General features: G+C 71.7%; 60 protein-coding genes and 6 pseudogenes. 26 read left to right on the top strand and 40 right to left on the bottom strand.

Going from position 1 to position 53,724, the window contains the following annotated elements:
• Nucleotides 1-18: 18 nt before the first annotated feature.
• Complete coding sequence (locus AB0N14_RS31750) at nt 19-645, bottom strand: YigZ family protein (protein WP_366029141.1); 627 nt, start codon at nt 643-645, stop codon at nt 19-21.
• A 349-nt stretch (nt 646-994) separates the two neighbouring features.
• On the opposite strand from AB0N14_RS31750, the gene AB0N14_RS31745 reads away from it, so the two are divergent.
• Nucleotides 995-2,986 (top strand): amino acid transporter, encoded by a 1,992-nt coding sequence (locus AB0N14_RS31745; protein WP_366029140.1) that lies wholly within the window; start codon nt 995-997, stop codon nt 2,984-2,986.
• A 7-nt stretch (nt 2,987-2,993) separates the two neighbouring features.
• Here AB0N14_RS31745 and AB0N14_RS31740 read toward each other — a convergent pair whose 3' ends face one another.
• From AB0N14_RS31740 to AB0N14_RS31730, 3 genes and pseudogenes are all read right to left on the bottom strand, one after another.
• On the bottom strand, nt 2,994-3,539 hold the full coding sequence (locus tag AB0N14_RS31740; RefSeq protein WP_366029139.1) for a histidine phosphatase family protein: 546 nt from the start codon (nt 3,537-3,539) through the stop codon (nt 2,994-2,996).
• Nucleotides 3,536-4,219 (bottom strand): hypothetical protein, encoded by a 684-nt coding sequence (locus AB0N14_RS31735; RefSeq protein WP_366029138.1) that lies wholly within the window; start codon nt 4,217-4,219, stop codon nt 3,536-3,538. The genes AB0N14_RS31740 and AB0N14_RS31735 overlap by 4 nt, the downstream gene beginning before the upstream one ends.
• 552 nt (nt 4,220-4,771) lie before the next feature.
• Nucleotides 4,772-4,867, bottom strand: a pseudogene (locus AB0N14_RS31730) (universal stress protein); the annotation flags it as partial.
• A gap of 228 nt (nt 4,868-5,095) precedes the next feature.
• Between AB0N14_RS31730 and AB0N14_RS31725 the strand changes: the two are divergent.
• Nucleotides 5,096-5,503: a CoA-binding protein gene (locus AB0N14_RS31725; RefSeq protein WP_366029137.1), complete on the top strand. Its 408-nt coding sequence runs from the start codon at nt 5,096-5,098 to the stop codon at nt 5,501-5,503.
• A 357-nt stretch (nt 5,504-5,860) separates the two neighbouring features.
• Nucleotides 5,861-6,043, top strand: a complete 183-nt coding sequence (locus tag AB0N14_RS31720) for a hypothetical protein (RefSeq protein WP_103844673.1) — start codon at nt 5,861-5,863, stop codon at nt 6,041-6,043.
• 17 nt (nt 6,044-6,060) lie between these two features.
• Here the strand turns inward: AB0N14_RS31720 and AB0N14_RS31715 are convergent, their stop codons facing one another.
• The 6 genes from AB0N14_RS31715 to AB0N14_RS31690 all read right to left on the bottom strand — a co-directional run bounded on the left by AB0N14_RS31715 (nt 6,061) and on the right by AB0N14_RS31690 (nt 10,683).
• Nucleotides 6,061-6,921 carry an ABC transporter permease gene (locus AB0N14_RS31715; protein WP_366029136.1) on the bottom strand — a complete coding sequence of 287 codons (861 nt, stop codon included), beginning with the start codon at nt 6,919-6,921 and terminating at the stop codon, nt 6,061-6,063.
• Entirely contained in the window at nt 6,881-7,735 is an 855-nt protein-coding gene (locus tag AB0N14_RS31710; protein WP_366029134.1) for an ATP-binding cassette domain-containing protein, read from the bottom strand. The genes AB0N14_RS31715 and AB0N14_RS31710 overlap by 41 nt, the downstream gene beginning before the upstream one ends.
• Complete coding sequence (locus AB0N14_RS31705; protein WP_366029133.1) at nt 7,732-8,187, bottom strand: MarR family transcriptional regulator; 456 nt, start codon at nt 8,185-8,187, stop codon at nt 7,732-7,734. The genes AB0N14_RS31710 and AB0N14_RS31705 overlap by 4 nt, the downstream gene beginning before the upstream one ends.
• 83 nt (nt 8,188-8,270) lie before the next feature.
• A complete protein-coding gene (locus AB0N14_RS31700; RefSeq protein WP_366029132.1) occupies nt 8,271-9,281 on the bottom strand; it encodes a cation diffusion facilitator family transporter in 1,011 nt (336 codons plus the stop codon).
• A 156-nt stretch (nt 9,282-9,437) separates the two neighbouring features.
• A complete protein-coding gene (locus AB0N14_RS31695) occupies nt 9,438-9,989 on the bottom strand; it encodes a DinB family protein (protein WP_366029131.1) in 552 nt (183 codons plus the stop codon).
• Between the two features lie 31 nt (nt 9,990-10,020).
• A complete protein-coding gene (locus AB0N14_RS31690) occupies nt 10,021-10,683 on the bottom strand; it encodes a helix-turn-helix domain-containing protein (protein WP_366029130.1) in 663 nt (220 codons plus the stop codon).
• Nucleotides 10,684-10,832: 149 nt separating this feature from the next.
• Between AB0N14_RS31690 and AB0N14_RS31685 the strand changes: the two genes are divergently transcribed.
• The 4 genes and pseudogenes from AB0N14_RS31685 (at nt 10,833) to ppk2 (ending at nt 13,942) form a co-directional block, all read left to right on the top strand.
• Nucleotides 10,833-11,390 (top strand): NADPH-dependent FMN reductase, encoded by a 558-nt coding sequence (locus AB0N14_RS31685; RefSeq protein ID WP_366029129.1) that lies wholly within the window; start codon nt 10,833-10,835, stop codon nt 11,388-11,390.
• A gap of 209 nt (nt 11,391-11,599) precedes the next feature.
• A pseudogene (locus AB0N14_RS31680) lies at nt 11,600-12,755 on the top strand (inorganic phosphate transporter).
• Nucleotides 12,756-12,775: 20 nt separating this feature from the next.
• Nucleotides 12,776-13,008, top strand: a pseudogene (locus AB0N14_RS31675) (hypothetical protein).
• A gap of 46 nt (nt 13,009-13,054) precedes the next feature.
• On the top strand, nt 13,055-13,942 hold the full coding sequence (ppk2, locus tag AB0N14_RS31670; protein WP_366029128.1) for a polyphosphate kinase 2: 888 nt from the start codon (nt 13,055-13,057) through the stop codon (nt 13,940-13,942).
• Between the two features lie 9 nt (nt 13,943-13,951).
• On the opposite strand, the gene AB0N14_RS31665 is transcribed toward ppk2, so the two are convergent.
• The gene (locus tag AB0N14_RS31665) at nt 13,952-14,341 is read right to left on the bottom strand and encodes a metalloregulator ArsR/SmtB family transcription factor (RefSeq protein ID WP_366029126.1); all 390 of its coding nucleotides are present in this window, start codon (nt 14,339-14,341) and stop codon (nt 13,952-13,954) included.
• A gap of 62 nt (nt 14,342-14,403) precedes the next feature.
• On the opposite strand from AB0N14_RS31665, the gene AB0N14_RS31660 reads away from it, so the two are divergent.
• The gene (locus AB0N14_RS31660; RefSeq protein ID WP_366029125.1) at nt 14,404-15,549 is read left to right on the top strand and encodes a cation diffusion facilitator family transporter; all 1,146 of its coding nucleotides are present in this window, start codon (nt 14,404-14,406) and stop codon (nt 15,547-15,549) included.
• 28 nt (nt 15,550-15,577) lie between these two features.
• Here AB0N14_RS31660 and AB0N14_RS31655 read toward each other — a convergent pair whose 3' ends face one another.
• The gene (locus AB0N14_RS31655; RefSeq protein WP_366029124.1) at nt 15,578-16,132 is read right to left on the bottom strand and encodes a YbaK/EbsC family protein; all 555 of its coding nucleotides are present in this window, start codon (nt 16,130-16,132) and stop codon (nt 15,578-15,580) included.
• 42 nt (nt 16,133-16,174) lie between these two features.
• Nucleotides 16,175-16,747 carry an XRE family transcriptional regulator gene (locus tag AB0N14_RS31650; RefSeq protein ID WP_366029123.1) on the bottom strand — a complete coding sequence of 191 codons (573 nt, stop codon included), beginning with the start codon at nt 16,745-16,747 and terminating at the stop codon, nt 16,175-16,177.
• Nucleotides 16,748-16,840: 93 nt separating this feature from the next.
• Here AB0N14_RS31650 and AB0N14_RS31645 point away from each other — a divergent pair, with 93 nt between their 5' ends.
• Nucleotides 16,841-17,698, top strand: a complete 858-nt coding sequence (locus AB0N14_RS31645; protein ID WP_366029122.1) for a DMT family transporter — start codon at nt 16,841-16,843, stop codon at nt 17,696-17,698.
• A 1-nt stretch (nt 17,699) separates the two neighbouring features.
• On the opposite strand, the gene AB0N14_RS31640 is transcribed toward AB0N14_RS31645, so the two are convergent.
• Nucleotides 17,700-18,464, bottom strand: coding sequence for an acyltransferase (locus AB0N14_RS31640; RefSeq protein WP_366029121.1), 765 nt, complete (start codon nt 18,462-18,464; stop codon nt 17,700-17,702).
• Between the two features lie 106 nt (nt 18,465-18,570).
• On the opposite strand from AB0N14_RS31640, the gene AB0N14_RS31635 reads away from it, so the two are divergent.
• Nucleotides 18,571-19,104: a gamma carbonic anhydrase family protein gene (locus AB0N14_RS31635; protein ID WP_366029120.1), complete on the top strand. Its 534-nt coding sequence runs from the start codon at nt 18,571-18,573 to the stop codon at nt 19,102-19,104.
• Between the two features lie 17 nt (nt 19,105-19,121).
• Here the strand turns inward: AB0N14_RS31635 and AB0N14_RS31630 are convergent, their stop codons facing one another.
• Nucleotides 19,122-19,781, bottom strand: coding sequence for a DedA family protein (locus AB0N14_RS31630; RefSeq protein ID WP_366029119.1), 660 nt, complete (start codon nt 19,779-19,781; stop codon nt 19,122-19,124).
• An 82-nt stretch (nt 19,782-19,863) separates the two neighbouring features.
• Nucleotides 19,864-20,061 carry a hypothetical protein gene (locus AB0N14_RS31625; RefSeq protein ID WP_366029118.1) on the bottom strand — a complete coding sequence of 66 codons (198 nt, stop codon included), beginning with the start codon at nt 20,059-20,061 and terminating at the stop codon, nt 19,864-19,866.
• Nucleotides 20,062-20,554: 493 nt separating this feature from the next.
• Between AB0N14_RS31625 and AB0N14_RS31620 the strand changes: the two are divergent.
• Nucleotides 20,555-21,223 (top strand): annotated as a pseudogene (locus AB0N14_RS31620) (cation acetate symporter); the annotation flags it as partial.
• Between the two features lie 101 nt (nt 21,224-21,324).
• Here AB0N14_RS31620 and AB0N14_RS31615 read toward each other — a convergent pair.
• From AB0N14_RS31615 to AB0N14_RS31600, 4 genes are all read right to left on the bottom strand, one after another.
• The gene (locus tag AB0N14_RS31615) at nt 21,325-21,762 is read right to left on the bottom strand and encodes a DUF4442 domain-containing protein (RefSeq protein ID WP_366029153.1); all 438 of its coding nucleotides are present in this window, start codon (nt 21,760-21,762) and stop codon (nt 21,325-21,327) included.
• A 104-nt stretch (nt 21,763-21,866) separates the two neighbouring features.
• Nucleotides 21,867-22,712 carry a fused MFS/spermidine synthase gene (locus tag AB0N14_RS31610; protein ID WP_366029117.1) on the bottom strand — a complete coding sequence of 282 codons (846 nt, stop codon included), beginning with the start codon at nt 22,710-22,712 and terminating at the stop codon, nt 21,867-21,869.
• Nucleotides 22,713-22,773: 61 nt separating this feature from the next.
• A complete protein-coding gene (gene tuf / locus AB0N14_RS31605) occupies nt 22,774-23,943 on the bottom strand; it encodes an elongation factor Tu (protein WP_366029116.1) in 1,170 nt (389 codons plus the stop codon).
• A gap of 129 nt (nt 23,944-24,072) precedes the next feature.
• The gene (locus tag AB0N14_RS31600) at nt 24,073-24,222 is read right to left on the bottom strand and encodes a hypothetical protein (RefSeq protein WP_366029156.1); all 150 of its coding nucleotides are present in this window, start codon (nt 24,220-24,222) and stop codon (nt 24,073-24,075) included.
• Nucleotides 24,223-24,309: 87 nt separating this feature from the next.
• On the opposite strand from AB0N14_RS31600, the gene AB0N14_RS31595 reads away from it, so the two are divergent.
• A complete protein-coding gene (locus tag AB0N14_RS31595; RefSeq protein ID WP_366029115.1) occupies nt 24,310-25,140 on the top strand; it encodes a TVP38/TMEM64 family protein in 831 nt (276 codons plus the stop codon).
• A gap of 106 nt (nt 25,141-25,246) precedes the next feature.
• On the opposite strand, the gene AB0N14_RS31590 is transcribed toward AB0N14_RS31595, so the two are convergent.
• Nucleotides 25,247-26,416: a thiolase family protein gene (locus AB0N14_RS31590; protein ID WP_366029114.1), complete on the bottom strand. Its 1,170-nt coding sequence runs from the start codon at nt 26,414-26,416 to the stop codon at nt 25,247-25,249.
• A 115-nt stretch (nt 26,417-26,531) separates the two neighbouring features.
• Between AB0N14_RS31590 and AB0N14_RS31585 the strand changes: the two genes are divergently transcribed.
• A complete protein-coding gene (locus AB0N14_RS31585) occupies nt 26,532-27,002 on the top strand; it encodes a helix-turn-helix domain-containing protein (RefSeq protein ID WP_366029113.1) in 471 nt (156 codons plus the stop codon).
• 6 nt (nt 27,003-27,008) lie between these two features.
• Here the strand turns inward: AB0N14_RS31585 and AB0N14_RS31580 are convergent, their stop codons facing one another.
• The 3 genes from AB0N14_RS31580 to AB0N14_RS31570 are packed head-to-tail and all read right to left on the bottom strand — an operon-like array spanning nt 27,009 to nt 29,919.
• A complete protein-coding gene (locus AB0N14_RS31580) occupies nt 27,009-27,731 on the bottom strand; it encodes a cupin domain-containing protein (RefSeq protein ID WP_366029112.1) in 723 nt (240 codons plus the stop codon).
• Complete coding sequence (locus tag AB0N14_RS31575; RefSeq protein ID WP_366029111.1) at nt 27,725-28,654, bottom strand: PmoA family protein; 930 nt, start codon at nt 28,652-28,654, stop codon at nt 27,725-27,727. The genes AB0N14_RS31580 and AB0N14_RS31575 overlap by 7 nt, the downstream gene beginning before the upstream one ends.
• Nucleotides 28,651-29,919, bottom strand: coding sequence for a Gfo/Idh/MocA family oxidoreductase (locus tag AB0N14_RS31570; protein WP_366029110.1), 1,269 nt, complete (start codon nt 29,917-29,919; stop codon nt 28,651-28,653). The genes AB0N14_RS31575 and AB0N14_RS31570 overlap by 4 nt, the downstream gene beginning before the upstream one ends.
• A gap of 354 nt (nt 29,920-30,273) precedes the next feature.
• Here AB0N14_RS31570 and AB0N14_RS31565 point away from each other — a divergent pair, with 354 nt between their 5' ends.
• From AB0N14_RS31565 to AB0N14_RS31555, 3 genes are all read left to right on the top strand, one after another.
• Nucleotides 30,274-31,149, top strand: coding sequence for an undecaprenyl-diphosphate phosphatase (locus AB0N14_RS31565; protein ID WP_366029109.1), 876 nt, complete (start codon nt 30,274-30,276; stop codon nt 31,147-31,149).
• 96 nt (nt 31,150-31,245) lie between these two features.
• Entirely contained in the window at nt 31,246-31,917 is a 672-nt protein-coding gene (locus AB0N14_RS31560) for a hypothetical protein (RefSeq protein WP_366029108.1), read from the top strand.
• A gap of 142 nt (nt 31,918-32,059) precedes the next feature.
• The gene (locus AB0N14_RS31555; RefSeq protein WP_366029107.1) at nt 32,060-32,239 is read left to right on the top strand and encodes a hypothetical protein; all 180 of its coding nucleotides are present in this window, start codon (nt 32,060-32,062) and stop codon (nt 32,237-32,239) included.
• Nucleotides 32,240-32,281: 42 nt separating this feature from the next.
• Here the strand turns inward: AB0N14_RS31555 and AB0N14_RS31550 are convergent, their stop codons facing one another.
• Complete coding sequence (locus AB0N14_RS31550) at nt 32,282-33,022, bottom strand: SDR family oxidoreductase (protein ID WP_366029106.1); 741 nt, start codon at nt 33,020-33,022, stop codon at nt 32,282-32,284.
• A 286-nt stretch (nt 33,023-33,308) separates the two neighbouring features.
• Here AB0N14_RS31550 and AB0N14_RS31545 point away from each other — a divergent pair, with 286 nt between their 5' ends.
• From AB0N14_RS31545 to lnt, 3 genes are all read left to right on the top strand, one after another.
• Complete coding sequence (locus AB0N14_RS31545; protein ID WP_366029105.1) at nt 33,309-34,016, top strand: hypothetical protein; 708 nt, start codon at nt 33,309-33,311, stop codon at nt 34,014-34,016.
• A gap of 94 nt (nt 34,017-34,110) precedes the next feature.
• The gene (locus AB0N14_RS31540; RefSeq protein ID WP_200423504.1) at nt 34,111-34,587 is read left to right on the top strand and encodes a nuclear transport factor 2 family protein; all 477 of its coding nucleotides are present in this window, start codon (nt 34,111-34,113) and stop codon (nt 34,585-34,587) included.
• Between the two features lie 116 nt (nt 34,588-34,703).
• The gene (lnt, locus tag AB0N14_RS31535) at nt 34,704-36,302 is read left to right on the top strand and encodes an apolipoprotein N-acyltransferase (RefSeq protein WP_366029104.1); all 1,599 of its coding nucleotides are present in this window, start codon (nt 34,704-34,706) and stop codon (nt 36,300-36,302) included.
• Here lnt and AB0N14_RS31530 read toward each other — a convergent pair.
• Both AB0N14_RS31530 and AB0N14_RS31525 read right to left on the bottom strand, forming a co-directional pair.
• Nucleotides 36,220-37,131: a Gfo/Idh/MocA family oxidoreductase gene (locus AB0N14_RS31530; protein ID WP_366029103.1), complete on the bottom strand. Its 912-nt coding sequence runs from the start codon at nt 37,129-37,131 to the stop codon at nt 36,220-36,222. The genes lnt and AB0N14_RS31530 overlap by 83 nt on opposite strands.
• A 9-nt stretch (nt 37,132-37,140) precedes the next feature.
• Nucleotides 37,141-38,325, bottom strand: coding sequence for an FAD-dependent monooxygenase (locus AB0N14_RS31525; protein ID WP_366029102.1), 1,185 nt, complete (start codon nt 38,323-38,325; stop codon nt 37,141-37,143).
• Nucleotides 38,326-38,430: 105 nt separating this feature from the next.
• Here AB0N14_RS31525 and AB0N14_RS31520 point away from each other — a divergent pair, with 105 nt between their 5' ends.
• The 3 genes from AB0N14_RS31520 (at nt 38,431) to AB0N14_RS31510 (ending at nt 40,157) form a co-directional block, all read left to right on the top strand.
• On the top strand, nt 38,431-39,021 hold the full coding sequence (locus AB0N14_RS31520; RefSeq protein ID WP_366029101.1) for a TetR family transcriptional regulator C-terminal domain-containing protein: 591 nt from the start codon (nt 38,431-38,433) through the stop codon (nt 39,019-39,021).
• A 61-nt stretch (nt 39,022-39,082) separates the two neighbouring features.
• Complete coding sequence (locus tag AB0N14_RS31515) at nt 39,083-39,595, top strand: DinB family protein (RefSeq protein ID WP_366029100.1); 513 nt, start codon at nt 39,083-39,085, stop codon at nt 39,593-39,595.
• A gap of 112 nt (nt 39,596-39,707) precedes the next feature.
• Entirely contained in the window at nt 39,708-40,157 is a 450-nt protein-coding gene (locus AB0N14_RS31510) for a hypothetical protein (RefSeq protein ID WP_366029099.1), read from the top strand.
• 202 nt (nt 40,158-40,359) lie between these two features.
• Here the strand turns inward: AB0N14_RS31510 and AB0N14_RS31505 are convergent, their stop codons facing one another.
• The 11 genes from AB0N14_RS31505 to AB0N14_RS31455 form a co-directional block, all read right to left on the bottom strand.
• Nucleotides 40,360-40,926 carry a hypothetical protein gene (locus tag AB0N14_RS31505; protein WP_366029098.1) on the bottom strand — a complete coding sequence of 189 codons (567 nt, stop codon included), beginning with the start codon at nt 40,924-40,926 and terminating at the stop codon, nt 40,360-40,362.
• 194 nt (nt 40,927-41,120) lie between these two features.
• The gene (ung, locus tag AB0N14_RS31500; protein ID WP_366029097.1) at nt 41,121-41,804 is read right to left on the bottom strand and encodes a uracil-DNA glycosylase; all 684 of its coding nucleotides are present in this window, start codon (nt 41,802-41,804) and stop codon (nt 41,121-41,123) included.
• A 90-nt stretch (nt 41,805-41,894) separates the two neighbouring features.
• Nucleotides 41,895-43,478 (bottom strand): ABC transporter substrate-binding protein, encoded by a 1,584-nt coding sequence (locus AB0N14_RS31495; RefSeq protein WP_366029096.1) that lies wholly within the window; start codon nt 43,476-43,478, stop codon nt 41,895-41,897.
• Between the two features lie 200 nt (nt 43,479-43,678).
• Nucleotides 43,679-44,437, bottom strand: coding sequence for an SDR family oxidoreductase (locus AB0N14_RS31490; RefSeq protein ID WP_366029095.1), 759 nt, complete (start codon nt 44,435-44,437; stop codon nt 43,679-43,681).
• Nucleotides 44,438-44,456: 19 nt separating this feature from the next.
• The gene (fabG, locus tag AB0N14_RS31485; RefSeq protein ID WP_366029094.1) at nt 44,457-45,218 is read right to left on the bottom strand and encodes a 3-oxoacyl-ACP reductase FabG; all 762 of its coding nucleotides are present in this window, start codon (nt 45,216-45,218) and stop codon (nt 44,457-44,459) included.
• 172 nt (nt 45,219-45,390) lie between these two features.
• Nucleotides 45,391-45,774, bottom strand: a complete 384-nt coding sequence (locus AB0N14_RS31480; RefSeq protein ID WP_103840223.1) for a DUF3037 domain-containing protein — start codon at nt 45,772-45,774, stop codon at nt 45,391-45,393.
• Nucleotides 45,771-46,544 carry a HipA family kinase gene (locus AB0N14_RS31475; RefSeq protein ID WP_366029093.1) on the bottom strand — a complete coding sequence of 258 codons (774 nt, stop codon included), beginning with the start codon at nt 46,542-46,544 and terminating at the stop codon, nt 45,771-45,773. The genes AB0N14_RS31480 and AB0N14_RS31475 overlap by 4 nt, the downstream gene beginning before the upstream one ends.
• Before the next feature lie 43 nt (nt 46,545-46,587).
• Complete coding sequence (locus AB0N14_RS31470; protein WP_366029092.1) at nt 46,588-48,423, bottom strand: MFS transporter; 1,836 nt, start codon at nt 48,421-48,423, stop codon at nt 46,588-46,590.
• Nucleotides 48,423-48,890, bottom strand: a complete 468-nt coding sequence (locus AB0N14_RS31465) for a MarR family transcriptional regulator (RefSeq protein WP_366029091.1) — start codon at nt 48,888-48,890, stop codon at nt 48,423-48,425. The genes AB0N14_RS31470 and AB0N14_RS31465 overlap by 1 nt, the downstream gene beginning before the upstream one ends.
• Before the next feature lie 63 nt (nt 48,891-48,953).
• Nucleotides 48,954-49,244 (bottom strand): CBS domain-containing protein, encoded by a 291-nt coding sequence (locus AB0N14_RS31460; RefSeq protein ID WP_366029090.1) that lies wholly within the window; start codon nt 49,242-49,244, stop codon nt 48,954-48,956.
• The gene (locus AB0N14_RS31455; protein WP_366029088.1) at nt 49,241-49,426 is read right to left on the bottom strand and encodes a hypothetical protein; all 186 of its coding nucleotides are present in this window, start codon (nt 49,424-49,426) and stop codon (nt 49,241-49,243) included. The genes AB0N14_RS31460 and AB0N14_RS31455 overlap by 4 nt, the downstream gene beginning before the upstream one ends.
• On the opposite strand from AB0N14_RS31455, the gene AB0N14_RS31450 reads away from it, so the two are divergent.
• Nucleotides 49,427-49,867, top strand: a complete 441-nt coding sequence (locus AB0N14_RS31450; protein WP_366029087.1) for a MarR family winged helix-turn-helix transcriptional regulator — start codon at nt 49,427-49,429, stop codon at nt 49,865-49,867.
• Nucleotides 49,868-50,002: 135 nt separating this feature from the next.
• The gene (locus tag AB0N14_RS31445) at nt 50,003-50,500 is read left to right on the top strand and encodes a Rieske (2Fe-2S) protein (RefSeq protein WP_366029086.1); all 498 of its coding nucleotides are present in this window, start codon (nt 50,003-50,005) and stop codon (nt 50,498-50,500) included.
• A gap of 5 nt (nt 50,501-50,505) precedes the next feature.
• Here AB0N14_RS31445 and AB0N14_RS31440 read toward each other — a convergent pair.
• Nucleotides 50,506-51,157: pseudogene (locus tag AB0N14_RS31440) on the bottom strand (cysteine hydrolase).
• Nucleotides 51,158-51,292: 135 nt separating this feature from the next.
• Here AB0N14_RS31440 and AB0N14_RS31435 point away from each other — a divergent pair.
• Nucleotides 51,293-51,760, top strand: coding sequence for a pyridoxamine 5'-phosphate oxidase family protein (locus tag AB0N14_RS31435; RefSeq protein WP_263228807.1), 468 nt, complete (start codon nt 51,293-51,295; stop codon nt 51,758-51,760).
• Between the two features lie 6 nt (nt 51,761-51,766).
• Here the strand turns inward: AB0N14_RS31435 and AB0N14_RS31430 are convergent, their stop codons facing one another.
• Nucleotides 51,767-52,684, bottom strand: a complete 918-nt coding sequence (locus tag AB0N14_RS31430; protein WP_366029085.1) for a LysR substrate-binding domain-containing protein — start codon at nt 52,682-52,684, stop codon at nt 51,767-51,769.
• Between the two features lie 74 nt (nt 52,685-52,758).
• Here AB0N14_RS31430 and AB0N14_RS31425 point away from each other — a divergent pair.
• Nucleotides 52,759-53,636 (top strand): annotated as a pseudogene (locus AB0N14_RS31425) (DMT family transporter).
• The last annotated feature ends 88 nt before the right edge of the window (nt 53,637-53,724 follow it).

Raw genomic sequence — 53,724 nt, 5'->3', positions numbered from 1 at the left:
AGACGTCCGGTGCGTCCGTCATGCGTCCCCGTACGCCTCTCCGCCCAGCTCCAACCGGGCCGTGCCCGCCGTCACATCGGCGAGCCACGCACGGAACGCCTCGACGTCGGCGTCCGGCAGCCCGACCTCGATGGTGACGTTCTCGCCGTAGCGCACGTCCCGTACCTCGCGGCCCGTCGCGCGCAGGTCGTTCTGCACCTTGCCCGCGCGCTGGTGGTCGACCGTCACCGTGGCGAGCCGGAAGCGGCGGCGGGTGAGGGTGCCGAGCGCGTCCAGCGCCTCGCCGACCGCTCCCCCGTACGCCCTGATGAGCCCGCCCGCCCCCAGCTTCACGCCGCCGTAGTAGCGGGTGACGACGGCGACGACGTACCGCATGTCTCGGCGCAGCAGCATCTGGAGCATGGGGACGCCCGCGGTGCCGCCCGGTTCGCCGTCGTCGCTCGCCTTCTGGATCGCGGCGTCGGCGCCGATGACGTACGCGTAGCAGTTGTGGGTGGCGTCGGCGTGCTCCTTGCGGACGCCCGCGATGAACTCCTGCGCCTCCTCCTCGGTGGCGGCCGGGGCGAGCGCGCACAGGAAACGGGAGCGGTTGACCTCGGTCTCGTGCACGCCCGCGCGGGCGACTGTGCGGTACTCGTCCTGCATCATGCCAGCGTATGCGGCACCCGCCAGGGTTCCGCAGGCGGGCCGGTCCCGCCGCCGCCGCCCACGCCACGCGCGCGTGGCGCTGATCACGGGTATGGGAAAGCCCCCGCGCGTGCGGCGCTAGTCACGGTTGTGGGAAAGCCCCCGCGCGCGTGGGCTCGCCACGGCCATCCGAAAGCCACCGCGCGCGTGGCACTCGTCACCGGCGTAAGCCCCCGCGCGTGGCCGCCTCCCCGTCACCCGCATGGGCGCGTCCCGGGGTTCGCCCCCGACATCCGGGCACACCACCCCGTAGTGGATACTCGCTCGTCGTTGTCCGACCGCCCGACGATCACAGGGAGAACACCGCATGACCGGCACCCAGGTGGAGAGCCCGGACGCCGCCGAGCCCGGCCATTCGCGGCCCTCCACCGCCGCGGCCCGCTGCCGGGCCTGGCTCCTGGAGGGCCTGAGCGAGCGCGCGGCGCGCCACCCGGGCCCGCACGCCACCCGGGACGACGGGCACGAGGGCCACGCCTGGTGGCGGGTGATGTGCCTGACCGGCGTGGACTACTTCTCCACCCTCGGCTACCAGCCCGGGATCGCCGCGCTCGCGGCCGGGCTCCTGTCGCCGCTCGCCACGCTCGTGCTGATCGCGCTGACCCTGTTCGGCGCGCTCCCGGTGTACCGCCGGGTGGCCCACGAGAGTCCGCACGGCGAGGGCTCGATCGCCATGCTGGAGCGGCTGCTGCCGTGGTGGGCGGGGAAGGTCCTCGTCCTCGTGCTCCTCGGCTTCGCGGCCACCGACTTCCTGATCACGATCACCCTGTCGGCCGCGGACGCCGCCGCCCACGTCGTGGAGAACCCCTTCGCTCCGCACTGGATGGACGGCGGCAACACCTGGATCACCCTGCTCCTGGTCGCCGCGCTCGGCGCCGTGTTCCTGAAGGGGTTCAAGGAGGCCATCGGTATCGCGGTCGCCCTGGTGGCCACGTACCTCGCGCTCAACGTCGTCGTGATCGCCGTCTCGGCCTGGGAAGTGCTCAGCCACCCGGTGCGGATCGGCGACTGGACGCACGCGATGACCGCCGAGCACTCATCGCCGCTCGCGATGATCGGCGTGGCGCTGCTCGTCTTCCCGAAGCTGGCGCTCGGCATGTCCGGCTTCGAGACGGGCGTGGCGGTGATGCCGCAGGTCAAGGGCGACCCGACGGACACCTACGCGGATCCGGCCGGCCGGGTGCGCGACACGCGCAAACTGCTCACCACCGCCGCCGTGATCATGAGCTGTCTGCTGCTGCTGTCCAGCCTGGCGACGACGATCCTGATCCCGCAGGACGCCTTCAAGAGCGGCGGCCCGGCCAACGGTCGCGCGCTCGCGTATCTCGCGCACGAGCACCTGGGCGGGGCCTTCGGCACGGTCTACGACATCTCGACGATCGCGATCCTGTGGTTCGCGGGCGCCTCCGCGATGGCCGGACTGCTCAACCTGGTGCCGCGCTATCTGCCGCGCTACGGCATGGCCCCCGAGTGGACCCGCGCCGTCAGGCCCCTCGTGCTGGTCTTCATGGCGGCCGCGGTCCTCATCACGCTGTGGTTCCACGCGGACGTCGACGCCCAGAGCGGTGCGTACGCGACGGGTGTGCTCGTCTTGATGCTCTCCGCGGCGTTCGCCTCGACGGTCGCCGTGCACCGGCGCGGCCACCGGGCCGCCGCACTCGGCTTCGGCACGATCACCGCCGTCCTCGCGTACACCCTGGTCACCAACGTGATCGAGCGGCCCGACGGCATCAAGATCGCGCTGATCTTCATCGTGGCGATCCTCGTCACCTCGTTCGCCTCGCGCGTGCACCGCGCCTTCGAACTGCGGGCGGCGACGGTCACGTTCGACGAAGCTGCGGCCCGGCTGATCGACGAGGCCGCGGCGAGCGGGCCGCTGTTGCTCATCGCCAACGAGCCGCAGGAGCACACCACCGGGGAGTACCGCGCCAAGGAGTCCAGCCAGCGGGAGCAGACGCACATCCCGGACGGGCGGCCGGTGCTCTTCCTGGAGGTCTTCGTCACCGACTCCTCGGACTTCACCGCCGATCTGACCGTCCACGGCGACGAGAAGCACGGGGTGCGCAGGCTGCGCGTCCAGGGCGCGACCGTGCCCAACACCATCGCGGCGGTCCTGATGGAGCTGCGCGACCGCACCGGCCAGGTGCCGCACGCCTACTTCAACTGGACCGAGGGCGCCCCGTTCAGCCACCTGCTGCGCTTCCTGGTGTTCGGGGACGGCGAGGTCGCCCCGGTCACGCGGGAGGTGCTGCGCCGTGCGGAGCCGGACCCGGAGCGGCGCCCCCGGATCCACGTCGGCTGAGCCTGCCCTACTTCGGCTTCCTCCCGCGCGCCACGACCACGTTCGTGAGGAGCGCCCCGCCGGGGGCCAGCGCCTCCCAGGCGGGGCCGTGCCAGGCGAGGACGGCGATGGCCGCGGTGGGGAACTTGGTGCGGACCCGGTCGAGCGTGTCGTTCAGGCCGTCCCCGGCGAGTTCCAGCACCAGCTCGGCGAGCCCCGGGTTGTGCCCGATCAGCAGCAATGTGCGCACGACGGCGGGCACTTCGCGCACGGCATCCAGCAGATCGGGGACGTCGGCGGCGTACAGGCGTGGCTGGAGTCGTACGGGCGATGGCGTGCCCCACTGGGCCGAGGCCAGCTCCCAGGTCTGGCGGGCGCGGACCGCGGTCGAGCACAGGGCGAGATCGGGCAGCCAGTCGGCCTCGGCGAGCGCGCGCCCGGCGGCCGGCGCGTCCCGGCGGCCGCGCGGCGCGAGCGGCCGTTCGTGGTCGGGGACGCCCTCGGGCCACGCGGACTTGGCGTGCCGCAGCACGATGAGCCTGCGCAGCGGGGCCTGCCCGGCCGGGGTGCTCACGTCGAGGTGCCGATCTCGCGGGTGAGGTCGAGTCCGAGCAGCCGGTCGGCGTAGGCGTACGTCTCGAAGCGCGCCCCGTCCGGCACGTCGTCGGCGCTCTCCACGCACCGCAGGACGTCCAGGACGGCGGGGACGTCGAGATCGTCCTCCCAGGCGGTGCGCAGCTCCTGCCGCACCTGCTCGGGGATCGGCTTGGAGGGGCGGGTCGCCCAGGCGGCGACGGCCTTGCGCCAGCGGACCAGGGTGTCCCGTGCCTCGGTGAGGCTGGCCGTGTCGAGGTCGGCCGGCTGCCTGCGGGGGCGGGCGAGCAGGGCGAGACGCAGCGCCGACGGCGGGGCGGCGGTGTCGGCGGGGCCGGTCGCGGGGGCCACCTCGACACGTACGCCGTCGGGCGCGGCGCCCCGCACTCCGACCACGTGCAGTACCTGTCCGATGCCCGGTGCGTCCGGCTCCGCGGGGCGGATGCCGAGGTCGTCGGCGCGTGCCCGGAGCGCGGCGGGCGGTGCGCCCACCGTGACGACGGGTGTTCCGCCGAGCTCCAGGGCCCTGGCCAGCACGTCGGCCACCAGCAGCACCCGCAGCGCGGAGCTGTCGGCCCCGGCCGGGTGCGCGTGGACCCGGACCAGGCCCGGACGGACGTCGGTGGGCTCGCCGCTGCGGGCGTCGATGATTCGGAGCACGAGGCGAGCGTAGGCGGGCCAGGCCCCCGGCGCAGCCGAGCGGCCCCCGTTCCGAACGGTCCGCCACTCGAGCGACTCTGCATGGATCCGCGATGCCGACATGACCGGAGAGGAGCCCGTAGACGCCCGTGGTCCTGGAGCAGTCTGCCGGTCGGATGCCGACCGGAACGACGACGCTCTGGCGGCGCCTCGAAAGTGTTCTTGATCAGGCAGCCGCACCGCCGCAGGCGCCGCGCCGTGCGGCGGCGGACTGTTCGGCCCCAGCGCGCGGCGGACGGGACACGGTGGACTGACGTGTCTCCACCACGGAGTACCGAGATCGCGCTTCCGGCCGGGTCCGTTGTCGCCACCGCCGTCCGCGACGCCCAGCCCACGGTGCCCGGCACCCGAGGTGCGGCTGAAGCCGGGTGACGAACTCCTCCTCGTCTCCCACGCGGCCACCGAACAGGAGACCCACGCGCTTTTCCGATGACGGCGTCCGTACAGAGCCGTCGTTCCCGCTCCTCATGGGCCGACCGGGTCCCCGGGTCGTACGGGGCCGCCGGACGGCCCTCATCCCGGCTCCGGACGCACGATGACAACCGGGCACTTCGCATGGTGAGCGACGTGCTGGCTGACGGACCCCAGCAGGGCCCGGCCGAACCTCCCGACAGCGCGCCAGGGTAAGGACGGCCGAGTGGGCCGGGCCTCAGGCAGTGCTGTGCGGTCAACTCCTCCGCCACCCAGGGCTCGCCGAAGCGCCCCAGCCCGCAGGCCTTCTGCGCCGATCGCGAGCGACTTGGTGGCCGCACAGGTTCACGCGGAACCGCTGGGAATGGCGCAGAGTCGAAGGTCGTTCCCTTCTGGGACGGACATCCCACCCAGCGGAGGCACGGCATGCACAGCGAGACGGAGACGGTCCGCAAGATCCTCAACGAACTCGGTGACACATGGGCGATCGTCGGTCTCTCGTCGAACGAGCGACGCGCCGCCTACAGAGTCGCCGAGGTCCTTCAGCGCTATGGCAAACGGATCGTCCCCGTTCACCCGAAGGCCGAGACGGTGCATGGAGAACAGGGTTATCCCTCTCTCGAAGCCATCCCCTTCGACGTCGACGTCGTAGACGTTTTCGTGAACAGCGACCTCGCCGGCGCCGTTGCCGATGAAGCGGTGGCGAAAGGCGCCAAAGCGGTGTGGTTCCAGCTGGGCGTCATCGACGAGCAGGCGTACCAGCGCACCCGTGCGGCCGGCCTGGAGATGGTCATGGACCGCTGTCCGGCCATCGAGATCCCTTCCCTGCGCTGAGGTTGCGACGACCGGCCGACGCTCCGAGGGGTCCGCGCGAGTGAACGGGCGCGCGCGCCACCCGGGTTCGGGCCGCCCTCTCGGATACCTTGATACGACGAAGTAACTGGTCGGGCGGCGGCGAGGAGTTCCGCCCCGCCTCCGCCGACGTCGACAAGACCGAACCGCTCAGGGTGCCGGGCTGCTCGACGTACGGGCCCCTCACCTTCGACCGGGACCGACGCACGGGCTGCAGCAGCCGGCGCCGCAGACCCGACACAAAGCACCACGGAGATCGATCGACCTGCCTTCGTCGAGGGGCTTCGCGCCCTGCCGGAGTCTCTCGGACGCAGCGGCTGGAAATGTCCGGGAGGCGCTATGTGGTCCGTACTGGAGCAGGTGGCCGTGGCCGCCCCCCAGCTCTTCGTCTACGCCGTCGGCCTCTTCGTCGCCATGATCCTTCTGTCGCTCGCCATCAGTCTGCGGCAGGCCGAGGCGTCGCAGCGCCCCGAGATCATCAGGGCGCTCGCGGATCTGATGGCGTTCTGGAAGAAGAGGTGAGCCGCCCCTCGCCGGTGTCAGCGGGCCAGACGTCCCAGCAGCGACGACGCCGACGTGATGCCCATGGCCGCCGCCACCAGCAGCACCAGGAAGTCGGTGAGCAGGTGGGAGGGCGTGCCGAGGAGCAGGCCGCGCAGGGCGTCGACCTGGTAGCTCAGGGGGTTGACCTTGCTGATGGCCTGGAGCCAGCCGGGCATGACGTGCACCGGGTAGAGGGCGTTGGAGCCGAAGAACAGCGGCATCGTGATCGCCTGGCCGATGCCCATGAGGCGGTCCCGGGTCAGGACGATGCCCGCGATCGTCATGGACAGGCAGGAGAAGAAGGCCGAGCCGAGGACGACGGCCACCGCGACACCCAGCAGCCGCAGCGGGTTCCAGGTCAGCGCGACCCCGAGCAGCGCCGCGATCAGGACCACCACGACCGCCTGCACCAGCGCCTTCACCCCGGCGGCGAAGGCCTTTCCGGCGATCAGCGCGGCCCGCGGGGTGGGGGTGACCAGCAGCTTGGTGAGGATCCCGGAGTCCCGCTCCCAGATGATCATGATGCCGTAGAAGATCGCGATGAACATCGCGGACTGGGCGATGATCCCGGGCGCGAGGTAGTCGAGGTAGGGGATGCCGCCGGTGGGGATCGCCCTGATCCGGGTGAACGTCTCCCCGAAGATCAGCAGCCACAGCGCCGGCTGGACCGCCCGGGTGTACAGCTCGGTGCGGTCGTGGCGCAGCTTCTGCAGCTCGATGGCGCACATGGCGCCGACCCGGGCGGGCAGCACCCTCCAGCCGGTACGGGCCCGTGGTGGGGCCACCAGCAGGTCGAGGTCCGCCGGGTGGGCGCGGTCAGCCGACGCGGGACGCGGTGCGGCGGGTGCTTCGGACATCGCGGAAATCTCCTGACTGGTCGTCGAGTCCGCTGCCGGCGACGTCACGGAAGACGTCCTCCAGCGTCGGCAGCGGGCCTTCGGTGCCGAGCCGCTGCGCGAGGCCGCTCCGCAGATCCTCGGGGGTGCCGAGGGCGCGAACGCGGCCGCGGTGCATCAGGGCGACGCGGTCGCAGTACTGGTCGGCCTCGTCCATGTAGTGGGTGGTGACGAGGACGGTCATGCCGGTGGCGGCGCGTACGGCGTTGATGTGCTCCCACACGTTGGTCCGGGCGATGGGGTCGAGGCCGATGGTGGGCTCGTCGAGGATCAGCAGCCGCGGCGCGCTGACCAGTGCCTGGGCGAGTTCCAGCCGACGGACCATGCCGCCGGAGTACGTCTTCGCGAGCCGGTCGGCCGCGGCGGTGAGGTCGACGGCGGCGAGGGCCTGGTCCACGCGGCGGGCACGCTCGCTGCGGGAGACGTCGAAGACACGGGCGAACAGGGCCACGTTCTCCCGGCCGGTGAGCCCGGCGTCGGCGGAGAGCTGCTGCGGTACGTAGCCCAGCAGGCGCCGTACGGCCATGCGCTCGCGCGTCGCGTCGCGGCCGAAGACGCGCACCATGCCGGCCGGGACGGGAAGGAGCGTGGTCATGCAGCGGATGGCGGTGGTCTTGCCCGCGCCGTTGGGACCGAGCAGTCCGAAGACCTCGCCGTCGCGGACGGAGAGGTCGAGCCCGTCGACCGCGTTGGTCTCCCCGAAGGAGTAACGCAGCCCGGCACAGGTGACGGCGTCGACTGCCGGGGCCTTGCCGTCCGTCGCGTTCCGCGTCATGTCTCCTCGGCCTCCTCGTGCAGGTTCTCCGCCAGCTTGCGCAGGGCCGGAAGCGCCACCTCGAGCGCCTTGCGGTCCGCCTCTTCGAGGCGGGCCACCTGGCCGCGTACGAGTGCCGCGCGCCGCTCCCGCCAGTCGTGCAGCCGTGCCCTGGCCGCCTCGGTGGGCAGCAGGCGCGCGGCCCGCCGGTCGGCGGGGTCCGTCTCACGGACCAGATAGCCGTCGCGGACCAGGTGCTTGACGAGCGTGGAGACCGAGTTGCCCGCCAGGTAGAGCTCCTTGGCGGCGTCCGACACTCCGATGCCCGGCCGTTCCACCACCAGGCGCAGCAGTTCGACCTCCGCTCCGCGCAGCGGCGGCGCGGCCATCCCGCCGCGCACGCGCCGGCGGATCAGCCGCTGCACTCCGATCAGCGCGGCCACCAGGTCGTCGGCGAGCCTCTCCGGTTCCACACTGATGAGATTAGCTCTGCTTCAGAGGTATTCGGGGAAAGAAACGGTCAAGGACCATCAAGAACGGTCGAAGGCGGTCGCCGTCAGTGGTGGTGAGGTTCCTCGCGGTGCACGGGGCCGTGCGGGGCGTCGCAGTGCGCGGCGTCGTCCGCGGCGCTCCGGTCGCCGGGCAGGGCCACCTGCAGGACCTGTTCGGGGGTGTGGTCGACCTGGAGCGTGGTGTGGGTGATGCGGTAGTCGTGGCGCAGCACATCCTCCAGGTCGCGGCGCACGGCGTGGCAGTCACCGCCGGGTTCGACCAGGACGTGTGCGGACAGCGCGGCCTGGCCGGAGGTGATCTGCCAGACGTGAAGGTCGTGCACCTCGACGACGTCCGGCCGGGCGACGAGCCGGTCGCCGAGCGCGTCCGGGTCGACGTCGGCGGGCGCGGCCTCCAGGAAGATGCGGCCGGAGTCGCGCAGCAGCCCGTACGCGGCCTTCACCATCAGCGCCACGACCACCAGGGTGGCGATCGGGTCGGCACGCCGGAAGCCCGTCAGGACGACGACGAGCGCGGCGATCGCGGTGCCGATGAAGGCGAACAGGTCGTTCAGCACATGCTGATAGGCACCCTCGACGTTCAGCGAGGTGCGGTTGGCCTTCGAGATGCAGTAGGTCGCGGCCACGTTCACGACGATCCCGGTGAGCGCGGTGGCCAGCATGAGGCCGCCTTCCACCCGGGGCGGCGCGATCAGACGCCGTACGGCCTCGTACGCCAGCCAGGCTCCCAGCAGAAGCAGGGTCAGGCCGTTCGCCTGGGCGGAGAGGATCTCCGCGCGTTTGAGGCCGTAGGTGAAGCCGCCGCGGGCCGGGCGGGCGGCCAGCCGCATCGCGATGAGGGCGAGCACGATGGACGCGGCGTCGGTGAGCATGTGGGCCGCGTCGGAGATCAGCGCCAGGGAGCCTGCGACGATGCCGACGGCCACCTCGGCCGCCATGAACACGGCGATCAGGCCGAGCGCGAGGCCCAGCCAGCGACGGTCGGCATCCGCCGACACACCGTGGGAGTGCCCGGAATGGTCCCCCGCGCCGTGCTCATGACCGTGACCGCTCATGTGGTCCGCCTTCCCCCTCGCAATCGGGTGTCTGACCGCAGTGAAACCCATGGCCCCGCCCCACGGCAAAGGCTGCACCGGTGACCGTTGTCATGTCCGATAATAAGCCGCTGACCTGCGCAAACGTTACGGCGATGAGGGATGGGCCAAGTGGTGTCACATCCCGACCGCCCCATCGATGCGCTCGCGGAGGAGGTCCGCGTGGCCGTTGTGGCGGGCGTACTCCTCGACCATGTGGAGGAGTACCCAGCGCAGCGACACGGTGCCGCGCCACGAGTCGTGCCCCTCGATGTCCAGGTGGGGTGCGGCGGCGACGAAGGCGTCGGCGAAGGCGGTCTCCGCACGCCAGGCGTCCCAGGCCAGGGTCACGACCTTCGAGTCCGGGACGGCGCCGGTGAAGTCACCGTCGGGTTCGGAGGGCGAGGAGAACAGGGGCGGGGCGTCCTGACCGGCCAGGACCCGCCGGAACCAGCGGCGTTCGACGTCGGCGAGGTGTCGCACCAGGCCGAGCAGCGAGAGCGCGGACGGCGCGACCGAGCGCTGCGACAACTCACTGTCCAGGCCGGAGCACTTGAGCTCCAGCGTGGCGCGCTGGCCGGCGAGGAAGTCGACGAGGAGGGTGCGTTCGTCGCCGGTGGCGGGGCCCAGGACCCGGGGATCGCGGTCGACGGGGACGAACATCTCGGCTTTTCTGCTCATGGTCGTCATGCCCACCATCATGGGACGTGCGGCGCGCGGCTCAGCCCGTAGTACATCGGCCCGTGTACCGGTCCACCAGGTCGCACCAGCCGGCCTCGACCCGCTCCAGGGACATCCCGCGGCGGGTCAGCAGGTGGTCGACGAGCGCCGTCTCCAGATAGCCGAGCAGCGTGTGCGCGACGAGCTCGGTGTCGCCGTCCGCCCGTGCTTCGCGCAGCAGCATGCACACGTGCACCAGCCGGAGTTGGTACGGAGGAGTCGCGCGCCGGCGGGTCGGGTCCATGTGGGCGGCCAGATACAGGTCACGGTTGGCGTGCTCATGGCGAATGACGGCCGCCCCGAACGCACGCAGCCGCTCCCGGGCGGGCGCGCCCGGGCCGAGCGGCGGCGGTCCGGAGAGGAAGGCGGCCTGGAGCTTCTCCTCGTGGTGGCTGAGCAACTCCACCATCAAGCCCATGCGATCGCCGAACCGCCGGAAGACGGTGCCCTTGCCGACACCCGCGCCACAGGCGATGTCCTCCATGGTCACGTTCGCGATGCCGCGCTCCGCGGTCAGGCGGGCCGCGACCTCCAGCAGACGCGTGCGGTTGCGCGCGGCGTCGGCGCGCAGCCGGGCCGTCTCGCCGGTGGGCATGAGGGCGAGGTCGGTCGGCGTGTCGATGCCGGCCGTGGGCGACAAAAGGGGCGGGAGCGGCTCGGTCATGACCCCAGACTAGCGCCGAGGGAAGACAATCGGACCCTGGTCCGTTTATGGTTGGGCAGGAAGTGGACCGCGGTCCGGTTGAAGTGGTACAACATTCAACGGACTTCCCCGGTCCCCTTGTACTGATCGCACATCCCGGGAGTTTTGCCATGTCTGTACATATCCTCGCCCTGGTCGGCAGCCTTCGCGCCGGTTCCCACAACCGTCAGCTCGCCGAGGCCGCCGTGAAGCACGCCCCCGAGGGCGTCGAGGTGGTGCTGCACGAGGGTCTGGGCCAGGTGCCCTTCTACAACGAGGACATCGACGTCGAGGGCGCCGTCCCCGAGGCCGCGACCGCGCTGCGCAACGCCGCCGCCCAGGCCGACGCGCTGCTGCTCTTCTCGCCCGAGTACAACGGCACCATCCCCGCCGTCCTGAAGAACGCGATCGACTGGCTGTCCCGTCCGTACGGTGCCGGCGCCCTGACCGGCAAGCCGGTCGCCGTCGTGGGCACCGCCTTCGGCCAGTACGGCGGCGTGTGGGCGCAGGACGAGACCCGCAAGGCCGTGGCCATCGCCGGCGCCCACGTCGTCGAGGACGCCAAGCTGTCCATCCCCGGCTCCGTGACCCGCTTCGCCGAGACCCACCCGGCGGACGACGCCGAGGTCGTCGAGGGCCTGACCAAGGTCATCGAGCAGCTCTCCCAGGCCCAGCCCGTCGCCGCCTGATCCGCCGGGCACCGGGTCGCACATCGGCCCGGGACGTGACAAGGCTGGGGGCCGGGACCGCGGGGTCCTCGCCCACAGCCTTTTCCGCGTACGGGAACGTCGGCGGATACGCGGGGGCGCGCGGGACCTGGCGTTTCACCCATCAGACCCATGCTCCGGCTTTGCCTGTACTTCGCCGGGCGTACGCCCTCGGTCGCTTGCGTCGAGGAATGGACCACATCACGTTCCTTGTGGCCGTCGTCACCGTCACGGCGTTGGCCTTCGACTTCACGAACGGATTCCATGACACCGCCAACGCGATGGCCACCTCCATCGCCACCGGCGCCCTGAAACCACGAACAGCGGTCCTGATCAGCGGCGTCCTGAACGTCGTCGGCGCCTTCCTGTCCACCGAGGTCGCGAAGACGATCTCCGGCGGCATCGTGGACGACACCCTGGTGAGCCCGGGCATGATCTTCGCGGGGCTGGTGGGCGCGATCCTGTGGAACCTGCTGACCTGGCTGCTCGGACTGCCGTCGAGTTCCTCCCACGCGCTGTTCGGCGGCCTGGTGGGGGCCGTCTGGGTCGGTGCGGGCAGCCACGGCGTGCACTTCGACAAGGTTGTCGAGAAGGTGCTGATCCCCGCCGTCGCCTCGCCGATGGTGGCGGGTCTCGCCGCGCTGCTGGCCACCTACCTCGCCTACAAGATCACCGCCCGGGCCCGCAAGGACTCGGTGACGAGGGGCTTCCGCCTCGGCCAGATCGCCTCCGCCTCCCTGGTCTCCCTCGCCCACGGCACCAACGACGCCCAGAAGACCATGCGTGTGATCACCCCTGACGCTGATCTCCGCCGGTGCCCTCGGCCATGACGCGGGCCCGCCGGTGTGGGTGATCGCCTCGGCCGGACTGGCCATAGGCCTCGGCACCTACCTCGGTGGCTGGCGGATCATCCGCACGATGGGCAAGGGCCTGACGGACATCCAGTCCCCACAGGGCTTCGCCGCCGAGGCCGCCTCCACCACCGTGATCCTGACCTCCGCCCACCTGGGCTTCGCGCTGTCCACCACGCAGGTCTGCTCCGGCGGCATCCTCGGCGCGGGCCTCGGCCGGCGGCCGGCCGAGGTGCGCTGGGACGTCGCGGGTCGAATGGTGATGGCCTGGCTGGTCACCCTCCCGGCCGCGGCCCTGGTCGGCGGGCTCTCCGCGAGCGTCGTGAAGCACGGCGGCAACGCCGGCACCGTGGTGATCGCCCTGGTCGCCGCCGCCGTCGCCGCAGGCATCGTGGCCGTCTCCCGCCGCAACCCCGTACGCGCCGACAACGTCAACGAGACCCATGAGGTCACCCTCCGCAGCACCGCGCCCGCGAGCGTCGGCACCGCCGCCTGAGCCACGAAGGAGTTCGACCCATGCACCTCGACTGGACCGCCCTCGGCCAGATCACCGCGGTCAGCGTCGGAGCGACCGTCGCCGTGGCGTCGTCTTCGCGCTCGGCGTCCTCGGCCTCGCCCAGGTCGAGTCGGCCCGCGAGAAGGACGGCGGCTCCCACGCCCTCGGCCTCGCCCAGGCCTGGCTGTGCTTCCTGGCCTGCGCGGCCGTGGTGGCGTACGGGATCTATCTGATCGAGCCGCAGTTCCACTGATCCGACCGGGACGTGCTGAAGAGCGGAAGAGAACAAGGAAGGACGGATGACACCTCTGGTCACGGACGGCCTGCGGGTCGACTACACCGACCACGACGACCCCGTGCTGATCCGGCCGGACGGCAGCCCGGTGGAGACCTGGCGGGAGAACTACCCGTACGACCACCGGATGGAGCGCAAGGAGTACGAGTGGCACAAGCGGCTCCAGCAGATCGAACTGCTGAAGCTGCAGAGCTGGATCAAGGAGACCGGGCGTCGGCTCGTCATCGTCTTCGAGGGACGTGACGCGGCGGGCAAGGGCGGCACGATCAAGCGCTTCACCGAGCACCTGAACCCGCGCGGCGCCCGGGTGGTGGCCCTGGAGAAGCCGGCCGAGCGCGAGCGCGGGCAGTGGTACTTCCAGCGGTACGTCCAGCACCTGCCGACCGCGGGCGAGATCGTGCTGTTCGACCGGTCCTGGTACAACCGGGCCGGGGTGGAGCGCGTGATGGGCTTCTGTACGGACGACGAGTACCGTCGCTTCATGCGGCAGGCCCCGCTGTTCGAGCGGATGCTCGTGGACGACGGCGTGGACCTGGTGAAGTTCTGGTTCTCGGTCTCCCAGAGCGAGCAGCGGACCCGCTTCACGATCCGTCAGGTCGACCCGGTGCGGCAGTGGAAGCTGAGCCCGATGGACCTGGCCTCACTGGACCGCTGGGACGAGTACACCGCGGCCAAGGTCGCCATGTTCCGCGAGACGGACACCGACCACGCGCCCTGGACCGTGGTGAAGAGCAACGACAAGAAGCGGGCCCGGGTCGAGGCGATGCGCAGCGTGCTCGCCCGCTTCGACTACACCGACAAGGACCAGGACGTCGTCGGCATCCCCGATCCCCGCGTCGTGGGCGCGGCGGCGAACCTGCTGGAGGCCGGCGAGGACGACACCGGCCGCTGAACCGGCGCCTCAGTCGTGTGCCGGACTGTCGGTGAGCCGGTGGTCCGCCAGGCTGAGGGCCTCGTCCACGACCCGGCGCAGATGGCCGTCGCGCAGTGAGTAGATCACGCGGCGGCCTTCCTTGCGCGCGTCGACCAGGCCGGCCAGCCGAAGCCGCGCCAGGTGCTGGCTGACGGCGGGCCGGGCCGCGCCGCACGCCTCGGTGAGCGTCGAGACGTCGGCCTCGCCGCCGCTTAGGGCGTGCAGCAAAGCCAGGCGGGTGCGGTCGCCCAGCAGTGCCAACAGCTCTGCCGCCAGCGCGAACTGCTCCTCCCCCGGCGTCCGGGGATGGCCGCCGTCCGTGCCGTCCGTGCGCGGCTGCGCATCCTGCGCAGATGATAGGTGCATGCGTGCGCTCATACGCACATAATGGCTTCCTGGGCGGGTACCCGTCCACTGCCGCACGGCGGAAGGGGCCTGGGATGAGAGACGAGCACGCGGGGCGCGAACAGGTGGGGCACGAGCACGCGGGGGACGGACACGTGCGACAGGAGTACGGCCGGGCGCATACGCACAGCCGCCGCACCCCTCCCCATGACCACCCGCATCCGCACCCCCACGGGCACGACCACGAGCCTGCGCACGGCCCGCTCTCCCGTCTCCGCCACCTGCTCACCCCCCACTCCCACGAGACCGCCGACAAGCTGGATGCGGCGCTGGAGTCCTCCGCGCGGGGGCTGCGTGCGCTGTGGGCCTCGCTGGCCGTGCTCGGGACCACGGCACTGGCGCAGGCGGTGGTGGTCGTGCTGTCCGGGTCCGTGGCGCTCCTCGGCGACACCGTGCACAACGCGTCCGACGCGCTGACCGCCGTACCGCTCGGCATCGCGTTCGTGCTCGGCCGGCGTGCGGCCACGCGCCGCTTCACCTACGGGTACGGCCGCGCGGAGGACCTCGCCGGGATCGTGGTCGTGCTGACGATCGCCGCCTCCGCCGCCTTCGCCGCCTGGACGGCGGTGGAGCGACTGCTGGACCCGCGCCCCATGCAGCACGTCCCGGTCGTCGCCGTCGCGGCCGTCATCGGTTTCGCGGGCAACGAGTGGGTCGCCCGTCACCGCATCCGGGTGGGCCGCGCGATCGGTTCGGCCGCGCTGGTCGCGGACGGACTCCACGCGCGTACGGACGGCTTCACCTCGCTGGCGGTGCTGGTGGGCGCGGGTGGGGCGGCGCTCGGGTGGCAGCTCGCCGACCCGGCGGTGGGGCTGGCGATCACGGCCGCGATCCTGCTGGTGCTGCGGGACGCGGCGCGCGAGGTCTTCCGTCGGGTGCTGGACGCCGTCGACCCGGCCCTGGTGGACCGGGCGGAGCGGGCGGTCGCGGAGGTGCCGGGTGTGCGTGCGGTGGGCGAGCTGCGGCTGCGCTGGATCGGGCACCGACTGCGCGCCGAGGTGGCGGTCGTGGTCGACGGCGAGGTGAGCGTACGGCGGGCGCACGCCATCGCGGTCGAGGCCGAACACGCCCTGCTGCACGCGGTACCGAGGCTCACGGCCGCCCTGGTGCACGCGGACCCGGCACCTGCCCCGGGCGAGGCGGACCCGCACCTGGCGCTGGCCCACCACGCCCGCAGTTGACCGCAGCGCCCCTCGGACGCCGAGACCCTCAGACGCCCAGGCCCTCCAGCACCACCGCGTTCGGCAGTTCCGCGAACGCCTTGCCCGGCACCAGCAGCTTGCCGCGGCGTCGGCCGCTGCCCACCAGGACGTACGGCAGGTCGACGACCCTGGAGTCCACCAACACCGGCCAGCCGTCCGGCAGTCCGATCGGGGTGATGCCGCCGTACTCCATGCCGGTCTCCCCCGTCGCCACGTCCATGGGCGCGAACGAGGCCTTACGCGCGCCGAGTTGGCGGCGCACCACGCCGTTGACGTCGACCCGGGTGGCCGACAGGACCACGCAGGCGGCCAGCGTCGCCTCGCCGCCGCGCTTGCCCGCGACCACCACGCAGTTGGCGGACTGGTCGAGCAACTCCTTGCCGTAGTGCTCCAGGAAGATCGCCGTGTCGGCCCAGTCGGGCTCGGTGTCGACGTACACGATCTGCTCGGCGGGCACGCTGCCGCTCCAGTGGCGTACGGCGCCGGCGACGGGGGCGGTGAGGTCCTCGAGGCAGTCGGGGGCCGGGACGGCGTGGTCGAAGTCTCCGATGGGTGCGCGCATGACGGCACGGTAACAGCCGGGCACCCCGGGCCCGCCGGCGTCTCAGCGCACGGGCGGCACCGAGACCGCCATCACCATCTCCATCGGCACGTCGCCGTCGTTGGCGTACGTGTGCGGGGTGCTCGCCTCGAAGGAGGCACTGGCACCGGTGGGGACCCGGTACTCGACGCCGTCGACGGTGAGGGTCAGCTCGCCGGCGGTGACGTGGACGAGTTCGACCGTGCCGACGGGGTGCGGGTCCGAGGGGCTGCGGTCCCCGGGCATCAGCCGCCAGTCCCACATCTCCAGCGGGCCGGGCGCCTCGGTGCCGGCGAGGAGGCGGTTGTAGCTGCCGGCGTCCGTGTGCCAGAGGCGTACGGCCTGCTCGGCCGGGACGATGCGGACCTTGGGGCCCTGCTCGTAGTCGAGCAGGGTGGTGACACTGACCCCGAGGGCGTCGCCGATCTTGACGACCGTGCCGATGCTCGGGTTGGTGCGGGCCTGCTCGATCTGGATGAGCATGCCGCGGCTGACTCCCGCGCGGGCGGCCAGCGCATCCAGGGTGAAACCCCGCTCGGTACGCCACCGCTTGACGTTGCGCGCCAGGGACTGGGTCAGCAGGTCGAGGTCCGACACATTCCGTCCAATATTATGTATGACAGAGTTGACTCAATTGAACTATGATGGGGTGCACCTGATCGTTCACTGAACTGTACTGCGAGGCGGTCCATGACAGCACTCTTCGCCCTGGCCACCAGCCTTCTGTGGGGCCTGGCCGACTTCGGCGGCGGACTGCTGACCCGGCGCATGCCGGCGCTGACCGTGGTGGTCGTCTCGCAGACGATCGCCGCGGCCGTGCTGGGGGCGATCGTGGTGGCCACGGGCGGCTGGAGCGAGGCGGGGCCACGGCTGTGGTTCGCGCTCGCCGCGGGCCTGATCGGCCCGGTCGCGCTGCTCTCCTTCTACCAGGCGCTCGCCCTCGGCCCGATGGGCGTGGTCTCCCCACTGGCCACCCTGAGCGTGGCGGTCCCCATCGGCGCCGGGCTGTTCCTCGGCGAGCGGCCCGGGCTGGTGCAGGTGGCCGGCATCCTCGTCGCCGTCGCCGGCGTCGTGCTCGCGGGCGGCCCCCAGCTGAGGGGCGCCCCGGTCCAGCGGAAGGCGATCCTGCTGACACTCGTGGCCGCGCTCGGCTTCGGCACGGTGTTCGCGCTGATCGCGGAGGCGTCGACCACGGTCACCGGGCTGTTCCTGGCGCTCTTCGTACAGCGCGCCGCGAACGTCGCCGGAGGCGGAGCCGCCCTGTACGTCGCCCTGCGCAGGGGCGCCCCGGCGCTTCCTGCCGAGGGCCTCCCCTGGCATTCCCTGCCCGCGCTCGCCTTCGTCGGCCTGGCCGACGTGGCGGCCAACGGCACGTACGCGATCGCCGCCCGGCACGGCCCGGTCACCGTGGCGGCGGTGCTCGCCTCGCTCTACCCGGTGGTCACGGCGCTCGCCGCCCGCGGCTTCCTCAGTGAACGGCTGCGCGCCGTGCAGGCGGCGGGCGCGGGCCTTGCCCTGGTGGGCACGGTGCTGCTCGCCAGCGGCTGACTCAGGATTCCGTCTCCAGCTCGGCGAGCCGGGCGACGTCCTCCTCGTCCAGTTCGGCCAGCGCCAGCAGCTGGTCCGGCGTGACGCCGTCCGGGATCGGGACCGGGGGCGGGGTCCTCAGCGGCGGCTGCCAGCCGGCCTCGGGCGTCCAGCGCCGTACGACCCGTGCGGGGGCTCCCGCCGCCACCGCGTGGTCCGGTACCACACCCCGTACCACCGCCCCGGCCGCCACCACCACGTTCCGCCCGATCCGCGCCCCCGGCAGGATCACCGCGCCCGTGCCGATCCAGCAGCCCGGCCCGATCTCCACCGGCTCCATCCGGGGCCACTGCTTGCCGATCGGCTCATGGGGATCGTCGTAGGAGTGGTTGGTGGAGGTCACGTAGACGTACGGCCCGAAGTAGCAGTCGCTGCCGATCGTGACCGTGGTGTCGGCGATGACATGGCTGCCCCGGCCGAGGACCACACCGTCGCCGATGCGCAGGATCGGGTCCGGGCCGAGGTCCAGGTCCGGCATGAGCCCCGCGGTCAGCGTGACCTGCTCGCCGATGATGCAGTGGGCGCCGAGGTGGATCCACGGCTCGCCGAAGACCGTGCCGAGCGGGAAGGCGAGTCTGGTACCTGTTCCCATCGCGCCGAAGCGGAAGCGCCCGGGGTGCTCCGCGGTCACCGACCCCGTGCGCTGCACCCAGGCCCAGCCCGCGCGGACGGCGCGCTGCGCGAGGCCACGGCGCCATGATGAGAACGTGTTCCTGCTCCTGAGCACCCGCTTACCGTAATCGGCCGGGGCTGGGGCCGGGCGTCCGGGCGCCTGTGATCTTCGCCCCACCGATGGCGTACGGTGCCGGTGTACCGACCACGAGGAGACGGCCATGACGCAGAAGACGCTGATAGCGGGGATCGGCGGAAGGGATCCCAAGGTGGATCAGGAGGCGTTCGTGTCCCCCACGTCGGTGGTGATCGGGGACGTGACGCTGCACGCGGGCGCGAGCGTCTGGTACGGCGCGGTACTGCGCGGCGACGTCGAGCGGATCACCGTCGGCGCGAACAGCAACGTCCAGGACAACTGCACGCTGCACGCCGACCCGGGCTTCCCGGTCACCGTCGGCGAACGGGTCTCCATCGGGCACAACGCGGTGGTCCACGGCGCGACCGTGGAGGACGACTGCCTGATCGGCATGGGCGCCACCGTCCTCAACGGCGCGGTCATCGGCGCGGGCTCCCTGGTCGCCGCCCAGGCCCTGGTCCCGCAGGGCACGCGGGTGCCGCCGGGCTCACTGGTGGCGGGCGTCCCCGCGAAGGTCAAGCGGGAGCTGACGGCCGAGGAGCGGGAGGTCGTCACACTGAACGGCACGATGTACGCGGACCTGGCGCGGACGCACCGCGAGGTGCACGAGGGGAAGTGAGGCCCGAGAAGTGAGGCTCACTCGGAGGCCGGTACGGTCTCCGGTTCCGTCTCCTGCTCACCGGCCGCCGCCCTGCTCGCCTTGCCGGCCTTGCGCTTCACGATCAGCATCGAGGCGAGGCCGATCAGGGCCGCCGCCACCAGCCCGAGGTAGGAGAACTTCTTCAGCCAGGACTCGGCGACGACACCCACGTAGTAGATGACCGCGGTCGTGCCGCCCGCCCAGACGACGCCCCCCAGGAAGTTCGCGATCAGGAACTTCCAGTACGGCATCCTCAGCACCCCGGCGAGCGGCCCGGCGAAGATCCGTAGCAGGGCGACGAAACGGCCGAAGAAGACCGCCCACATGCCCCACTTCTCGAAGGACCGCTCGGCGGTCGCGACATGGCCCTCGCCGAAGTGCTTGGGGAACTTCTTCCCGAGCCAGGCCAGCAGCGGACGCCCGCCCTTGCGGCCGATCGCGTAGCCGATCGAGTCACCGACGACGGCGCCGACGCTCGCGCAGGCCCCGAGGACCACCGGGTTGATGCCGCTGTGCTGGGAGGACAGCAGGGCCGCCGACACCAGGACGATCTCGCCGGGCAGCGGGATGCCCAGGCTCTCCAGACCGATGACCAGCGCCACCACGGCGTAGACGGCGGCCGCTGGGACCGTGTCGAGCCACTCCTGGACGTGCACCGCCGGTTCCTCCCCGATTCGCGTCCCTGCCTTCACGGCGCGCGGGCCGGCCGGCACCGCACACGCCGTGAAGCCTACCGGCTCAGCCGGCCGCGCCGCCGTCCCAGAGATCGCACTGGTGGTCGCGTCCCACGGTGGCGCTCAGGGTGTTCCCGCCCCGGGAGGCCGTCTTCAGGGAGAGGACGAGCCCCGGCCGGCCGGGCATGGCGGGCTGTCCCGCGGCGCGCGGCACCCCGTCCCGGACGAACGAGCCCCAGTACTGGACCATCTGCCGCGGCAACGCCCTCTGCTCCGCGTTCAGCGGTGACTCGAGGCCGAAGTGCTTGGAGGTACTGCACCTCGTTCACATGGGTCGCGCCGAAGTCGAAGTCGGTGTGCAGGTCGCGCAACGAGGCGAAGGGCGGTGAGGTGCGGTCGGCGAACTCGTACGAGTAGACCGGTCCCCGCCCGGCGAGCACGCCGTCCAGCCGTAGCGCGGGGCACGCGAAGAGCGTGTCGCCGAGGGCGGTGGCGAATGCGATCGTCGGGAGGCGTAGGCCGGCAGCGGGTAGCGCCGCAGGGCGCGGTCGCCGAAGTCCGAGCGCATGACCTGCGGGTACTGCTCGGCGGGAGCGGATTGCCGGTCAGGCCGAACGAGGAGAAGGCGAAGAGTCGCCCCTCGTCCGTGTTCGCCCCGTCGAGGACCGGCACCCGGGCGGCGGCTCCCCGAGCGAAGGCCGTGGCGGGCTGCACGGGCAGGAAGGCGCCGCCGGCCACCGGACCCCAGTCGAAGCCTGGGGCGGGAGACCATCGCGAAGATCGACCCCAGGGGTGACGCGACCGTCCTGCTGCTCGCCCGGTCCCTCGGCGGCGGCCTGCTCACCGCGCTGATCTCCTGCCTGGCCTTCGTGACCCTGCTCGCGGTCGCGGCCGGACTCACCTTGGCCGCCGCCTCCTCGCTCGCCCACGACCTCTACGGCGAGGTCATCCGCAAGGGGCAGGCGACCCAGGCCGAGGAGCTGGGCGTGGCGCGGATGGCGGCGGTCGTCATCGGCGTCCTCGGCATGCTGCTGGCCCTGCTGCCGTGGGAGATCAGCACGGCCGGTCTGGCCTTCCTCGCCTTCGCCATCGCGGCGTCGGCGATCCTGCCGGCCCTGGTCTACAGCCTGTTCTGGCGCCGTTTCTCCGCGCACGGGGCGCTGCTCAGCCTGTACGGCGGCCTGGCCTGCTCGGTGCTGCTGGTGGTGTTCTCCCCGGTGCTCTCCGGCTCCCCCACGTCGGTGTATCCCCATATCGACTTCGCCTGGTTCCCGCTGCAGAACCCGGGCATCGTCTCGATCCCGGCGGGATTCCTGCTGGGGTGGCTGGGGAGCGTGCTGCGACCGCAGCAGGGGCCGTCACAGTACGAGGAGTTCGAGATCCGCACGCTGGTGGGCGCGGCGCCCCGCGCGGCCCGGGACTGATCGCTTCCTCCACCGTTCCGGCACCGCCCGCTGCGTAAAGGCCCCGGCCAGGGCAAACGCGCCCGGCCGGGGCCCTTCGCGTACGGCGGCCCGTGGGGGCGTCAGCCGTTGGGGCGCAGGGTCCAGACGACCGTCATTTCGCCGGTGACGGCGCCGTCTTCACGCTGGATGGCGATGGCGACGGGGAACTCGGGGCGCAGGCCGGCGTCGAGCTCGGCGACGACCTCGGCGGCGGGGCGGCCGAGCGTGGCGGTCGCGGTGACCGGGCCCATCGCCAGCTTCTTGTAGGCGATCTCGGCGCTGACGGCGAGCGGAACGGCCCGCGACAACTGCTCCCCGAACGCGGCCAGCACGATCGCGCCACTCGCCGACTCGCCGAGGGTGAACATCGCTCCGGCGTGCGGCCCGCCGACATGGTTGTGGAAGTCGCCCTGGTCCGGCAGGGTCACCACGGCCTTCTCCGGCGTGGTCTCGAGGAACTCCAGGTTGAGGGTCCTGGCCATCGGCACCGTGGCGGCGAGCATCTCGCCGATCGACATCTGGTCTGCGCTCATGCGCGACATGTTACCCGCGGGTAGTTATGGCTGGAAGGGGTCCGCCCCATGCGTTCCGCGGATGCGGCAACGCCGGACACGGCACCCGATCACCCGATGCTGAAGGCGCCGTCGGGCGGTTCGGGCGACGGGACGGCGTTCTCGTCGTGCACCGGCTCCGCGCCGCCCATGAAGTCCCTTAGCGCCGCCCCGTGTTCGACACGGGCCGGGAACGCGTCCGCGGCGGATCGACGGGCGAGCGGGGCCGTGTCCAGTGGCCGGTGCCCGGCGACGAGCACGGCGTTGCCGAAGCGGCGGCCGCGCAGCACGGCCGGCTCGGCGATCAGCACGAGCTCCTGGAACACCGTGGCGAATGTGGCGAGTTGGGAGCGCAGGAAGGCGAAGGGCGCGGCGTCGGCGAGGTTCGCCAGATAGACGCCGTCCGGGCGCAGCAGCCGCTCGGCGGCACGCGCGTACGCCACCGTCGTCAGGTGGGCGGGGACTCGGGAGCCGCCGAAGACGTCCGCGATCACGATGTCGGCCGAGGACGGCGGGGCGGCCTCCAGCCAGGCGCGGGCGTCAGCCGGGTGCAGGGTGATGCCGGAGCCCGCGGGCAGCGGGAGGTGCTCCACGACGAGGTCCAGCAGGCCCCCGTCGGCCTCGACCACGTCCTGCCGTGAGCCGGGTCTGGTCGCGGCGACATAGCGCGGCAGGGTGAGCGCGCCCCCGCCGAGGTGCACCACGTCCAGCGCCCGCCCCGGCTCCGCGGCCGTGTCCAGCACATGGCCGAGCCGTCGCGCGTACTCGAACTCCAGATGCGTCGGGGCGTCCAGATCGACGTACGACTGCGGCGCCCCGTCGACCGTGAGGAGCCAGGCCCGCTCACGGTCGACGTCGGGCATCAGCTTGGCGGTGCCGTAGTCGGTGGTACGGGTGACGGGTATGGGCTCGCTCACGGCTCCATTGTGCGGGTGCGGGAAGACCGCGGCCTCCCCGCACCCGCTAGGAACGGCACCCTCAGGTGACGGACGTCACCGTGCCGGCGCCGACCGTCCGGCCGCCCTCACGGATCGCGAACCCCAGCCCCGACTCAAGCGGGACCTCACGGCCCAGCTCCACCGTCATCGTGACCGTGTCGCCGGGGCGGGCGACCGCCGTCTCCCCGAGGTCGACGTCCCCGACGACATCCGCCGTACGGATGTAGAACTGGGGCCGGTAACCGGTCGACACCGGCGTCGTACGCCCGCCCTCACGGGCCGACAGCACGTACACCCGTGCCGTGAAGCGCCGGCTCGGCACCACACTGCCGGGCGCCGCGACGACGTGCCCGCGGCGGACCGCGTCGCGCGGCACCCCGCGCAGCAGCAGCGCCACGTTGTCCCCCGCCTGCGCCTCCTCCATCGGCTTGCCGAAGGTCTCCAGACCGGTGACCACCGTCTCCACTTCCGCGCCGAGCACCTCGACCCGGTCGCCCACCCGGATTGTGCCGCGCTCGACCGCGCCGGTGACGACCGTGCCGCGGCCGGTGATGGTGAGCACGTTCTCCACCGGCAGCAGGAACGGCGCGTCCACGTACCGCTCGGGCATGGGCACATACGTGTCCACCGCGTCGAGCAGCGCGTCGATCGCCGCGGTCCAACGCGGGTCCCCCTCCAGGGCCTTGAGCCCGGAGACGCGTACGACCGGTACGGAGTCGCCCGGATAGCCCTGCGTGGTGAGCAGGTCGCGGACCTCCAGCTCGACGAGGTCGGCGAGCTCCTCGTCGCCCGCGTCGGCCTTGTTGAGGGCGACGACGATGTGGTCGACGCCCACCTGCCGGGCGAGCAGCACGTGTTCGGCGGTCTGCGGCATGATCCCGTCGAGCGCGGAGACGACGAGGATCGCCCCGTCGAGCTGCGCGGCGCCGGTGACCATGTTCTTGACGTAGTCGGCGTGGCCCGGCATGTCCACGTGCGCGTAGTGCCGGGTGTCCGTCTCGTACTCGACGTGCGCGATGTTGATGGTGATGCCGCGCGCCGCCTCCTCCGGGGCCCGGTCGATCCGGTCGAACGGCACGAAGGTGCCGGTGCCGCGCTCGGCGAGGACCTTGGTGATGGCGGCGGTCAGGGTGGTCTTGCCGTGGTCGACGTGGCCCATCGTGCCGATGTTCAGGTGCGGTTTGGTGCGCACGTATGCCGTCTTGGGCATGGCTGTACCTCGTAGCCTCTTCGGTGGTGCTGAGTGACGGCCCCGGCGTCGGGAGTCGCGGCCGGGACGGGGACCCCGAGGTCTTGCCGACCCTCCCCCTGCGGGGTCCGCCGGACGATCCGGGAAGGGTCAGCTTCGGGCGCCGTCGACTGCGGCCATGAGGAGCGGGACGGCAGCCTTCGGGGCATCCGCGACGGCGGATGCTGCGAGGACGAAGGCGTACCGGAACATGCCGTAGAGCATCGCCGACGCGTCCGCCGGCGTCGAATGGTTTTTCACGCGGGGCGAGTTCAGCGAGAGATGCCTCTCATGCTCGTGAGGCGGACCATACGGCGATCACACACACCCGTCGGTTACTGTCACCGAATGCTCGATGCCACCACCCGCTCTGGCGGCACCGCCACGGTCTCTCCCCGGGCCCTGACCACGGCCTCTCCCCGGGCCGCCACGGAGCTCACAGCCGCACCGGACGCCGCCGTCGTCATATCGCCCGGTTTCGCCGCCCGTTGCACCAGAGTGCTGCTGTCGCCCTGGTCGCGTCTCGCCCTGCTCGTCGCGCTGCTCGTGGCGGCGGCGTCCTGTGTGCTGGCGTTCGAGCCGCAGAGACTGCTGGCGCACGGCTGGCCGCCGCAGCTCGGAGGTGCCGGGGCGGCCGTCGTCTTCGCGGTGGCGTACGGGGTGTGCACGGTCGCGTTCGTGCCGCGCCCGCTGCTGAACCTGGCGGCGGGCGCCCTGTTCGGCTCGCAGCCGGGCACGGGCGCGGCCCTCGCGGGCACCGTGCTCGGGGCCGGGATCGCGTTCGGGCTCGGCCGGGTGCTGGGGCAGGACGCGCTGCGTCCGCTGCTGCGCGGGCGCTGGCTGAAGGCGGCGGACGGGCAGCTCAGCCGGCACGGCTTCCGCTCGATGATGGCGGCGCGGCTGTTCCCCGGGGTGCCGTTCTGGGCGGCCAACTACTGCGCCGCCGTCTCCCGGATGCGCTGGGCGCCGTTCCTGCTCGCGACGGCGCTCGGCTCGGTCCCGAACACCGCCGCGTACGTCGTCGCCGGAGCCCGCGCCGCGAAACCGACCTCGCCGGTCTTCCTGATCGCGCTGGCGTTCATCGCGGTGCCCGCGCTGGCCGGAGCGGTGGTGGCCTGGCGCAAGCGCCACCACCTGCGCGGCCGCGCTGGTGCCGTGCTGGGCGTCGCGAGCCGGTGAAACTTTCCGGCCACAGCGCCACATCGCCTCGGGACCGCAGTGGACCGCCACTGGACGGCCCATAGACCGGCCGCTAGGCCGCCTCTAGACCGCCTCTAGACCGCCTCTAGACCGCCTCTAGGATCATGGCGTTGGCGAGGCCGCCCGCCTCGCACATCGTCTGCAGGCCGAAGCGGGCTCCGCGCGTGCGGAGTGCGTGCGCGAGCGTCGTCGTCAGGCGGGTGCCGCTCGCGCCCAGCGGGTGGCCGATCGCGATGGCCCCGCCGTGCACGTTGACCTTGGTGCGGTCGGCGCCCGTCTCCTGCTGCCACGCCAGGACGACGGAGGAGAAGGCCTCGTTCACCTCGAACAGGTCGATGTCGTCGAGCGTCAGCCCCGCCTTGCGCAGCACCTTCTCAGTGGCCGGGATGACCCCGGTGAGCATCAGCAGCGGGTCGGAGCCGGTGACCGCGAAGCTGTGCAGCCGGGCGAGCGGACGCAGGCCGAGGCGGGCCGCGGTCTCGCTCGAGGTGATCAGCAGGGCGGAGGCGCCGTCGTTGATGGGGCTCGCGTTGCCGGCGGTGACGTTCCACTCGATCTGCGGGAACCGCTCGGCGAACGCGGGGTCGTAGTAGGCGGGCTTGAGGCCGGCGAGTATCTCGGACGTGCTGCCGGGGCGGACGCACTCGTCGCGCGTGAGGCCCTCCAAGGGAGCCGTTTCCGCGTCGAACCGGCCGGCGTCCCAGGCCGCTGCCGCCTTCCGGTGCGAGGAGACGGCGAAGGCGTCCATCTGCTCACGGTCGATCGACCACTTGGCGGCGATCAGCTCGGCGCTGATGCCCTGCGGGACCAGGCCCTCCGGATAGCGCTCGGCGACACCGGGCCCGAAGGGGTCCTTGCCGGCAGGCACGTTGGACCACATCGGTACGCGGCTCATGGACTCCACACCGCAGGCCACCACGATGTCGTACGCGCCCGACATCACGCCCTGCGCCGCGAAGTGCACGGCCTGCTGGGAGGAGCCGCACTGGCGGTCGACGGTGGTCGCGGGCACCGTCTCCGGGAAGCCCGCGGACAGGACGGCGTACCGGGTGGTGTTCATGGCCTGCTCGCCGACCTGGTCGACGGTGCCGCCGATGACGTCGTCGATGAGCACCGGGTCGATGCCGGAGCGCTCGACCAGGGTGCGCAGGGTGTGCGCGAGGAGTTCCACGGGGTGGACGTGGGCGAGGGCGCCGTTCGGCTTCCCCTTGCCCACCGGGGTGCGTACGGCTTCGACGATGACGGCGTCACGCATGGTGCGGGCCTCCTTGCCCGGCTGCTGCCGGTGCGGCGATTACCGGTGAGTAGGAAATCTGGACCCACCATAACGCGCAGGGTTGGAAAATCAAACCCATGTCTAGACTGGGCTCATGGCCGCCACCAAAGACCCGCGCCCCTGCTCCATCGCCGACGCCCTGGCCCTGGTCGGCGAGAAGTACTCCCTGCTCGTCCTGCGCGAGGTCTGCCTCGGCAACGGGCGGTTCGACCAGCTGGTGCGCAACATCGGCGCCCCGCGCGACATCCTGGCCGCGCGGCTGAAGCGGCTGGTGGAGGCGGGGATCCTGACGAAGAGGCTCTACAGCGAGCGCCCGCAGCGCTTCGAGTACCGGGCCACACCGGCGGGCCTGGAACTGGAGCCGGTCCTGATGACCCTCAAGGAATGGGGCGACCGCCATCTCCGGAAAGACGGTGATCGCCCGATGGTGATCGAACACATCTGCGGCAACGAACTCGTCCCGGTCGTCACCTGCTCCGCCTGCGGCGAGGAAGTGCGCCACGAGGACCTGACGGCGCACCCGCAGGCGCCGGGCTGGACGGTGTCCGGCCCGGCCGCCGCGTAGGCCTGCCTACACGGTCCCCTTGTAGACGTTGAGCCGTCCGCACATCCCGAACTTCCCGTACGCGGACGGCTGCTCGGACCGTACGACCGCGTCCGCGAGGTGGGAGGCGTCGCCGCGCTCCAGGCGGTCGAGCTGGTCGCCGGTCGCCGCCGCGGCGGCCCGGGCGCCACGCTCCCACCGCTCGCGCCACTCGGCCAGCCGCGGCCGCACCAGCGCGGCGGCGGCCCGGTGGAAGGCGGCGAGCGGCTCGGGGCCGTCCGCGTCGCGCAGCGCCCGGTAGCCCTGGAGGGCCAGGTCGCGGCGCGCCCGGGCGATCCGCTCCTGCTCCTCCTCGGGAGCGTCACCGGGGATCGCGGTCGCTGCGGCGTACGTCTCCGGGTCGGTCAGGTACTGCGGGGGCAGGGTCAGGACGGCGTCGCCCGCCTCGGGCAGCCCGTTGTTCTGCATGAGGACGGTGATCCGCAGGTCGTCCTCGTTGACCAGCCGGTGGACGGTGCCCGGCGTGAACCAGGCGACTGTGCCGGGCTCCAGCGGCGTGACCTCGTACCCGGACGTCGTCAGCGTCTGCACCGCGCCGCGCCCGCCGGTGACGACATACGCCTCCGAGCAGGTCAGATGCATGTGCGGGGTGCCACCGCACGCGCCGTCGGCCGCCGGCCAGTCGTAGACGGACAGATGGGAGACGGCGACGGCGCCCGGCAGCCCCGTGAACTCCGCTGTGTTCACCACGGATGCTCCTCGAGGTACTTGGCCACCTCTTCACGCTCCCACGCGCCGTCCGCGACCACGACCCGGTAGCGGCGGCGCAGGGTGTCGCCCGGGGCCAGCTCCAGCTCGTCGTAGAACGCCCAGGAGGGAGCGACGGCGGCGAAGGGGTCGTTGCGGACGAACCAGTGGGCGGGATGGGCGCCCCGCTCACCCAGGTGGTCGTTCTCCGGTGCGTGCGCGAAGACGAGGGTGGCGTGCCCGTCGGTGCCGTCGTGCTCGCCCGAGTACGCGAGCCAGGGGGCCTGCTGCCCCATCAGACCGGGGCCTTCCGCGCCTTCCGCGACGACCCTTCCGTCGCGGAAGGCGCGCGGACCGCGCCAGAAGAGGCCGGTGTAGCCGGCCATCTCCCGGCCGGCCGTCGTCGGGCTGCCGAACAGCAGCGGCTCGCCGCGGCGGTTGGTGATCGCGGAGGTCCACGTGAGCGCCCAGGAGCCGGAGGCGACGTCGACGTCGTGCACCTCGATGCGGCGCTCCTCCTCGGCCCACAGCTCGCCGGTGTACGGGTGCCAGGTGAGCCGCTCGGCGATGACCGCGCGGTCGCCGTCCGCGTCGACCTCGTCGAAGCCGACGTGCGCCATCGAGCCGACGCGCTCCGGCAGCTCCAGGTAGCCCTCGCCGTGCACGTAGGTGTTGCCGCCCCACAGGTTCTGCCCGGACAGATGGGAGGCGGTCAGCTGCAGGCCCTTGTGCCAGCGGTGGTCGTTGGGCCGGTAGTCGGTGACGACGTCGCCGGCGAGCGTACGGACCGGGTGCAGATACGGCTTGGGCGCCTCCCAGGCCGCCTCGGGGCCGTACACGTAGGAGAAGAGCTCGACGCCGGTGGTCGGTTCCGTGAGGGTGATGCGGTCGCCGTGCGCGTGCACGATGCGCAGGGTCGCGGTCATGCGGACACCTCCTCGCTCGGCGCCGCCGAGGACGCCTGAGCCACCACGGGCGCCCAGCCGGGCGCGCGTCCGTGCAGGGCCGTGTAGTACGGGTCGCCGGGGCCGATCTCCCCGGCGCGGACGGTTGTGTCGGTGAACGCGGACTTGTACAGCGCGGTGATCAGCTCCAGGCTGGTCCGTCCGTCCGCGCCGCTGCTGCGGGGCCGCTCGCCCGCGCGCATGCTCGCGACCAGCTCGCGCAGCTGCTCCAGGTGCGAGCTCGGCACGTCCGCGCCGAAGTCGCTCCAGGCCGCGGCCTCCTCCTCGGGCACGTCGGGGGCCGGGGTGATGCGCCAGTTGTCGTTGCTGTGTCCGTACAGGTGCTTGAGTTCCACGGTGGCGCGCTCGCAGTCGATGCGGATGCGGCTGACCTCGTCCGGGCTGAGCACGCTGTTCACGATGGTGGCGAGGGCGCCGTTCTCGAACCGAACGAGCGCCGTCGAGACGTCCTCCGTCTCCACGTCGTGCACCAGCCGCCCGGCCATGGCCCGCACCTCGCTCCACGGTCCGAGCAGGTCGAGCAGAAGGTCCATCTGGTGGATGCCGTGGCCCATGGCGGGACCGCCGCCCTCGGTGTGCCAGCGGCCGCGCCACGGCACGGCGTAGTAGGCGGCGTTGCGGTACCACGTGGTCTGGCAGTGCGCGACCAGCGGCCGGCCCAGGGCCTGCTCGGTGAGCAGCCGCCGCACGTGCCGGGAGCCGGAGCCGAAGCGGTGCTGGAAGACGATCGCCGCGTACGGGCCGCCGTCCGTGCCCTCCTCCGCCTCGACGGCGTCGAAGTCGGCCAGCGTGGGCACCGGCGGCTTCTCGCACCACACCCAGGCGCCCGCCCGCAGCGCGGCGACGGTCTGCTCGCGGTGCACGGTGGGCGGCGTGCAGATGCTGACCAGGTCCGGCCGCTGCTCCTCCAGCATGCGGTGGAGGTCGGTGTACGCATGGGGGATTCCGCCCTGGGCGCAGAAGCGCTCGACCGCGTCGGCGTCTATGTCGACGGCTGCGACGATCTCGGTCTCGCCCTCCTCGGCGAGGCGGGCCAGCGCGGAGATATGGGAACGTGCGATGCCGCCCGTGCCCACGATCGCGGCCTTGATGCGGCGGCCTGCGTACGGCGACGCCGAGCGGTCCGCGCGCGGCTTCGGGATCAGCGCTCGGTGGGGCTCCGGATCGGGCGTGCTCTGAGGACTTGTGGCATCGTCGGTGGCGGACGCGTTGTGGTCTGTGGGCATGAACGTGATCAGCGCTCCATCGGACGTGACGTCTGACGTTGGCCAACGCGTGTTGACTCCCGAGGACCCCGGGGGGCAGCAAGCGCTTTCCCTGCGCTCGAACGTAAGCGGCGCCCGAGTGACCGGTCAACACCACGGACGTGTGACGTTCGACCAGGAGACGAGGTCCGGGCGCAGGCGACCCGCCCGGCCGCCCCAAGCACAGGCAAAGACCCGGTGAAGGCACCGTCATGCCGGGACGCTACGCTGCCCTCCACCACACTCGATCACCGGCTGCGTCCAGGGCCTGGGGCAGGCCCCGGCTCGGTGTGCCCGTCGTCACCCCCACGATCAGCTCTTGGACCACATCACGTCATGTCTTGGCTTGAATCCCTCATCCTCGGACTCGTCCAGGGGCTGACCGAGTTCCTTCCCGTCTCCTCCAGCGCGCATCTGCGGCTGACCGCGGCCTTCGCGGGCTGGGAGGACCCGGGGGCCGCCTTCACCGCCATCACGCAGATCGGCACGGAGTCCGCGGTGCTGATCTACTTCCGCAAGGACATCGCGAACATTCTCTCCGCCTGGTTCCGGTCCCTGCTCGACAAGACGATGCGGCAGCACCCGGACGCGCGGATGGGGTGGCTGGTGATCGTCGGTTCCATACCCATCGGTGTGCTCGGCGTGACCCTCAAGGAGCAGATCGAGGGCCCGTTCCGTGATCTTCGCGTGACGGCGACGATGCTGATCGTCATGGGCGTGATCCTCGGCACCGCGGACCGCCTGGCGGCACGCGACGAGACCGGCGGCCGGCACCGGGCGCCGAAGCAGCGCAAGACGCTTCAGGACCTCAGCATCAGGGACGGCCTGACGTACGGCGTCTGCCAGGCGATGGCCCTGGTCCCCGGCGTCTCCCGCTCCGGCGCCACCATCAGCGGCGGCCTCTTCCTCGGCTACCGGCGCGAGGCCGCCGCCCGCTACTCCTTCCTGCTCGCCATTCCGGCCGTGCTGGCCTCGGGGGCGTTCGAGCTCAAGGACGCGGCGGAGGCGGGGCATGTGAGCTGGGGGCCGACGCTGTTCGCGACAGTGATCGCCTTCGGGTCGGGGTATGCGGTCATCGCGTGGTTCATGAAGTTCATCTCGTCGAAGTCGTTCATGCCGTTCGTCTGGTACCGCATCGCGCTGGGCATCGCGATCATCGCGCTGGTGGCGGCGGGGGTCCTGAGCCCGCATGCCGCGGAGTCGGCGGGCTGAAAAGGTGTCAGTGCACAGCGTGGCCGTGCACGGGCAGTTCACGCCACTGTTCGTTCGCGGCTGATCTACGGCGGCCCGGCATGGCAGAGTCATGCCATGTCCTCCTCGATGTCCGGCCGACGCGGCACGTTGGCCGTCACGGCACTGCTCCTGCTCGCCGCCCTGTCCCTCGACGCCTGCGGTCAGCAGCGGGCCACGAGCTCGACGGCCGGAGCCGCACCGAGCACGTCTCGTAGTTCCGCCCCGGGCGCCGTGAGCACGCCTCGGAGTTCCGCACCGGACGCCACGAGCACCCCGCCAAGTGCCGTCTCCGCCACAGGGGGAGCACCGGCGTACGTGGAACCGGGGGCAGGCGACGGCGCTCCGCACTACAACGAGAACAACGGCTCTCGCCGGCCACGCGCCATGTCTCCCGCCGACGCGAAGGACGCGCAGCGGGAGGCCGACCGCATCGAGCCGGTGCTCAAGCGGCTGTGGGAGGCGAAGAAGTGGGACCCCGCGACGGTGCGCGCGGCACTTCTCCGGCTCGGCTACAAGGAGGAACAGACCGGACCGAAGGGGGAGCGCCTCGGCGGGACGCTGACCGTCCGGGCGATGGACTCACGCTACAGGGACGGCCACTACGTCACGCCCGAGGGTGCGCTGGTCGGCCTTCGCGTCCATGACGACGCCTGCGTCACAGCGTTCGTGCAGAAGACCAACTACCAGGTGAGCACCAACGGCCCCTACCCGGAGACCGGATGCTTCGAGCCGCCCTTCGCCCACTGAGCCGGCCGAACGGCCACGGACGCCGGCCCAAGGCGACAGAATCCCCCAATTCCCCAGCACGGAAAGGACCGTGACCAACCACATACCGCACGCGTAGCCGTGCGGTAGCGCGCTGTCAGTCCTTGCCCCTAGGCTTGTTCGCATGTCCCCCGAATCCATGAGCCCTGGTTCCACGCGCTCTGCCGAGGACTTGAACGAGCGGATCCGCGCGCTGTGGATGCGTACGGGCGGCTCCCTGTCGGCTGAGGAGCGCGCGGAGTACGAGCTGTTGGTCGTCGAGTGGGCGGCGGCGATACGCGGCGAGGTCATAGAGGCGGCCTGACGCGAGCCGCCGCCGCACGGAGACGGGACGGCGGTCGACACGTCACCGCCCGCCGGCCACCCTCAGCACGGCGCCCGTCGTGTACGAGGACTCCGGGGACATCAGCCAGGCGATCGCCGCAGCGATCTCCTCGGCGCTACCGGCTCGGCGCAGCGGGATCGCCGCCGCCATCCGCCGGGGCCGGTCCGGGTCGCCCATCGCCGCATGGATCTCGGTGTCGACCAGTCCGGGTGCCACCGCGTTGACGCGGATGCCGTCCGGTCCCAGTTCCTTGGAGAGGCCCATCGTCAGGGCGTCCACCGCGGCCTTGGACGCCGCGTAGTGGACGTACTCACCGGGACTTCCCAGCGTCGCCGCCCCCGACGACACGTTGACGATGACACCGCTCCCGCGTGCCGCCATCTCCCGCGCGGCCCGGCGCGAACACAGCAGCGTACCGAGGACGTTGACCTCCACCACCCGGCGCAGAACGTCCGTGTCCGTGTCCGCGAGCCGGCCCAGCGGTCCCGTCACCCCGGCGTTGTTCACCAGCCCCGTCACCGGTCCGATGGCGTCGGCGGCCGTATCGAAGAGCCGGTCGACAGCGGCCTCGTCGGACGTGTCCACGCGCACGGTGACACACCGCGCCCCTGCCGCCCGTACGGCCTCGGCGGTCCGCTCCGCGACGTCGGCGTCGCGCAGGTAGCCGAGCGCCACGTCGTGCCCGTCCGCCGCGAGCCGCACACACGTGGCGGCACCGATCCCGCGGCTGCCGCCCGTGACCACCGTCACCGGACGCGTCATCTGCAGCCTCCCTCTCCGGAGCCGTAACGGAGTGGATCATCCTACGCTCACACCGTACGCCCCGAGCTTCGCCTGCCTGGCGGTCAGTTCCGGGCAATCGCCCCGCCTTTGACGGAGAGACAGACAGACGTACGGCCACCGGTATGCGCCCAGTCCCGCGTTTACACCCGACCGGCCCCCTCGGATCACACCTGATGCTCGTCCGATATGACAGCTATGTGTGGCATCTATACGTTCATCGCAGTTCGGCTGCCCGGCCGGCGTCTCTGCGACAGAAGGAAATGACATGCGCACGCGTACCTACGCCGTGGCCGCCGCCGTAGTAGGCGTGGCCGCCATGGCCACCACCGGCATCACCTACGCATCGACCGACGGATTCTCCGAGCCCGCCCCGGCCGCCAAGCCGGCCGCCAAACCGGCCGTCGCGCCCGTCCACCGGGCGGCTCCGCCCGCCCAGCGCCCCGCCCCCGCCGCACCGGCTCCCCAGGGCAAGACGGACGAGAAGCGGGACGAGGGTCGCGACGGCGGCCATGAGCACGGTGAGGACGAGGGTCGCGACGGCGGCCATGAGCACGGTGAGGACGAGCACGGTGAGGACGACGGCCACGAACGCAGGCACGAGGGCAGGATCCAGTTCAACGAGCGGACGTACTCCGCCGTCGAGGACGGCTGCATCGTCGCCGCGAGCGGGCTCGGCTCCAGCAGCTTCAGCATCTTCAACGACAGTGACAAGACCGTCGAGGTCTTCCGCGGGTTCACCTGTGACAACGGAGCCCCGGTCGCCGTCGTCGGCCCCCACGGCGACACCTTCGGGGTGGTGCCCCGCACCGTCCACGAGGGCTACGGGGACCAGGGGGACCAGGACGGCTTCGACGGCGACGGCGACGGCGGCTTCGGGGGCCTCAGGGGCTTCGGCGGCTTCGGGGGCCTGTTCCCGGACGACGGTGTCGTCGGCAGCTTCCGGGTGATCGGCCACCACGACGACGAATGGTGACGACGCACCCCGGAATACCCGCCTCCGGGCCCGCGCCCGAACCCGCCCCTGCACACCCCTTGGCTACGCCTCCCCCGTCCCTAAAACTGAGCCGATGACCCAGCGCGTGGAGCTCGCGACCGTGATGGACCGGCTGGCCGTCGACGGACTCGTCACCGAGTACGCGGCGGCCGTGGACGACGGGGACTGGGAGGCGTACCGGGGATTGTTCACGGGGGACGGGCGCGCCGACTACCGCTCGGCCGGCGGGATCGAGGGTGATGCCCGGCAGGTCGCCGGGTGGCTCGAGGAGACCATGCGGCTGTTCCCCATGCGCCAGCACCTGATCGTCAACCGGCGCATCCGGTTCGGCGTGCTGGAGCGGGACATCGGCGACACGGCCGGGGTGTGGGCCGACTATGTCAATCCGATGCGGTTCGCGAGCGGGGACGGCGACGGCGGGACGCCCGAGCCGGACTTCGTCTGCGGCGGACGGTACGCCTTCACGTTCCTGCGCACGGACGACGGCTGGCGGCTGCGCGCGGTGGTCGTCCAGGAGAAGTGGCGCCGCGCCCCGCGTCCGTCCACCTGAGCAGTACCGCTGAGCAGTACCGCTGAGCAGTACCGCGCACGCCTCCGGGCAGACGCCACGCACCGCACACCGAGGCCCCCTGTCGAAGATTCCTCCAGGACGCGCACACTGGAGACATGATCTGGGGAGGGAAGCGCCGCATCCGGAGGCTCAACCATTGGCTCGCCTCCCGGTGGTGGCGCGGTGCCGCGGCCGTGATCGCCGGTGCGCTGCCGATGCTCGCCTTCCCGGCGCCGTCCTGGTGGTGGTTCGCGTACGTCTGCCTGGTCCCGTGGATCCTGCTCGTGCGCACGGCCCCGACCGGCAAGCGGGCCGCGTACGACGGCTGGCTCGGCGGCTTCGGCTTCATGACGGCCGTGCACCACTGGCTGCTGCCGAACCTGAACGTGTTCACGTTCGTCATCGCGGCACTGCTCGGAGCGCTGTGGGCGCCCTGGGGCTGGCTGGTGCGGCGGTTCCTGGCCGGGCTGCCCTCCCCGGGGCGGGTCTGCGCCGCCCTGGTCGTCCTGCCGTCGGGCTGGCTCATGGTGGAGCTCGTCCGCTCCTGGCAGGGGCTCGGCGGCCCCTGGGGGCTGCTCGGGTCGAGCCAGTGGCAGGTGGAGCCCGCACTGCGGCTCGCCTCGGTCGGCGGGGTGTGGCTGCTGAGCTTCCTGGTCGTGGCCGTCAACGTAGCCCTGGCGCTGCTGGTATCCGTGCGCGCGTCGCGCGTGCCGGCCCTGGCGGGGCTCGTCGCGACTGCCGCCGTGACCTCGGCGGCCTGGGCCTGGTCGCCGCGGCCCGATGCCGACGGACGGGTGCGGATCGCGGTCGTGCAACCCGGGATCGTGGGCGGCACCGAGAGCGGCATGAAACGCTTCGACCTTCAGGAGCGGCTGACCCGCGAACTCGCCGGGCAGGATGTGGACCTGGTCGTCTGGGGCGAGAGCAGCGTCGGCTTCGACCTCGGGCAGCGGCCCGACCTGGCCCGCCGGGTCGCGGCGCTGTCCCGGCAGGTGAAGGCCGACGTCCTCGTCAACGTCGACGCCCGCCGCTCCGACCACCCCGGCATCTACAAGAGTTCCGTGCTCATCGGCCCCGACGGCCCGACCGGCGACCGCTACGACAAGATGCGGCTCGTCCCGTTCGGCGAGTACATACCGGCACGGTCGGTTCTCGGCTGGGCCACCTCGGTCGGCAGGGCGGCCGGTGAGGACCGCAGGCGCGGCACCGAGCAGGTGGTGATGACCGTGGGGAACGGGCTGCGCGTCGGCCCGATGGTCTGCTTCGAGTCCGCGTTCCCGGACATGAGCCGCCATCTCGCCGAGGACGGCGCCGACGTGCTGCTCGCCCAGTCGTCGACATCGACGTTCCAGCACAGCTGGGCGCCGGAGCAGCACGCTTCGCTGGCCGCGCTGCGCGCCGCCGAGACCGGTCGCCCGATGGTGCACGCCACGCTGACCGGGATTTCCGCCGTCTACGGTCCGAGCGGCGAGCGGATCGGCTCCTGGCTCGGCACCGACCGGAGCACGTCGGCGGTCTACGAGGTGCCGACCGCCCACGGCGTCACCCCGTACGTCCGCTTCGGCGACTGGCCGGTACACGGCGCCCTGCTGGTGATCGCCGGGCTGGGTGCGGCCGAGGGGCTCCGTGCGCTCAGAGCGCGACGGCGCGCTCCCGCACCGCGGTCACGACCCGCTCGCACAACTCGTGTGTCGCCAGTGCGTCCCTGGCGCTGAGCACCTTGCCGGCGCGGACGGCGTCGAGGAAGGCCAGCGCGGCCTGCTCGATGCCGCGCTGCCGGGCCACCGGCACCCAGTCGCCGCGCCGGCGCACGGTCGGCTGGCCCTTGTGGTCGACGATCTCGGCGAGGTTGAGCACCTGCCGCTTGGAGTCCTGCCCGGAGACCTCCAGGATCTCCTCGGCGGAACCGCTCAGCCGGTTCATCACGCCGAGCGCGGTGAATCCGTCACCGGACAGCTGGAGCACCACGTGGTGCAGCAGCCCGCCCTCGACACGGCCCCGCACGGTCACGTCGTCGACCGTGCCGGGGACCAGGAACCGCAGTGTGTCGACGACGTGGATGAAGTCGTCGAGGATCATCGTGCGCGGCTCCTCGGGCAGTCCGACGCGGTTCTTCTGCATCAGGACGAGGTCACGCGGGTGGTCGGCGCACTGCACGTATCCGGGTGCGTAACGCCGGTTGAAGCCGACCGCGAGGCTGACGTTCCGCTCCTCCGCGAGCCGTATCAGCCGCTCGGAGTCGGCGAGTTCGTAGGCCAGCGGCTTGTCGACGTACGTCGGTATCCCCGCCTTGAGGAGCCGGGTGACGATCTCGGGGTGGGTGGTGGTGGGCGTGTGCACGAACGCCGCGTCGAGGTCCTGTGCGAGAAGCGCGTCGAGATCGGCATGCCTCTGCCCGTGCGGGAGGTGGAGGCTGTCGCCGACGCGGTGGAGGGTGCCGGGGGTGCGCGTCTGGAGGTGCAGGTCGACCCCGGGCTGCAGGGCGAGCACCGGCAGATAGGCCTTCTGCGCGATGTCGCCGAGTCCGATGCAGCCGACCTTCACGGGGTGCTCCTAGGAATTGCCGACGGATGCCTGGTCCGAAGCATACGGCGGCTGCGGCGGCCGCCAGTCGGCGATGCCTTCGAAGCCGCGCAGGAGCAGCGCGGGTGACGCCTTCGACAGTGCGGCGATCGCGGCGTCGCGTACGGCGATGCCGGCGCGGTTGCTCATCATGTTCAGGCGGGCGGTCCGGACGGCCTGGTGGGTGAGGGCGGTCGTCCGGGGCAGCCGGGCGGCCGTGTACGCGGCGAGGTCGTCGCGGTGGTGGGCGAGCACGATCGCGTCCTCGATGGCCTGGTTGCCGCCCTGACCCAGCGTCGGTGGCATGGCGTGCGCGGCGTCGCCGAGGAGGGCGACCCTGCCGCGGTGGTGGGCGGGCAGCGGCTCGGCGAGGTGGTGGACGTCGTGGCGCAGCACGTCCTCGGGGCGGGCTGCGGCGAGGACGGCGGGGATCGGGTCGTGCCAGTCGCCGAACCTCCGCAGGAGTTCGGCCGTCTCGTCGTCGGGCGCGCGTCGCCCGGCGGGCACGACGGCCGCCGCGTAGGCGTAGACCCGGCCGTCCTTGAGCGGATGGGTGCCCCAGATGCGGCCTCGGCCCCACGTCTCGTGGGAGGCGAACGCGGGTCCGGGCACGGGGATCATGACGCGCCAGGTGGTGAATCCGGAGTAGACGGGCCCCGGGTGGTGCGGGAACAGCGCCCGGCGTACGCCGGAGTGGATGCCGTCGGCGGCCACGACCAGTTCTGCCTCCAGGTCTCCGTCGGAGGTGGTGACCCGGGCCGGGCGGTCGGTGTCACCGGGGTCGGCGGGGCGAGCGGCGGCGGCCGTGCGGATGGCGTCCGGCGGCAGCAGGGCGGCCAGGCTGTCGATGAGGGTGGCCCGGGGCAGCAGGACGAGCGGACCGCCGAAGCGCTCGGCCGCGGCAGCGGCGCCGGTCCGGGTGAGCCAGCGTCCGCCGGGGGTGCGCAGCCCGCCGTCCCCCTGCCAGGCGGCCAGGCCGCGGAGCGCGTCGCCGATGCCGACGACGTCCAGGGCGCGCAGGGCGTTCGGGGCGAGGGAGATGGCCGCGCCGACCGGCTCCAGGGAAGGAGCGCGCTCCAGCACGGTGACCCGGAGCCCGCGCAGGTGCAGGGCCGCGGCCGCGGTGAGGCCACCGATGCCGCCGCCGATCACGATCGCACGCGACTGCTGTGCCATGGCTGCTCCTCACGTCCCACGATGCTCCGTCTGGGGCACTACAGGCGTAGTTCCCGGGCGTGTCGAGCGTACTACAGGAGTAGTGCGACGGATAGGTTGACCTTCATGTCCGCACGCACCACGGGCGCCCCTCGCGCCGACCTCGTCGCCGACACCGCGCTCGCCCTGCTCGCCGAGCGCGGGATGCGGGGACTGACCCACCGCGCCGTCGACGAGGCGGCGCAGCTGCCCCAGGGCTCGACCTCGAACGTCGCCCGGACCCGGCTGGCGCTTCTGGAACTCGCGGTGCGCCGCCTTGCGGAGCGGGAGGCCCGGGTGCTCGCCCCGGAGGAGATGCCCGACCCCGAGGACGAACTCGGCGCGCTGGTGGACGGCCTGGCCCTGGCGGCCCACCGTTCCCTGATCCGCAACCGGGATCTCACGCTCGCCCGGTACGAACTGGCCCTGGAGGCCACCCGGCGGCCCGAGTTGCGGCGGTACTTCGACGCGGCCGGGGCCCGCTTCCGCGACCAGCTCGCCGCTCTGCTGACGGCTCTGGGCTCGGCCGACCCGGCCCGGCACATGCTGTCGCTGGTGGCCTGGCTGGACGGGCTGATGTTCTCGTGCGTGGCCGGGACCTTCACCGCCGAGGTGCCCACCCTGGACGAGGTCCGCGCCGGGCTGCGGGAACTGCTCGACGGGATGCTCGGCGGCTGACCGGCCCGCCCCGCGGAAATGGGATGGTGGGGGGCGCTCGGGCCGGGTCAGGATGGGGGGCATGACTGCCGAGCGCCGTGAACCCGCCCTGAACGCCGACGAACGCACCATGCTGGAAGGCTGGCTCGACTACCACCGCCACACGCTCGCATGGAAGTGCGAAGGCCTGACCGACGCCCAGCTCAGGACCGCCTCGGTGGAACCGTCCGAGCTCTCTCTGATGGGGCTCGTACGGCACATGGCGGAGGTGGAGCGGGGCTGGTTCCGCAAGGTCCTGATGGGCGACGATCCGGGGCCGATCTACTTCAGCGACGAGGACAGGGACGGCGAGTTCCACCTCACCGAGACCGACACCTGGCAGGAGGCGTACACCACCTGGCAGGCCGAGGTCGAGATCGCCCGGCGCAACGCGGCCGGCTTCGGCCTGGACGACCTCTCGCGGGGCACCAGCAGGTTCACCGAGGAACGCTTCAGCCTGCGCTGGATCTACACGCACATGATCGAGGAGTACGCCCGCCACAACGGCCACGCCGACCTGATCCGCGAGCGGATCGACGGCGCAACCGGCGACTGACGTCACCCCGGGCGGGCGCGGGGCACTCCGTACGGGGCCTCGGATCACCCGTGCGGGGCATCCTGCGCCCGTCCGCTCCCCAAAGCGGCGCCGACACAGCAGAGTTGCGCGCGTGCACCGAACGACGACGACCGCAACGCTCCTGGTCTCCGTGGCCGTCTCGGCCCTCGCCGGCTGTGTGACCGTCCAGCGACCGCCGAATCCCGGCCCGCCGCCCGCGTCCTCGCGTCCCTCATCGCCGCGCCCCGACGGCAGCGGGGAACCACGCGTCGTCCAGGCGCCGGCGCGGGAGGCGCTGGAGATGGTCGGCCCCTCCCCCCGCCCGTCGCCGCCCCCGGCCGTCCCGGACCGCGCGGCCCGTCCGGCGCCGGCCGAGCCGCACCGCACCGCGGGGGCCCCGCCCCCGAAGCAGACCCGCCCGGCTCCCCACGTCGAGGTACCGCCGGCCGTCTCCGACGCGTTCCCCAAGGACACGGGCGTGTGCGCGCTCGGCCGCAGGTACGGGGGATGGAAGCCGGACAGCCCCGAGGCGACCATCTGCCGGGACACCTACGGGCGTTGAGCCCTGGGCCCTGTCGTCGAATTCCCGCCTGCCGCGCGACGCCTGGCACGCACTCCCCCACTGCCTCGAAGGCGTGGGGGGACCCAGCCGCGTTGTCGTCGGTCGCCGACTCCCCCACGCTCGGACGGGCTCGGGCGGGGGCACCCCGTCGCCGCCGCGCGGCCCGCCGACCGAGCGGACGACGGGAATGTGACGACAAGGCCTACGGCCGCTGTCGCGGCGGCCCCGGAGTCCCGTCTCCCGGGCCGTCCCTGGGACCGGTTCCGGGTCTGCCGGACGGCGGTTCCTCCGCCTCCTCCGCCGCGAGCCGTCGCTCCAGGCGGCCGATCGCCGCTCTGATGCCCTCGCCGTAGCCGTCGTCGCCGAGCGCGCCGACCGCGGCCCGGGCCAGGCGCAGATGGGCGCGGGCGGCCTCGCGGCGGCCGAGCCTGACGTAGTCGGCGGCCAGGTTCAGCTGGAGCGAGGGGTACAACGCGTGTGCCGCGAGAGCGCCCTCGTGGTCGGCGAGGCGCTCGTCGGTGAGCTCCTCGGCGGCGGACAGCGCTCTGAGGTCCCAGGCGAGCTCGTCGGCCGGATCGTCCTGGGTGTCCGCCATGTAGTGCGCCAGAGTGCAGCGGTGCAGCGGGTCGCCGTCCTCGCCGATCTCCGCCCACAGCCCCAGGAAGCGGTCCCGTGCCTCTTCGCGGTCCCCGGCGTGGTGCAGCATGACGAGCTGTCCGATGCGGGTCATGACAGCGTCCGGCGCCGCCTGTTCCTGTCGCTTCGCCACCGCGCCCTCCATGCTCGTCACCGTCATCACGACGCTAACCGCCACCACGGACAATGAGGCTCAGGCGGCTCCGTACGGCACTGGGCCAAGCCGGTGACGACAGGGCCGGCCGACGAAGGCGACCGGCCGCACGAGGAGGACCTCCGCCGTGCCCTCCGCGTCCGCGCGGCCGTCCGGCCTCGCCTCCCCGGGTGTCAGCCCAGGTTCCGGATCGTCCAGTCGATCGGCTCGTGTCCCTGCCGGGCCACCGCCTCGTTGATCTGCGTGAACGGCCGGGAGCCGAAGAACTTCTTCGCCGACAGCGGCGAGGGGTGCGCGCCCTTGACCACCGCGTGCCGCGTCTCGTCGATCAGCGGCAGCTTCTTCTGCGCGTAGTTGCCCCACAGCACGAACACCGCCGGGTCCGGCCGTCCGGCCACGGCACGGATCACCGCGTCGGTGAACTTCTCCCAGCCCCTGCCCTTGTGCGAGTTCGCCTCACCGCCGCGCACCGTCAGCACCGCGTTCAGCAGCAGCACGCCCTGCTGGGCCCATGGCATCAGATAGCCGTTGTCCGGAATCGGGGTGCCCAGCTCCTCGTGCATCTCCTTGTAGATGTTGCGCAGCGAGGGCGGGATCTTCACCCCGGGCCGGACGGAGAAGCACAGGCCGTGACCCTGGCCCTCGCCGTGGTACGGGTCCTGGCCGAGGACGAGCACCTTCACCTTCTCGTACGGCGTGGCGTCGAGCGCGGCGAAGACCTCCTCGCGCGGAGGGTAGACGGGACCCTTGGCACGCTCGTCCTCGACGAACTCCACGAGCTCCTTGAAGTAGGGCTGCTGCAGTTCGTCGCCCAGAACGCCCCGCCAGGACTCCGGCAGCATGGCGATGTCGGTCACGTCAACTTCCTCCGATGTGCGGTCACTTCCAGGTACGGAACCTACAGGCGACCACTGACGACCGGCTTGCGGCCCCCACCCGGGGGCGCGCTACCAGCTGGTCTTCAGGGACAGCTCCCACATCATCATGATCGTCGACGGGTCCAGCGCCCGCTCCCCGCCGGAGATGTCCTCGCTCGCCGCCAGGAACTGCTTGCCCTGCCACAGCGGCAGCAGCCGGGCGTCGTCCACCAGGATCTGCTGGGCCTGCTCGAACTCCTTGACCACGTTGGCACAGTCGCTCTCGCGCCGCGACTGCGGCAGCAGCACCTTGCTGATCTCCGGCGACGGATAGGGCGTGCCCAGCGCGTTCTGCTCGCCGACGAACGGCGCGATGTAGTTGTCGGGGTCCGGGAAGTCGGGGAACCACCCCCGGCCGAACACCGGGTACTCGCCCTTCTGGTAGCCGTCCACGTACGTCTTCCAGGGGCGGCTCTCGAGGGTGACCTGGAACAGGCCGGAATTCTCGAGCTGCTGCTTGAGCGCCTGGAACTCCGGCCCCGTCTCGGAGCCGTACCGGTCGGTGGTGTACCACAGAGTCAGCGGGACCCGCTGGGTGATGCCCGCCGCGGTGAGGATCTTGCGGGCCTTGGAGGTGCTGGGGTCCCCGTAGTCGTCGAAGAAGGGCGTGGTGTGCCCGGTCAGGCCCGCCGGGACCATGGAGTAGAGGGGTTCGACGGTGTCCTTGTAGACGTTGTGGGCGATCGCGGCCCGGTCCACCACCTGGGCGACGGCCTTGCGGACGGCGAGCTTGCCGGCCCACGGGTCCTTCGGGTTGAACACCAGGTAGCTGATCTCGATGCCGGGGTTCTCGACGAGCTGGATGCCGCCCGAGGACTCGTGGCGCTGGAGGGCCACGATGTCGGGGGAGGCGAGACCGCGGTAGGTGATGTCGATCTTGTGGTTCTTGAGGGCGTCGACCATGCCGGCCGAGTCCTGGAAGTACCGGATGGTGACGGCGTCGTTCTTGCGGTCGGCGTAGCCCTCGTAGCGGCCGTTGCGGACGAGCCGGGCCTCCTTGCCCTCCTCGTAGGACCGCAGCGTGTACGGCCCCGACCCGGTGATCCCGCCGTCGTCGCGCACCCGCGTGGCGGGGTAGTCGGCCGGATCGACGATCGACATGGCCGGGGTCGCCAGGACGAACGGGAAGGTGGCGTCCGGTTCGTTGAGGTGGAAGACGACCTCGCGGTCGCCTCGCACCTCGACCCGCTGGAGGCTGCCGAGCAGGCCCGCCGGGCCCCCGGACACATTGATCCGCTTGATCCGGTCGATCGAGTACTTCACGGACCGGGCGTCGAGCTTGTCCCCGTTGGAGAACGTCAGCCCCTTGCGCAGGACGCAGCGGTAGACGAGGTTCGTCCGGTCGGTGAACCCGCAGCTCTCGGCGGCGTCGGGTCCCGGCAGGACCGCGCCGTCGGGGTAGTTCAGCAGGGTCTGGTAGACGTTGCGGAACAGTTCCCAGGAGCTGTCCCAGGACGCGGCGGGATCGAGGGTGCTCGGCGCGCTGGTGGTGCCCACGACGATCGGCCCCTTGTCGTCGGAGGACTGCGAGGAGAGCGCACCGCAGCCGGCCACCAGGGACAGGGACGTGATCGCCGCCAGCCGACGCAGACGGTTCCGGTTGAACACGCGCACACTCCTCGATCTGCCGTACCAGGGGTCGGCGGCAGACCATACCGCAGCACCCCGCCGACCGGACCGGTTCGGCGACGGCTGTGACCAGGGCGTTTTATGACGACGTTGTCATCACTCCGAGTGTCCTCTGTACATCGACACGGGCGCCCCTTGTGTCAAGGGGCGCCCGTGTCGCCGGCCCATGTCGAGGGCCCGTCCCGTCAGATCGCGGCGTTCAGATAGTGACCGCCGTCGAGGACGAGCGTCTGGCCGGTGATCCAGTCGGACTGGTCCGAGGTCAGGAACGCGGCGGCGCCGCCGATGTCGGACGGCACGCCGAGCCGGCCCAGCGGGTAGGACGCGGCGGCCTCCTCCTCGCGGCCCTCGTACAGGGCCTGCGCGAACTTGGTCTTCACCACGGCCGGCGCGATGGTGTTGACCCGCACCTTGGGTGCGAACTCGTGCGCGAGCTGCAGGGTCAGGTTGATCATCGCGGCCTTGCTGATGCCGTACGCGCCGATGAACGGCGAGGCGTTCAGGCCCGCCACGGAGGCGATGTTGACGATGGCGCCGCCGTTGTCCTTCTGCCAGGCGTGCCAGGTCTTCTGGGCGAAGCCGAGCGCCGAGACGACGTTGGTCTCGAACACCTTGCGGGCCACGTTCAGGTCGAGGTCGGCGATGGGGCCGAACACGGGGTTGGTCCCGGCGTTGTTGACCAGGAAGTCGACCCGGCCGAAGGCCTCCATGGTGCGTTCCACGGCGATGGCCTGGTGGTCCTCGTCGTGCGCCTTGCCGGCGACGGCGATCACGCGGTCGGCGCCGAGCTTCTCGGCGGCCTCCTTCAGGGCCTCCTCGGTGCGTCCGGTGATGCAGACGCGGTCGCCGCGGGCGACGAACGCCTCGGCGATGCCGTAGCCGATGCCGCGGCTGCCGCCCGTGATGAGGGCGACCTTGCCGGAGAGTGCGGGCAGTTCAGTCATGTGTGCGTGTCTCCCGGCCCTAGTCGAGCGGTCCGCCGGCGACGTACAGCACCTGGCCGGAGACGAATCCGGCTGCCTCGCCCGTGAAGAAGGCGATCGCGTTCGCGATGTCCTCGGGCTCGCCGACGCGCTGCACCGGGATCTGGGTGGCGGCCGCCGCCTTGAAGTCCTCGAAGCCCATGCCGACGCGGTCGGCGGTGGCCTTCGTCATCTCGGTGGCGATGAAGCCCGGAGCGACGGCGTTGGCGGTGATGCCGAACTTGCCGAGCTCCTTGGCCAGGGTCTTGGTGAAGCCCTGCAGACCGGCCTTGGCGGCGGAGTAGTTCACCTGGCCGCGGTTGCCGAGCGCGGAGGACGAGGAGAGGTTGACGATCCGGCCGAAACCGGCGTCGACCATGTGCTTCTGGCAGGCCCGGGACATCAGGAAGGCGCCGCGCAGGTGGACGTTCATGACGGTGTCCCAGTCGGAGACGCTCATCTTGAACAGCAGGTTGTCGCGCAGCACGCCCGCGTTGTTGACGAGGATCGTCGGCGCGCCCAGCTCCTCGGCGATCCGCGCGACGGCCGCCTCGACCTGGGACTCGTCCGAGACGTCGCAGCCGACGGCGATGGCCTTGCCACCGGCGGCGGTGATCTGCTCGACGGTGTCCTTGCACGCGGCCTCGTCGAGGTCGATCACCGCGACGGCACGGCCCTCGGCGGCCAGTCGTACGGCGGTGGCGGCGCCGATGCCGCGCGCGGCGCCGGTGACGACGGCGACCCGCTGATCGGTGGTGGACATTGATGGTTCTCCTCGCCCTTGGAAAGCCTGGAACACCTTCGGAACGTCTACTGAAAAGCGTCTGCGGCTCACGGTACGCCCCTCGGTGAGCGACCGCTTAGTACCTTCAGCAGACGTGACGCTAGAAGCCCTGGCACCCGGTGTCAACGGCTCACCCGGCGCGTGTGATCCATTACCTCACCAGGAGGCCCAGCAACCGCTCCGCCTCGGCCGCCGGGTCGGCGGTCAGCCCGGTGTGCACGGGCCCGGGCTGCACGACCGTGGAGCGGGGCGCGATCAGCCAGCGGAAGCGCCGCCCGGCGTCGTCGCGCGCCGCCTGCCCGGCCGCGGCGCCGCCCGCGCACACGCCCTCGACGGCACTGAGCGCTGCCCGCACGCCCGCCACGTCCGCGTCCGGGTCGAGGGCCAGCAGTTTGCGCTCGTCGAGGTGCGTACGGGCGGCGACGAACGACTTGGCGCGGCAGTAGACCAGCACGCCCGCGTTGATGCACTCGCCGCGCTCGATCCGCGGTACGACCCGCAGCAGCGCGTACTCGAAGACGTCCCGCTCGCTCACTTGTCCCCCCGACGGGTCTGAAGGCCCTGGATGCGTTCGTGGACGACGGCGGCGCGGGCGAGCAGCGGCCGTGCGTAGGCCCGGCGCAGCTCCTCCGGGGTGTCGAAACCGGGCTCGCCGGTCAGCCACTCGTCCGGGATGCGGGCGGTCACCTCGGCCAGCAGTTCCTCGGTGACGAGGGCCGCGAGGTCGGCGGCGGCACCCGCGACGTCCGGCGCGAAGGGGGCGAGGGCGTGCTCGGAGGCGTCGTAGGGGCGCGCGGCGGAGGTCTCGGCGCCGGGCCAGTTGTGGTGCCAGATCATGGTCGCGCCGTGGTCGATGAGCCACAGGTCGCCCTGCCACATCAGCAGGTTGGGGTTGCGCCAGGAGCGGTCTACGTTGCCCACCAGCGCGTCGAACCAGACGATCCTCCCGGCCTCCTTCGGCTCGACCCCGAACGCGAGCGGGTCGAAGCCGATCGCGCCGCTGAGGAAGTCCATGCCGAGATTGAGTCCGCCGCTCGCCTTGAGCAGCTCCTGCACCTCCTGGTCGGGCTCGCCGAGACCCAGCACCGGGTCGAGGCCGAGGGTCACCAGACCGGGTACGCGCAGGCCGAGCCGGCGGGCGAGTTCGCCACAGACGACCTCGGCGACGAGCGTCTTGCGGCCCTGCCCGGCGCCGGTGAACTTCATGACGTAGGTTCCGAGATCATCGGCCTCGACGAGCCCCGGCAGCGAACCGCCCTCACGCAGAGGCGTGATGTAGCGGGTCACTGTCAGTTCTGTAAGCATTTTCCCAGGCTATCGGGTCCAATGGACTGTTGATCAAAGTCCGTTACGAGGACGCGTCGCGCCGACGCTGTGCTGCCTCCCGGGGTTCGGCCGTGGCGGCCGGCCGGCCCTGGGGAGGGTTGTCGTACGCGGAACGAGGGCCGCCGCGCATCGCCGAGGCGAGTGCGGAGACCAGGGCCATGCCCGCCGCGACGCTGAAGACGATGGTCAGACCGTGGTGGAACGGCCCGGAGACCAGCTGCGGGAAGAACGTGTGGCCGGTCAGGGTGGCGCGCTGGGCCGCCGATAGGTGGGCGAGGGTGCCACCGGAGGAGAGCAGGTGCTCGACGGGGTTGTTGCCGAGGAAAGTGGCGAACAGCGTGCTCACCGGTTGCAGCGATGCCGCGTGCGCTGCCGCGTCGGTGGGCACGCCGTGTGCCGTCAGTCCGCTCCTGAGCGTTGCGGGCAGCGATGAGGCCAGACCGGAGATCATCAGGGAGAAGAACACGCCGATGGACAGGGCGGTCCCCGAGTTCTGGAAGGTGGAGCGCATGCCCGAGGCGACGCCCCGGTACTCCGGCGGCACGCTGCCCATGATCGAGGACGTGTTCGGCGAGGAGAACATGCCCTGGCCCAGTCCGTTGAGCAGCAGCAGTGCCGCGAACAGCCCGTAGTCGAAGTCGACCGGCACGGTGAGCAGTCCGAGGAAGGAGCCCGCGACGACGACCAGGCCGACCGTGGAGAACACGCGGGCGCCGAACTTGTCCGACAGATAACCGGATACGGGGCCCGCGATCAGGAAGCCCAGCGTCAGCGGCAGCATGAAGATGCCCGCCCACAGCGGGGTGTCCTCGAACGCGTAGCCGTGCACAGGCAGCCATATGCCCTGCAACCAGATGATGAGCATGAACTGCAGCCCACCGCGCGCGATCGCGGTCAACAGTGCGGCCAGGTTGCCCGCGGCGAACGCCCGGACCTTGAACAGCGCCAGCTGGAACATGGGCTCGGCGACCCGCGTCTCGACGTAGCAGAAGAGCAGCAGCAGGACGCCGCCGCCGATCAGCCCGGCCAGCACCCACGGGTTGCCCCAGCCGGTGGCGCTGGAGCCGTAGGGCTGGATGCCGTACGTGATGCCGGCGAGCAGGATCCCGGCGCCCCCCGCGAAAGTGATGTTTCCCATCCAGTCGATGCGCCCGCGGCGACCCGTCGCGGTCTCGCGCAGGCTCAGGTACGACCACACCGTGCCGGCCACGCTCACCGGCACACTCACCCAGAACACCGCACGCCAGTCGACGGCGGCGAGCAGGCCGCCGGCGAGGAGCCCGAGGAACTGGCCGGCGAGCGCGGTGATCTGGTTGATCCCGAGGGCCGTTCCGCGCTGCCGGGCGGGAAAGGCGTCGGTGAGGATGGCGGCCGAGTTCGCGGTGAGCATGGAACCGCCGAACGCCTGCACGATGCGCCACAGGATCAGCCACAGGGCGCCGGCCCCGGCCCGGAACGGATCGAGGGACAGCGCGATGGACGCGCAGGCGAAGACGAGGAAGCCGAGGTTGTAGATCCTGACGCGTCCGTACATGTCGCCGAGCCGGCCGAGGACGACGACGAGTACCGCGGACACCAGCAGATAGCCCAGGATCATCCAGAGCAGATAGCCGATGTTGCCCGGCGCCAGCGGGTCGAGCCCGATCCCACGGAAGATGGCGGGCAGCGAGATGATCACGATGGAGGCGTCCATCGTCGCGATCAGCACACCGAGCGTGGTGTTGGACAGCGCGACCCACTTGTAGCCGGGTCCCGGCGGGGTGTCCCGGCGCGCGGACCGCAGAGCGCGCAGCGCGGACGTGCCGCGCCCTTGCGCTGGGTCCGCGTTCCGGTCGCGGGTACGAGGGGCGCGTGCCATCACAGTTCCTCCGCGAGTCGGTCGAGGAGCGGCAGCGCCGATGCGAGTGTCGCGCGTTCCTCCGCGGTGAACTCGTCCAGGACGGCCGTCAGGCGCTGGACGGACTCGGAGCGCCGCTCCGCGAGCACGGCACGTCCCTCGTCGGTGATGGCCACGACGGCCCGCCGCCCGTCCTCCGTGTCAGGCGCACGACTGACGAGCCCGCGCTGTTCGAGGACGGCGAGCGTGCTCGCCATCGCCTGTGGACGTACGCGCTCCAGTTCAGCGAGGGATCCCGGGGAGTCGGGACCTTCGGCGGCGAGCCGCGCGAGCACCGACACACCGGAGAGCGTCACGTCGCCCACGGCGTGCGCCTGGCGCAGTCGCCGGGTGATACGGCCCACGGCGAGCCGAAGGTCGGACGCCAGTCGGGCGGTGTCGCTCGGACCGCGGGTGTGATCGCGACCCGCTTCTCCATCCACCTTCACAGGTACTAACACTAGGTTTAGCAGTTGCACCTGATCAACCAATTGTTAGTAATGAGGAGTGGATCAGCTCGTGGCCGGTGCCGGTGCGGGGGTGCGCCGGGGCCGCAGGGACAGGACACGTTCGGCGTGATGTTCCTCGTGGAGGTCGATGCGCCGGGCGGCGAGCAGGTGGCGCAGGCTGATGATGTCCTCCACCCGGGGCCGCTCGCCCCGCGTGACGACGACCAGACGGGTGACGTCGTGCTGGGCCATGCGATTGGCCGGAGCCCGCAGGGTCTCGTCGGGGTGGGCGGTGACCGCCGGGACGGCGAGGTCGCCGAGGGGCGCGCGGTCGGAGGGATCGGCATGGATCACCGGCTGCGGGTCACGACGCCGACGAGGTCGCCATGGGCGTCGAGCACGAGGTAGAGGCGCCGGGCGAGCAGCCGGCCGGGGTCGCCGGCGTCGTGCGCGGGCCGCAGCAGCGCGGTGATCTCGCCCGCGGCGCGGTCGCTGTCGAAGGTGACCGCGGCTGGGGGTCCCTCACCCTGTCGCAATTGCGCTCGCTGGTAGCGCTGCACACCTGCGGCCCCATCAACCTGGCCGCCATGGCCGCCACCCTGGGCGTCAACTCCTCCACTGCCCTGCGCATGGTCGAACGCCTCGAATCCCTCGGCCTCATCGACCGACGGGTGAACCCCGACAACCGCCGCCAGGTCGTCCTGGGGCTGACCTCCGCGGGAGGGGAGCTCGTCGATCGGGTCCTCAGCCACCGACGTGCCGAGATCCGCGCCCTGGTGGAGCACCTGCCCGCACAGCAACGCGCCGGTCTGGTCCCGGCGCTCAGCGCACTGACCGCCGCCGCGGACGCCCTGGGACTGTGCCTCACGGACGAAACCACCCGCCTGGCCGGTCTCGTCGACAACCCGCTCAACCCCGCCCCATGGAGGCGGTCCGGCGCCGCCGGAGCGGCCGGAGGAGGTCGTGTGTCCATCTGACAGCGGAACGACAGGCGTGTTTTACGCCTAACTCGTCCCGGACAGGTCAGGATCTCGACGGGGTCTGAACGGTCGGCGCCCGCAGACCGTACCTCCGTACAGATTTACGGAACGTCCGTGGAAGGGAACGTCAGCATGACCAGCGAATCGCTTCAGCCCGTCTCGGCGCCTGCCCGCCGCACCGTCGTGGCGGCGGCCGGCGTGACGGGGCTCGCCGTCGCGCTGACCGCGTGCGGAGGCTCGGACGACAAGTCGTCGTCGAGTACGTCCGGTGCACAGGACAACAGCAACCCCGCGAGCACCGCCACCACGGGCGGGGGCGGCTCCGCCGCTGCCGATTCCGGCGGCACGGCCCTGGCGAAGACCTCGGACATCCCCGAGGGCGGCGGCAAGGTCTTCGCCGACCAGGGCGTGGTGGTGACCCAGCCGTCGGCGGGCACGTTCAAGGCGTTCTCCTCCAAGTGCACCCACGCGGGCTGCGCGGTGAAGGACATCTCGGACGGTGTGATCAACTGCCCGTGCCACGGCAGCCAGTTCTCCGCGACCGACGGCAGCGTGAAGAAGGGCCCGGCGACCCAGCCCCTGCCCGCCGCGAAGATCACCGTCTCCGGCGACGAGATCAAGCTGGCCTGACGTCCCTAATCGCCGGGGACCGCTCGGCGCGGTGGTGCGAGGCAGGTCAGCAGCTCGTCGGTGGTCGTGATGGTGGCGACCAGGGAGACGGTGTTGCGGATCATCGCGGGGTGTAGTCGGTGGGCACCCCCGCGATGGCGTCCGCGGGCACCACGGCGGTGTAGCCGCGGTTGACGGCGTCGAACACCGTGTTGGGGATCGCCACGTCGGCCGAGACACCGGTGACGATCAGGGTGGGGCAGCCCAGGTTGCGCAGCAGTGCGTCGACCTCGATGCCCGTGAGGGCGACAGTCCGTGCAGCCGGCGGACGACGAGGTCCTCTTCCCGCACCTCGATGGGCGCCGCGACCCGTACCGCCGTGGTGCCGGTCAGCTGCTGGACGGGGAGCCGTTCGGCCGCGCGGAAGAGGCGGGCGTTGCGGCTGGCCCCGCGGCCGTCCGGGCGGCGTTCGGCGATCGCGTGGATCACCTGTACCCCGCCCTCGTGGGCGGCGGCGACCAGACGGGCGACGTTGGCGAGCGCCCCGGAGGAGCGCGCCTCGCGGGCCGGTTCCGGCAGCGCGCCGTCCGGGCCCGGGACACCCTGCCGGCACTCGACGGTGAGCAGCACCGTGGCCGGAAGGTCCAGAAGTTCCCTGAGGTGTTCGCACGACGGCATGGCTCCCCATGTCGTCGACGGTCCGAGGCGGCGAGGCTGACGACCATTGCGTACGGACGGAAGACGCCCCATTCTTTTCTGACGTGATGTCAGAGGCTCGCTCTGACACGACGTGGGAGAAGAAGAGGGGGCCGCATGACCGTCACCACCCAGCGCCGGGGCCGGAAAATAATGATGACACCGGGTGAGCTGGACGAGTTCCTCGCCGGCCAGCGCACCTGCCGCGTGGCGACCGTGTCCGCCGACGGCGCTCCACACGTCAGCGCCCTGTGGTACGTCTGGGACGGCACCTCGCTGTGGCTGTACTCGGTCGTGCGCAGCAAGCGGTGGGCGGACCTGCGCCGCGATCGACGGATCGCCGTCGTGGTGGACACGGGTGAGGAGTACGACCAGCTGCGGGGCGCCGAGCTGTCCGGCACGGCGGAGTTCGTCGGCGAGATACCGCGCACCGGGGAGCTGTGCGCGGAACTCGACGTGCCGGAGATGCTGTTCGCCCGCAAGAACTTCGGCCTGGAGGAGATGCCGCACGACGGCCGCCACGCCTGGATCCGGCTGACCCCGACGAAGATCGTCTCCTGGGACTTCCGCAAGCTGGGCGGGTAGGCTCGCCTACCCGCTCACCCGGGCCGTCACGGCCTCGCCTGCCGCGCGCAACGCCTCCACCGCCGCCCGGATCGAGGGGCGGCGGTCGGCGTCCGCCCGCCACACCACGTAGACGTGCCGTCGCACCTGCTGCCGCACGGGCACGGTCACCACTCCCGCCGGCACCGGGTCGCGCCCGAGGCGCGGGGCGATGCACACCCCGAGCCCGGCGGCGACCAGCCCGAGCTGGGTGTGCGTCTCCCCGGCGCGGTGGCCGACGCACGGCTCGATGCCCTTGGAGCGCAGGGTGAACATGAGCCACTCATGGCAGAACTCGCCGTCACCCCACGTGATCCACTCGTCCTCGGCGAACTCCTCGAGGCCGACCTCCGCCCGGTCGGCGAGCCGGTGCCCGGCCGGCATCGCCACATCCGCCGGATCGTCCAGGATCGCCGCCTTCACCAGGCCGTCCGGCAGCGGCATCGGCTTGTTGTACCAGTCGAGGACGACCGCGAGGTCCAGGTCACCGCGCACCACGCCGGCCACCCCGTCCTCGGGTTCCAGCTCGCTCGAGCGCAGCCGCAGCGCGCGATGGTCGGCGCGCAGCGCGGCCAGCGCGGTGGGGAACAGTCCGCGGGCGGCCGTGGGGAAGGCCGACAGGCGCAGTTCGCCCGCCACCTGCCCGCGCTGTGCCTCCAGGTCGGCCTGGGCGAGTTCGACCTGCGACAGGATCCGCGCCGCGTGCTCGGCGAGCAGCCGGCCCGCGTCCGTGAGCCGCACCCCGCGCCCGTTCCTGGCCAGGAGCTGCTGCCCCACCTCGCGCTCCAGCTTGGCCATCTGCTGGGAGACGGCCGAGGTGGTCACATGCAGTCCCTCGGCGGCGCCGCTGACCGAGCCGTGCCGGGCGAGGGCGTCGAGGGTGCGTAGACGCTCGAGGTTCAACATGTAAGCGATACTACGAGATACCGGGTGCGAATTCTCGATTGTGCTACGAGATCATCCTGCGTCATCGTGGGGCCATGAGCACCGTCTCCACTCCGCGAACCGTCACCGCCCCGACCACCGCCCCTCGCCGCCGGGCCGCCCTCGACTGGCGGATCCGCTTCGGCGTCCTCTCGCTGATCTGGGGATTCTCTTCGGCACGGCGGTGCTCGCCGTCGCCATGGTGGTCAAGCGCGAGCGCCTGCCGCGCTCCCCCCACACCTGGGGACATCTGGCGGTCGCGGGGTTCCTCCTCAACGCGCTGCCGTTCTCCCTCTTCGCCTACGCCGAGCTGACGATCCCGTCGACGCTCGCCGGGATCTGCAACGCGACCTCGCCGCTGTGGGGCATGGTCCTGTCCGTGGTGGCGCTCTCCGAGGACCGGCCGACGCGGCGCCGGGTGGCAGGGCTCGGCATCGGCTTCCTCGGGGTGCTGACGGTTCTCGGCGCCTGGCAGGGATTCCACGGCCTGGACCTGACGGGCACGGCGCTGGCCCTGCTCGCCTCGCTGAGCTACCCGGTGGGCTGGATCTACGTACGCCGCACCCTGGCCGGTTCCACCCACTCCCACCTGTCGCTGACGCGCGGCCAGTTGCTGCTGGCCACACTGCAACTGGCCGTCGTCACGCCGGTCTTCACCACCCTGCCCACACACGTCGCGGTCCTGCCCCTGCTGGCCATCGCCGCGCTGGGCGCGCTCGGCACGGGTGTGGCGATGCTGCTCCAGTACGGCGTGGTCGCCGAGGTCGGCCCGACCACGGCGCAGATGGTCACCTACTTCGTCCCGGTCGTCGCCATCGCGGCCGGCGTGGCGGTCCTGGGCGAGCCACTGACCTGGTCGACGCCGGTCGGTGCGCTGATCGTCCTGGCGGGCGCAGCGCTGACCCAGTCCCGCCCCAAGGTTGAGCGGCACTAGGCCCGTTCTTCGCAGGTGAGGATGGATGGGTCGAGGTACCGAGGTCTGGTCGGGTCGACGTTCAGGAGTTCGAGGAGTTGGGCTTGGA

The sequence above is a fragment of the Streptomyces sp. NPDC051104 genome (assembly GCF_040682835.1).
In the GTDB taxonomy this organism is placed as follows: Bacteria; Actinomycetota; Actinomycetes; order Streptomycetales; family Streptomycetaceae; genus Streptomyces; species Streptomyces cynarae.
This window is presented reverse-complemented; position numbering and strand designations above follow the sequence as displayed.

Excerpts from the sequence above, each read along its gene's own strand:
- AB0N14_RS31475 (WP_366029093.1), bottom strand. The coding sequence starts at position 46,544 with ATGCTTACAGAACTGACAGTGACCCGCTACATCACGCCTCTGCGTGAG.
- AB0N14_RS31685 (WP_366029129.1), top strand. The coding sequence starts at position 10,833 with ATGTCTGTACATATCCTCGCCCTGGTCGGCAGCCTTCGCGCCGGTTCC.
- AB0N14_RS31585 (WP_366029113.1), top strand. The coding sequence starts at position 26,532 with ATGGCCGCCACCAAAGACCCGCGCCCCTGCTCCATCGCCGACGCCCTG.
- AB0N14_RS31430 (WP_366029085.1), bottom strand. The coding sequence starts at position 52,684 with ATGTTGAACCTCGAGCGTCTACGCACCCTCGACGCCCTCGCCCGGCAC.
- AB0N14_RS31445 (WP_366029086.1), top strand. The coding sequence starts at position 50,003 with ATGACCAGCGAATCGCTTCAGCCCGTCTCGGCGCCTGCCCGCCGCACC.
- AB0N14_RS31435 (WP_263228807.1), top strand. The coding sequence starts at position 51,293 with ATGACCGTCACCACCCAGCGCCGGGGCCGGAAAATAATGATGACACCG.
- AB0N14_RS31525 (WP_366029102.1), bottom strand. The coding sequence starts at position 38,325 with ATGGCACAGCAGTCGCGTGCGATCGTGATCGGCGGCGGCATCGGTGGC.
- AB0N14_RS31645 (WP_366029122.1), top strand. The coding sequence starts at position 16,841 with ATGACAGCACTCTTCGCCCTGGCCACCAGCCTTCTGTGGGGCCTGGCC.
- AB0N14_RS31595 (WP_366029115.1), top strand. The coding sequence starts at position 24,310 with ATGCTCGATGCCACCACCCGCTCTGGCGGCACCGCCACGGTCTCTCCC.
- AB0N14_RS31725 (WP_366029137.1), top strand. The coding sequence starts at position 5,096 with ATGCACAGCGAGACGGAGACGGTCCGCAAGATCCTCAACGAACTCGGT.
- AB0N14_RS31660 (WP_366029125.1), top strand. The coding sequence starts at position 14,404 with ATGAGAGACGAGCACGCGGGGCGCGAACAGGTGGGGCACGAGCACGCG.
- fabG (WP_366029094.1), bottom strand. The coding sequence starts at position 45,218 with ATGTCCACCACCGATCAGCGGGTCGCCGTCGTCACCGGCGCCGCGCGC.
- AB0N14_RS31490 (WP_366029095.1), bottom strand. The coding sequence starts at position 44,437 with ATGACTGAACTGCCCGCACTCTCCGGCAAGGTCGCCCTCATCACGGGC.
- AB0N14_RS31695 (WP_366029131.1), bottom strand. The coding sequence starts at position 9,989 with ATGACGACCATGAGCAGAAAAGCCGAGATGTTCGTCCCCGTCGACCGC.
- AB0N14_RS31575 (WP_366029111.1), bottom strand. The coding sequence starts at position 28,654 with ATGACCGCGACCCTGCGCATCGTGCACGCGCACGGCGACCGCATCACC.
- AB0N14_RS31555 (WP_366029107.1), top strand. The coding sequence starts at position 32,060 with ATGTCCCCCGAATCCATGAGCCCTGGTTCCACGCGCTCTGCCGAGGAC.
- AB0N14_RS31545 (WP_366029105.1), top strand. The coding sequence starts at position 33,309 with ATGCGCACGCGTACCTACGCCGTGGCCGCCGCCGTAGTAGGCGTGGCC.
- AB0N14_RS31635 (WP_366029120.1), top strand. The coding sequence starts at position 18,571 with ATGACGCAGAAGACGCTGATAGCGGGGATCGGCGGAAGGGATCCCAAG.
- AB0N14_RS31515 (WP_366029100.1), top strand. The coding sequence starts at position 39,083 with ATGACTGCCGAGCGCCGTGAACCCGCCCTGAACGCCGACGAACGCACC.
- AB0N14_RS31470 (WP_366029092.1), bottom strand. The coding sequence starts at position 48,423 with ATGGCACGCGCCCCTCGTACCCGCGACCGGAACGCGGACCCAGCGCAA.
- AB0N14_RS31540 (WP_200423504.1), top strand. The coding sequence starts at position 34,111 with ATGACCCAGCGCGTGGAGCTCGCGACCGTGATGGACCGGCTGGCCGTC.
- AB0N14_RS31750 (WP_366029141.1), bottom strand. The coding sequence starts at position 645 with ATGCAGGACGAGTACCGCACAGTCGCCCGCGCGGGCGTGCACGAGACC.
- AB0N14_RS31570 (WP_366029110.1), bottom strand. The coding sequence starts at position 29,919 with ATGCCCACAGACCACAACGCGTCCGCCACCGACGATGCCACAAGTCCT.
- tuf (WP_366029116.1), bottom strand. The coding sequence starts at position 23,943 with ATGCCCAAGACGGCATACGTGCGCACCAAACCGCACCTGAACATCGGC.
- AB0N14_RS31720 (WP_103844673.1), top strand. The coding sequence starts at position 5,861 with ATGTGGTCCGTACTGGAGCAGGTGGCCGTGGCCGCCCCCCAGCTCTTC.
- lnt (WP_366029104.1), top strand. The coding sequence starts at position 34,704 with ATGATCTGGGGAGGGAAGCGCCGCATCCGGAGGCTCAACCATTGGCTC.
- AB0N14_RS31665 (WP_366029126.1), bottom strand. The coding sequence starts at position 14,341 with ATGAGCGCACGCATGCACCTATCATCTGCGCAGGATGCGCAGCCGCGC.
- AB0N14_RS31590 (WP_366029114.1), bottom strand. The coding sequence starts at position 26,416 with ATGCGTGACGCCGTCATCGTCGAAGCCGTACGCACCCCGGTGGGCAAG.
- ppk2 (WP_366029128.1), top strand. The coding sequence starts at position 13,055 with ATGACACCTCTGGTCACGGACGGCCTGCGGGTCGACTACACCGACCAC.
- AB0N14_RS31520 (WP_366029101.1), top strand. The coding sequence starts at position 38,431 with ATGTCCGCACGCACCACGGGCGCCCCTCGCGCCGACCTCGTCGCCGAC.
- AB0N14_RS31565 (WP_366029109.1), top strand. The coding sequence starts at position 30,274 with ATGTCTTGGCTTGAATCCCTCATCCTCGGACTCGTCCAGGGGCTGACC.
- AB0N14_RS31700 (WP_366029132.1), bottom strand. The coding sequence starts at position 9,281 with ATGAGCGGTCACGGTCATGAGCACGGCGCGGGGGACCATTCCGGGCAC.
- AB0N14_RS31715 (WP_366029136.1), bottom strand. The coding sequence starts at position 6,921 with ATGTCCGAAGCACCCGCCGCACCGCGTCCCGCGTCGGCTGACCGCGCC.
- AB0N14_RS31710 (WP_366029134.1), bottom strand. The coding sequence starts at position 7,735 with ATGACGCGGAACGCGACGGACGGCAAGGCCCCGGCAGTCGACGCCGTC.
- AB0N14_RS31745 (WP_366029140.1), top strand. The coding sequence starts at position 995 with ATGACCGGCACCCAGGTGGAGAGCCCGGACGCCGCCGAGCCCGGCCAT.
- AB0N14_RS31560 (WP_366029108.1), top strand. The coding sequence starts at position 31,246 with ATGTCCTCCTCGATGTCCGGCCGACGCGGCACGTTGGCCGTCACGGCA.
- AB0N14_RS31690 (WP_366029130.1), bottom strand. The coding sequence starts at position 10,683 with ATGACCGAGCCGCTCCCGCCCCTTTTGTCGCCCACGGCCGGCATCGAC.
- AB0N14_RS31655 (WP_366029124.1), bottom strand. The coding sequence starts at position 16,132 with ATGCGCGCACCCATCGGAGACTTCGACCACGCCGTCCCGGCCCCCGAC.
- AB0N14_RS31550 (WP_366029106.1), bottom strand. The coding sequence starts at position 33,022 with ATGACGCGTCCGGTGACGGTGGTCACGGGCGGCAGCCGCGGGATCGGT.
- AB0N14_RS31615 (WP_366029153.1), bottom strand. The coding sequence starts at position 21,762 with ATGTCGATCGGCGAGATGCTCGCCGCCACGGTGCCGATGGCCAGGACC.